Annotated in this window: 48 protein-coding genes (1 of these 48 running past the window's edge); 31 read left to right on the top strand and 17 right to left on the bottom strand. The window is 60.6% G+C overall.

Going from position 1 to position 57,671, the window contains the following annotated elements; translation table 11 throughout:
• On the bottom strand, positions 1 to 1,542 hold the 5' end (the start) of the coding sequence (locus NKJ08_RS12555) for a trifunctional serine/threonine-protein kinase/ATP-binding protein/sensor histidine kinase (protein ID WP_352781917.1). Its footprint begins 3,960 nt before the window's first position; only the first 1,542 of its 5,502 coding nucleotides appear in the window; the start codon lies at positions 1,540 to 1,542; its stop codon lies beyond the left edge, outside the window.
• A 582-nt stretch (positions 1,543 to 2,124) separates the two neighbouring features.
• On the opposite strand from NKJ08_RS12555, the gene NKJ08_RS12550 reads away from it, so the two are divergent.
• From NKJ08_RS12550 to NKJ08_RS12535, 4 genes are read left to right on the top strand one after another with little or no spacing between them, the layout of a single operon-like run.
• Positions 2,125 to 2,553: a YidH family protein gene (locus tag NKJ08_RS12550; RefSeq protein WP_352781891.1), complete on the top strand. Its 429-nt coding sequence runs from the start codon at positions 2,125 to 2,127 to the stop codon at positions 2,551 to 2,553.
• Positions 2,554 to 2,558: 5 nt separating this feature from the next.
• A complete protein-coding gene (locus NKJ08_RS12545; RefSeq protein WP_352781890.1) occupies positions 2,559 to 3,680 on the top strand; it encodes a sulfite oxidase in 1,122 nt (373 codons plus the stop codon).
• On the top strand, positions 3,667 to 5,094 hold the full coding sequence (locus tag NKJ08_RS12540) for a mercuric reductase (protein ID WP_352781889.1): 1,428 nt from the start codon (positions 3,667 to 3,669) through the stop codon (positions 5,092 to 5,094). Before NKJ08_RS12545 ends, NKJ08_RS12540 begins: the two co-directional genes overlap by 14 nt.
• Positions 5,078 to 5,251, top strand: coding sequence for a hypothetical protein (locus tag NKJ08_RS12535; RefSeq protein ID WP_352781888.1), 174 nt, complete (start codon positions 5,078 to 5,080; stop codon positions 5,249 to 5,251). The genes NKJ08_RS12540 and NKJ08_RS12535 overlap by 17 nt, the downstream gene beginning before the upstream one ends.
• A gap of 156 nt (positions 5,252 to 5,407) precedes the next feature.
• Here NKJ08_RS12535 and hemA read toward each other — a convergent pair whose 3' ends face one another.
• From hemA to NKJ08_RS12520, 3 genes are all read right to left on the bottom strand, one after another.
• Positions 5,408 to 6,619, bottom strand: a complete 1,212-nt coding sequence (gene hemA, locus NKJ08_RS12530; RefSeq protein WP_352526948.1) for a 5-aminolevulinate synthase — start codon at positions 6,617 to 6,619, stop codon at positions 5,408 to 5,410.
• A gap of 349 nt (positions 6,620 to 6,968) precedes the next feature.
• The gene (locus NKJ08_RS12525) at positions 6,969 to 7,706 is read right to left on the bottom strand and encodes an MIP/aquaporin family protein (RefSeq protein ID WP_352781887.1); all 738 of its coding nucleotides are present in this window, start codon (positions 7,704 to 7,706) and stop codon (positions 6,969 to 6,971) included.
• 117 nt (positions 7,707 to 7,823) lie between these two features.
• A complete protein-coding gene (locus NKJ08_RS12520) occupies positions 7,824 to 9,296 on the bottom strand; it encodes a catalase (protein WP_352781886.1) in 1,473 nt (490 codons plus the stop codon).
• A gap of 322 nt (positions 9,297 to 9,618) precedes the next feature.
• On the opposite strand from NKJ08_RS12520, the gene NKJ08_RS12515 reads away from it, so the two are divergent.
• The 8 genes from NKJ08_RS12515 (at position 9,619) to NKJ08_RS12480 (ending at position 17,413) form a co-directional block, all read left to right on the top strand.
• Complete coding sequence (locus tag NKJ08_RS12515; RefSeq protein ID WP_352781885.1) at positions 9,619 to 10,296, top strand: HD domain-containing protein; 678 nt, start codon at positions 9,619 to 9,621, stop codon at positions 10,294 to 10,296.
• A gap of 313 nt (positions 10,297 to 10,609) precedes the next feature.
• A complete protein-coding gene (locus NKJ08_RS12510) occupies positions 10,610 to 12,049 on the top strand; it encodes a PAS domain-containing sensor histidine kinase (protein ID WP_352526889.1) in 1,440 nt (479 codons plus the stop codon).
• Positions 12,046 to 12,714 (top strand): response regulator transcription factor, encoded by a 669-nt coding sequence (locus NKJ08_RS12505; RefSeq protein WP_352526890.1) that lies wholly within the window; start codon positions 12,046 to 12,048, stop codon positions 12,712 to 12,714. The genes NKJ08_RS12510 and NKJ08_RS12505 overlap by 4 nt, the downstream gene beginning before the upstream one ends.
• A gap of 132 nt (positions 12,715 to 12,846) precedes the next feature.
• Complete coding sequence (locus tag NKJ08_RS12500; protein WP_352526891.1) at positions 12,847 to 13,212, top strand: response regulator transcription factor; 366 nt, start codon at positions 12,847 to 12,849, stop codon at positions 13,210 to 13,212.
• 196 nt (positions 13,213 to 13,408) lie between these two features.
• Positions 13,409 to 14,299 (top strand): RNA polymerase sigma factor RpoH, encoded by an 891-nt coding sequence (gene rpoH, locus NKJ08_RS12495; protein WP_352778430.1) that lies wholly within the window; start codon positions 13,409 to 13,411, stop codon positions 14,297 to 14,299.
• A gap of 251 nt (positions 14,300 to 14,550) precedes the next feature.
• Positions 14,551 to 15,753: a formaldehyde dehydrogenase, glutathione-independent gene (gene fdhA / locus NKJ08_RS12490; protein WP_352778428.1), complete on the top strand. Its 1,203-nt coding sequence runs from the start codon at positions 14,551 to 14,553 to the stop codon at positions 15,751 to 15,753.
• A 734-nt stretch (positions 15,754 to 16,487) separates the two neighbouring features.
• Entirely contained in the window at positions 16,488 to 16,850 is a 363-nt protein-coding gene (locus tag NKJ08_RS12485) for a hypothetical protein (protein ID WP_352781884.1), read from the top strand.
• A gap of 266 nt (positions 16,851 to 17,116) precedes the next feature.
• Positions 17,117 to 17,413, top strand: a complete 297-nt coding sequence (locus NKJ08_RS12480) for a hypothetical protein (RefSeq protein WP_352781883.1) — start codon at positions 17,117 to 17,119, stop codon at positions 17,411 to 17,413.
• 495 nt (positions 17,414 to 17,908) lie between these two features.
• Here the strand turns inward: NKJ08_RS12480 and NKJ08_RS12475 are convergent, their stop codons facing one another.
• The 4 genes from NKJ08_RS12475 to NKJ08_RS12460 all read right to left on the bottom strand — a co-directional run bounded on the left by NKJ08_RS12475 (position 17,909) and on the right by NKJ08_RS12460 (position 23,785).
• Positions 17,909 to 19,447 carry an efflux transporter outer membrane subunit gene (locus NKJ08_RS12475; protein ID WP_352781882.1) on the bottom strand — a complete coding sequence of 513 codons (1,539 nt, stop codon included), beginning with the start codon at positions 19,445 to 19,447 and terminating at the stop codon, positions 17,909 to 17,911.
• Positions 19,448 to 19,449: 2 nt separating this feature from the next.
• Positions 19,450 to 21,036: a DHA2 family efflux MFS transporter permease subunit gene (locus NKJ08_RS12470; RefSeq protein WP_352781881.1), complete on the bottom strand. Its 1,587-nt coding sequence runs from the start codon at positions 21,034 to 21,036 to the stop codon at positions 19,450 to 19,452.
• Positions 21,033 to 22,370, bottom strand: coding sequence for an HlyD family secretion protein (locus NKJ08_RS12465; RefSeq protein WP_352781880.1), 1,338 nt, complete (start codon positions 22,368 to 22,370; stop codon positions 21,033 to 21,035). Before NKJ08_RS12465 ends, NKJ08_RS12470 begins: the two co-directional genes overlap by 4 nt.
• A gap of 572 nt (positions 22,371 to 22,942) precedes the next feature.
• Positions 22,943 to 23,785: a hypothetical protein gene (locus NKJ08_RS12460; RefSeq protein ID WP_352781879.1), complete on the bottom strand. Its 843-nt coding sequence runs from the start codon at positions 23,783 to 23,785 to the stop codon at positions 22,943 to 22,945.
• Between NKJ08_RS12460 and NKJ08_RS12455 the strand changes: the two genes are divergently transcribed.
• The 4 genes from NKJ08_RS12455 (at position 23,778) to NKJ08_RS12440 (ending at position 29,487) form a co-directional block, all read left to right on the top strand.
• A complete protein-coding gene (locus NKJ08_RS12455) occupies positions 23,778 to 24,950 on the top strand; it encodes an efflux RND transporter periplasmic adaptor subunit (RefSeq protein WP_352778421.1) in 1,173 nt (390 codons plus the stop codon). The genes NKJ08_RS12460 and NKJ08_RS12455 overlap by 8 nt on opposite strands.
• On the top strand, positions 24,947 to 28,054 hold the full coding sequence (locus NKJ08_RS12450) for an efflux RND transporter permease subunit (RefSeq protein ID WP_352526900.1): 3,108 nt from the start codon (positions 24,947 to 24,949) through the stop codon (positions 28,052 to 28,054). Before NKJ08_RS12455 ends, NKJ08_RS12450 begins: the two co-directional genes overlap by 4 nt.
• An 87-nt stretch (positions 28,055 to 28,141) precedes the next feature.
• Complete coding sequence (locus tag NKJ08_RS12445) at positions 28,142 to 28,663, top strand: c-type cytochrome (protein WP_352526901.1); 522 nt, start codon at positions 28,142 to 28,144, stop codon at positions 28,661 to 28,663.
• A 296-nt stretch (positions 28,664 to 28,959) separates the two neighbouring features.
• On the top strand, positions 28,960 to 29,487 hold the full coding sequence (locus tag NKJ08_RS12440; RefSeq protein WP_352781878.1) for a BA14K family protein: 528 nt from the start codon (positions 28,960 to 28,962) through the stop codon (positions 29,485 to 29,487).
• Between the two features lie 267 nt (positions 29,488 to 29,754).
• Here the strand turns inward: NKJ08_RS12440 and NKJ08_RS12435 are convergent, their stop codons facing one another.
• The 3 genes from NKJ08_RS12435 to NKJ08_RS12425 are packed head-to-tail and all read right to left on the bottom strand — an operon-like array spanning position 29,755 to position 33,509.
• Positions 29,755 to 31,872 (bottom strand): xanthine dehydrogenase family protein molybdopterin-binding subunit, encoded by a 2,118-nt coding sequence (locus tag NKJ08_RS12435; protein WP_352781877.1) that lies wholly within the window; start codon positions 31,870 to 31,872, stop codon positions 29,755 to 29,757.
• Positions 31,873 to 31,884: 12 nt separating this feature from the next.
• The gene (locus tag NKJ08_RS12430) at positions 31,885 to 32,868 is read right to left on the bottom strand and encodes an FAD binding domain-containing protein (RefSeq protein WP_352778413.1); all 984 of its coding nucleotides are present in this window, start codon (positions 32,866 to 32,868) and stop codon (positions 31,885 to 31,887) included.
• A complete protein-coding gene (locus NKJ08_RS12425; protein WP_352781916.1) occupies positions 32,865 to 33,509 on the bottom strand; it encodes a 2Fe-2S iron-sulfur cluster-binding protein in 645 nt (214 codons plus the stop codon). Before NKJ08_RS12425 ends, NKJ08_RS12430 begins: the two co-directional genes overlap by 4 nt.
• A 459-nt stretch (positions 33,510 to 33,968) precedes the next feature.
• Here NKJ08_RS12425 and NKJ08_RS12420 point away from each other — a divergent pair, with 459 nt between their 5' ends.
• Positions 33,969 to 34,376: a cupin domain-containing protein gene (locus tag NKJ08_RS12420; RefSeq protein ID WP_352526906.1), complete on the top strand. Its 408-nt coding sequence runs from the start codon at positions 33,969 to 33,971 to the stop codon at positions 34,374 to 34,376.
• A 24-nt stretch (positions 34,377 to 34,400) separates the two neighbouring features.
• On the opposite strand, the gene NKJ08_RS12415 is transcribed toward NKJ08_RS12420, so the two are convergent.
• Both NKJ08_RS12415 and soxC read right to left on the bottom strand, forming a co-directional pair.
• On the bottom strand, positions 34,401 to 34,940 hold the full coding sequence (locus tag NKJ08_RS12415; protein ID WP_352526907.1) for a c-type cytochrome: 540 nt from the start codon (positions 34,938 to 34,940) through the stop codon (positions 34,401 to 34,403).
• Positions 34,927 to 36,216, bottom strand: a complete 1,290-nt coding sequence (gene soxC, locus NKJ08_RS12410; protein WP_352781915.1) for a sulfite dehydrogenase — start codon at positions 36,214 to 36,216, stop codon at positions 34,927 to 34,929. The genes NKJ08_RS12415 and soxC overlap by 14 nt, the downstream gene beginning before the upstream one ends.
• Positions 36,217 to 36,545: 329 nt before the next feature.
• Here soxC and NKJ08_RS12405 point away from each other — a divergent pair, with 329 nt between their 5' ends.
• The 7 genes from NKJ08_RS12405 to NKJ08_RS12375 all read left to right on the top strand — a co-directional run bounded on the left by NKJ08_RS12405 (position 36,546) and on the right by NKJ08_RS12375 (position 43,361).
• Positions 36,546 to 36,998 (top strand): DUF2231 domain-containing protein, encoded by a 453-nt coding sequence (locus tag NKJ08_RS12405; RefSeq protein ID WP_352526909.1) that lies wholly within the window; start codon positions 36,546 to 36,548, stop codon positions 36,996 to 36,998.
• A 26-nt stretch (positions 36,999 to 37,024) separates the two neighbouring features.
• Positions 37,025 to 38,353 (top strand): PQQ-dependent sugar dehydrogenase, encoded by a 1,329-nt coding sequence (locus tag NKJ08_RS12400; protein WP_352526949.1) that lies wholly within the window; start codon positions 37,025 to 37,027, stop codon positions 38,351 to 38,353.
• Between the two features lie 457 nt (positions 38,354 to 38,810).
• A complete protein-coding gene (gene pqqB / locus NKJ08_RS12395; protein WP_352781914.1) occupies positions 38,811 to 39,749 on the top strand; it encodes a pyrroloquinoline quinone biosynthesis protein PqqB in 939 nt (312 codons plus the stop codon).
• Positions 39,746 to 40,240 (top strand): thiaminase II/PqqC family protein, encoded by a 495-nt coding sequence (locus tag NKJ08_RS12390; RefSeq protein ID WP_352781876.1) that lies wholly within the window; start codon positions 39,746 to 39,748, stop codon positions 40,238 to 40,240. The genes pqqB and NKJ08_RS12390 overlap by 4 nt, the downstream gene beginning before the upstream one ends.
• Entirely contained in the window at positions 40,240 to 40,536 is a 297-nt protein-coding gene (pqqD, locus tag NKJ08_RS12385; RefSeq protein WP_352526911.1) for a pyrroloquinoline quinone biosynthesis peptide chaperone PqqD, read from the top strand. The genes NKJ08_RS12390 and pqqD overlap by 1 nt, the downstream gene beginning before the upstream one ends.
• Positions 40,533 to 41,702, top strand: coding sequence for a pyrroloquinoline quinone biosynthesis protein PqqE (pqqE, locus tag NKJ08_RS12380; protein ID WP_352781875.1), 1,170 nt, complete (start codon positions 40,533 to 40,535; stop codon positions 41,700 to 41,702). Before pqqD ends, pqqE begins: the two co-directional genes overlap by 4 nt.
• 51 nt (positions 41,703 to 41,753) lie before the next feature.
• Entirely contained in the window at positions 41,754 to 43,361 is a 1,608-nt protein-coding gene (locus NKJ08_RS12375) for an MHYT domain-containing protein (protein ID WP_352781874.1), read from the top strand.
• A 202-nt stretch (positions 43,362 to 43,563) separates the two neighbouring features.
• Here NKJ08_RS12375 and NKJ08_RS12370 read toward each other — a convergent pair whose 3' ends face one another.
• Together NKJ08_RS12370 and NKJ08_RS12365 are read right to left on the bottom strand one after the other, a co-directional pair.
• Positions 43,564 to 44,160 (bottom strand): NADPH-dependent FMN reductase, encoded by a 597-nt coding sequence (locus NKJ08_RS12370; RefSeq protein ID WP_352781873.1) that lies wholly within the window; start codon positions 44,158 to 44,160, stop codon positions 43,564 to 43,566.
• Between the two features lie 8 nt (positions 44,161 to 44,168).
• Complete coding sequence (locus NKJ08_RS12365; RefSeq protein ID WP_352781872.1) at positions 44,169 to 45,158, bottom strand: aldo/keto reductase; 990 nt, start codon at positions 45,156 to 45,158, stop codon at positions 44,169 to 44,171.
• Between the two features lie 1,018 nt (positions 45,159 to 46,176).
• Here NKJ08_RS12365 and NKJ08_RS12360 point away from each other — a divergent pair.
• From NKJ08_RS12360 to NKJ08_RS12330, 7 genes are all read left to right on the top strand, one after another.
• Entirely contained in the window at positions 46,177 to 48,501 is a 2,325-nt protein-coding gene (locus tag NKJ08_RS12360; RefSeq protein ID WP_352781871.1) for an FdhF/YdeP family oxidoreductase, read from the top strand.
• 5 nt (positions 48,502 to 48,506) lie between these two features.
• The gene (locus NKJ08_RS12355) at positions 48,507 to 49,928 is read left to right on the top strand and encodes a cytochrome ubiquinol oxidase subunit I (protein ID WP_352781870.1); all 1,422 of its coding nucleotides are present in this window, start codon (positions 48,507 to 48,509) and stop codon (positions 49,926 to 49,928) included.
• A 4-nt stretch (positions 49,929 to 49,932) separates the two neighbouring features.
• Complete coding sequence (cydB, locus tag NKJ08_RS12350; RefSeq protein ID WP_352781869.1) at positions 49,933 to 50,952, top strand: cytochrome d ubiquinol oxidase subunit II; 1,020 nt, start codon at positions 49,933 to 49,935, stop codon at positions 50,950 to 50,952.
• Positions 50,953 to 51,429: 477 nt separating this feature from the next.
• Positions 51,430 to 53,256, top strand: coding sequence for an FUSC family protein (locus NKJ08_RS12345; RefSeq protein WP_352781868.1), 1,827 nt, complete (start codon positions 51,430 to 51,432; stop codon positions 53,254 to 53,256).
• Between the two features lie 439 nt (positions 53,257 to 53,695).
• Positions 53,696 to 54,055, top strand: coding sequence for a hypothetical protein (locus NKJ08_RS12340; protein WP_352526920.1), 360 nt, complete (start codon positions 53,696 to 53,698; stop codon positions 54,053 to 54,055).
• A gap of 193 nt (positions 54,056 to 54,248) precedes the next feature.
• On the top strand, positions 54,249 to 54,944 hold the full coding sequence (locus NKJ08_RS12335) for a hypothetical protein (protein WP_352781867.1): 696 nt from the start codon (positions 54,249 to 54,251) through the stop codon (positions 54,942 to 54,944).
• Positions 54,928 to 55,140 (top strand): hypothetical protein, encoded by a 213-nt coding sequence (locus NKJ08_RS12330; protein WP_352781866.1) that lies wholly within the window; start codon positions 54,928 to 54,930, stop codon positions 55,138 to 55,140. The genes NKJ08_RS12335 and NKJ08_RS12330 overlap by 17 nt, the downstream gene beginning before the upstream one ends.
• A gap of 421 nt (positions 55,141 to 55,561) precedes the next feature.
• Here NKJ08_RS12330 and NKJ08_RS12325 read toward each other — a convergent pair whose 3' ends face one another.
• On the bottom strand, positions 55,562 to 56,407 hold the full coding sequence (locus tag NKJ08_RS12325; RefSeq protein WP_352778379.1) for a formate/nitrite transporter family protein: 846 nt from the start codon (positions 56,405 to 56,407) through the stop codon (positions 55,562 to 55,564).
• 108 nt (positions 56,408 to 56,515) lie between these two features.
• Positions 56,516 to 57,671: cupin domain-containing protein (locus NKJ08_RS12320; protein ID WP_352781865.1), on the bottom strand; the 1,156-nt coding region annotated here is incomplete at its 5' end.

Raw genomic sequence — 57,671 nt, 5'->3', positions numbered from 1 at the left:
CGCAAGAACAATATCCTGCACCATCGCGCCAGCTTTGCGGATAGCTTCGAGCTTGCGCATGAGCGGGTGGGCGAAATCGACTTCATTGTCCCGGTAGGCGCCGATCAGCATCAAGTGCCGGACATCCGGCCTGGTCAGCAGATCCTCGAGCAAATCCAGCGTCGCAGCGTCGAGCCATTGCAAATCATCGAGAAAGAGCGCCAGCGGATGTTCAGGACTCGCGAAGACTCCGATAAGTCGTCGGAACACGAGCTGAAATCGTTTTTGTGCCTGTTGCGGCTCAAGCTCCAGGACGGGCGGCTGTTCGCCGATGATGAACTTCAGTTCGGGGATCAGATCGACCATCAGCCGTCCGTTCGGCCCAAACGCCTCCAGAAGTGCATCGCGCCATCGCGCCAACTCGGCGTCGCTCTTGACGAGAAGAGATCGCACAATGTTCTGAAAGGCCTGCACCAGCGTTGAGTAGGGGATGTCGCGCTTGTACTGATCGAACTTCCCGGATGCAAAGAGCCCACGCGGCTGCACCAATACCCTATGCAGTTCATTGACGAGCGAAGATTTGCCGATCCCTGAATATCCGGAAACCAGCACCAACTCAGGTGCGCCGCCCTTGACGATGCGATCGAAGGCGGCGAGCAAGGCATCGACTTCGTCCGCTCTCCCATATAGTTTCTCGGGAATGAGAAGGCGGCCTGCCGTGTCGTGTTCGCCCAACGGGAAGGCATCGATCCGGCGCTCGGTCTCCCAGGCAGCAAGGCAGCGCCGGAGGTCGATCTCCAGGCCAGCTGCGCTTTGATAGCGGTCCTCGGGGGTCTTGGCGAGCAGCTTCATAATGATCGCGGAGATGGCGCCAGGAATCTCCTTCCGCCGCTTGCCGGGGGGCACCGGCTTGCTTGCTATGTGGCAGTGGACCCACTCCATTGGATCGGCTGCGGCAAACAGGAGGTGGTTGGTCAATATCTGGTAAAGCGTCGCGCCAAGTGAGTAGAGGTCACTGCGGGAATCGACCGAGCGATTCATCCGACCGGTCTGTTCGGGCGCCATGTAGGCAAGCGTGCCGGCGATGGTTTCCGGAGGCCCGAGGGATTGGCGTTCGCGCTGCAGACGCGAGGCGAGGCCGAACCCGGTGAGCCGCACCTGTCCGTCCGGGCAGTTCACCACGATATTGGCCGGCTTGAGATCCCTATGGATGAGACCGCGTTGGTGGAGCTTGCCCACCGCCACGACAATGCCGATGGCGAGGGGCAGGAAGCGTCCCACCTCCATTGGAGCGCCGAGCAGACGGTCGAGTGGCTCGCCGCCGGGATCTTCGAGCACCAGCACGCTGCGCCCGCGCTCGGACCCAAGCTCCAGCGGTCTCACCGCCCACGAGCTATCCAGTTCGTCCCTCAATCCGTATTCGTGGGCGAGCCGAGCGAGACTGGCCGGTGGCGGGTGCTCCGCGGCGAATTGCACGACCAGAACTGCGCTGCGGTTACCGTCAGCATCCAAGCGCCAACGCCGGCGGAAGAGGCGTTCGCCATCCTCCCATACCTGGGGGATATCGCCTCCCTCAGCGCCTAACCGAAGCGATTCCAACTGCAGCGCTCCGCTAACAGGCTCGTTGTCGCCGTGCATCGGGAAAACTAACACATTCATAGAGACAGGCAATGAGCATGCCAGGCGACAGCTGCTTGTGATCTGCATAGACGAGCATGCGGATATGCCGCTGAACCTAGGCCGGTCAGTGCAGAGGGTGCTCACCTCTTCGGGGCGACTTCCCTGCCGAGCACCAGGCCTTTCGCAGCCATCAGCCTTCACACAGTTGGTGGACGGAAACCGACTGACGGCGTGTTGCCCGATCATCGGCAGGATCCCCGCCTGTCACGACACCACCGAGAATCGACCCGAAGCGGTCGTATCGGCATCGGCAATAGGCTGGTGCACGCCGCCTCTGGGCGCGCCGGACGAAACGGCGACCCATTTCGAGAGTCGGGGATCTAAAGCGGCCGCTTAAGACGCAAAACCGACACGATGAGAGCAATAGAGCCCAAGTCATTTCCGGTATGCCGAGTACATTGCCAGGAGCGGCGCGTCCTGCCCCGATGACCTGCGACGCGTGCCTGCGAATCGTCTGGAGACGAAATGGATATCACGTCGAAGCCTGTGACTGACCTGCGGGTTTATCTCGCGCAAGAGCGAACGTTTCTCGCCTGGATTCGCACCGGCATCGCTTTGATGGGTTTCGGGCTCGTGGTGGCGCATTTCGAGCTGTTTGCCGACCAGCCCCACATCACACAATCCGCGTCGGGCGTGGCCCCGCACGGGCCCTCACTTTGGTTCGGAACGGCGCTTGTCGCGATCGGCGCAGTCGTGAATCTCTTCGCATGGCGTTATGTTCGATTGGTTGATGAAATGAGCAGCGGTCAATTCGCGAACCGCTCCCTCTCCAGGCGAGGCGTGATTGTGGCTCTGTTCCTGGCGTTGCTTGGGATTGCCATGACGATTCACCTGACTTTGGCTCAGGGCTGCCGCCGGAAGCACTGCACGCCTGATCAGCAGTCTATAAGGTGACGATAATGGACGGTTCAAAAAAGCATTACGTCGACAATACGGGTCTGTCCTTTTCGGCCGGTCTCACAATCCGACAAAAGGAGCCAAAGAATCTGGAGGCTCCCTTCGATAGGATCGACTCGTACCTCACCCCGACGGAGCTGTTCTACATACGAAATCATTTTCCGACACCAGCCCTGGACGGCGCCTCTTATCAACTACGCGTCGATGGTGCTGTCAGGCATCCATTCACATTGAGCTACGACGAGTTGCGAAGCATGCCATGCGAGACCCGGATCGCGACTTTGGAATGCGCGGGCAATAGCCGGGTCTTTCTCGTCCCGCAGGTGCAAGGAGCACAATGGGAACTCGGTGCGGTCAGCAATGCCGAATGGACCGGTGTGCCCCTGCGAGCATTGCTGGAGCGTGCCGGCATGGAGGAAGATGTTTGCGAGATCCTGTTCGAAGGGGCGGATTGCGGAACACCCAAGGAAGAGCCCCTGCCCCCGGATCCGATTTCCTACGCCTGGAGCTTGCCACGAGCCAAAGCAGTTCAACCGGAAGTCCTGATTGCCTACCAGATGAACGGTCGTGATCTGCCGCCGGACCACGGGTATCCGGTGCGCGCAATTGTACCCGGTCATTATGGAATGGCTTCCGTCAAGTGGCTGATGCGCATCCAGGCCGTATGTGAGCCGTTTCACGGTTACTGGCAGACATCGGATTATGCCTACTGGGCTTCGATGGACGGGAAGCCCGTGCGGCGGCCGTTGGGCGAAATGCAGCTCAAGTCCGAGATCGCACGACCGCGTGTTTACGAAACGCTGGTCCCGAACCGGATCTACACAATTTCCGGTGCTGCATGGACAGGCGAGACCGATGTGGCCGACATCGCAGTGAGCACCGATGGTGGCCGAACCTGGGCCGAGGCGCAGTTCGTGGATCCTGTGCGGCGGCATGCGTGGCGACGTTGGAAATTCGATTGGCTTACACCGAAAAAACCGGGGCAATATACGCTGCTGGCCCGCGCCAGGGACGCGAGCGGCGTGTTCCAACCCAACGAGCACGACCGGAACTACGGTGTCTACGTGATCAATCACCCTCTCCCGATTGAAGTATTCGTGGACGATTCTGATGAGCAGTCTTGAGCGCTTCCAGAATGTCGTGTTGGGCGGTGGAGAGGCCGGCAAGTACATCGCTTGGGAGTTGGCGCGATTGGGGCAACGCGTCGCCGTGGTCGAAAAGGGACTGATCGGTGGTTCATGTCCCAACATTGCCTGCTTGCCCAGCAAGAACGTGATTCATAGCGCGAAGGTTGTGGAACTCGTTCGCCATGCCGAAACTTTCGGATTGCACATTGGTCCCTGGACCTTGGACATGGCCGGCGTGCAACAACGCAAGCGTGAATTGGTCGATGGCTTGATCGCGATCCACAAGGCGCGGTTTGCGGCTGACGGCCTCGAATTCATTCTCGGCGAGGGTCGTTTCGTTGCGCCCAGGACTATCGAAGTCCGGCAGACGCAGGGTGGGATACGGCATCTTGAGGGCGAGCGCGTCTTTCTTGATCTCGGCACGCGCGCAGCCGTCCCCGATATTCCCGGGCTGGCCGACGCTGCTCCGCTGACTCACGTCGAGGCGCTTGATCTCGATCGGCTTCCCGCGCATCTGATCGTGCTCGGCGGCGGCTATGTCGGCCTCGAGATGGCGCAGGCTTTTCGGCGCTTCGGCAGCCGAGTAACCGTGATTGAACAAGCCCCGCAGCTCATCGCCCGAGAGGACCCCGACGTCGCCGATTCCGTCCGCGGAATTTTTGCGGATGACGGCATTGACGTGGTGCTGAATGCTGCGATCGAGGCCGTAAACGGTCGATCTGGTGTCCAAGTAAAAGTTCGGCTGCGCACGCCGGCCGGCGAACGAGAGATCGATGGAAGCGATCTGCTCGTCGCCGCAGGACGCACGCCTAATACGCGCGCCATCGGTCTCGAGAGCGCTGGAGTCGAATTGGACCTGCGGGGCTACGTCAAGGTGAACGAACGCCTGGAGACTACGGCGCCCGCGGTTTGGGCGATGGGCGAGTGTGCCGGGAGCCCGCAATTCACCCATGTGGCATTCGACGACTTCCGGGTCGTGCGCGACAATCTGGCGGGAGGTTCGCGGACGACTCGCGATCGACTGATCCCCTACTGCATGTTCATCGATCCCGAACTGGGGCGGGTTGGGTTCGGCGAGGCAGAGGCGAAGCGCCGCGGGATTGCAATCCGAGTGGCGCGCCTCTCCATGAACTCGGTTCTTCGAGCCCGGACCACCGGCGAGACGCGTGGTTTCATGAAGGCGCTCATCGACGCGCATAGCGATCGCATTCTTGGCTTCACGATGCTCGGCGCCGGCGCCGGAGAGGTTATCGCAGCCGTGCAGAGCGCCATGCTCGCCGGCCTTGCGTACACTGGACTACGCGATGCAATTTTGAGTCACCCGACGATGGCCGAAGGCCTCAGTGTCCTGTTGGCCGGCGTTCCGGCCATGCAGGAAGTGTCCGGAAAACTGCATGGAGAACGCCAATGATGGCCATGAAGCCCTGCGCTTCGAAAAGTATGGACAGCCTTCGGTCTTCTCGCTGCAAGAGTCTCCTGGTGTCATACGAACTGGCCGCAAGCGGCGCTGGACGCAGCCACTGACAAGGGCCGCGGCCGGATTTGTTAGTTATCTCGCGACGCGCTGATCCACATCAGCCGGCGCCTTGATGCGTTCCGAGATCATATGGCGCTCCTTCTCGGCCAGGACGGCATAAAGGTGCGGCATGAACGGGTTGACGTCAGCGCCGAGTTCCCACTTTGGTTCCCCAGCTACTGCGCGCTCCAGTGGCGGATTCCGGAGCTCATGCCGCGCGTTTGAGCTGGAGCTCCGACCAGATTGCCGAGAGCGCCTGTACCAGATGGTCGATATCCTGTGCGGTATGCAGCGGTGACGGCGTGATGCGCAGCCGCTCGGTGCCGCGCGGCACCGTCGGATAGTTGATCGGCTGCACGTAGATTCCGTAGTCGCTGAGCAGAACGTCGCTGACTTGCTTGCACAGCACGGGGTCGCCGACCATCAGCGGGACAATATGGCTGGGATTGGTCATGTGGGGCAATCCAGCCGCGTCCAATCGCTTGCGAAGCGAAGCGACCACCGCCTGATGTTGCTGGCGCTCGCTGTCGCTCGTCTTCAAATGCCGGATGCTCGCGAGCGCAGCCGCCGCGACCGACGGGGGCAGCGCGCTGGTGAAGATAAAGCCCGACGAGAAGCTCCGCACGAAATCGCACAGCGCTGTGCTGCCGGTGATATAGCCGCCCACCACACCGAAACCCTTGGCAAGCGTCGCCTCGATCACAGTCAGACGATGGCTGAGCCCTTCGCGTTCGGCGATCCCGCCGCCGCGCGGACCATAGAGCCCGACGGCATGGACCTCGTCGAGATAGGTCATGGCGCCGTGCGCGTCCGCGACATCACAGAGTTCCGCGATCGGGGCGATATCGCCGTCCATCGAATAGACCGACTCGAACGCCACCAGCTTCGGCCGTCCGGGATCCAACGCCGCCAGCTTGCGGTTCAAATCCTCCGGATCGTTGTGGCGCCAGATCCGCTTTTCCACCCGGCTGTGCCGGATGCCCTCGATCATCGAGGCATGATTGCTCTCGTCTGAGAGGACGACGCAGCCCGGCAGTCGGGACGAAAGCGTACTGAGCACCGCCCAGTTCGACACGTAGCCGGAGGTAAACAGCAGGGCCGCTTCCTTGGCGTGCAGATCAGCCAGTTCCCGCTCCAGCAACACATGGTAGTGGCTGGTTCCCGAGATGTTGCGGGTGCCGCCGGCGCCAGCGCCGCACCGGTCGACCGCTTCGTGCATCGCCGCCAGCACGGACGGATGCTGCCCCATCCCGAGATAGTCGTTTGAGCACCAGACCGTCACCGTCGACTGGACCTGGCCGTTGAAACGGGTCGCGCGCGGGAAATTCCCCGCGTGGCGTTCGAGATCGCAGAACACCCGGTAGTTGCCCTCCATATGGAGATCATGCAGTTGCTGCCGGAAGAAGCCCTCGTAGTTCATTGTTCGGTCCGGGAGATGCGACGGAACGTTCGGTTTGGCACTCAGATAGTCGAGTGGTGAACCGCCGAGCGCGTGGTTGACCGGACAGTGCGACGGGTCGATTGCGTGACCCGGCACGGCCCAGGTGACGTGCTCAGGCGGGGACGACGGCCGGTTGGCCGGAACGAGAGTCTTCGTGGTCATGGGTGCCTCCGTCTTTGGCTGGCTGGCTTTCGATCTGCTTATCGCTTCTCTTGCGCACGCATCGAAGGCAGCCTGCAAATCGCCCCCCACATGTCTGCAAGTGGCACGTTCCGGAGTTGCAAGCGCACGCCCCGAAGCGATGGGTTAGCGATGAGTGCCGGCACGGTCACTCGGCCGGCGTCGGCGCCCGCGCCCCGGGCGTCGCCGGCTCGTGTGCGAGCCGAGCCAAGCCGGTATGCACGATGGCGGCAATGATGGCGCCGACGATCGGGGCTATCATATAAAGCCAGGCGTCATTGAAATTGCCCGTCGCGACCATTGGGCCCAGTGCCCGTGCCGGGTTGAACGGGGCGCCCGTGAGCGCCCCACCCATGATGATGTTGAGGGTCAGGGTCATGCCGATCGCCAGCGGCGCGAGGTTGCCGGCGCGGCCCGCGACCGCCGTTGCTAGCACGACCGTGACCAGGAAAAAGGCGAGCACAGCCTCGATCACGAAGCCGGCCCAGGGCGTGACCGTCAGGGTCGTGGCGCCCAGAGCGAGGTCGTGCGCGAGCGAAGGTGTGCCGAGGCCGGTCGACGCACCGCCCAGCACAGCCCGCAACAGGAGCGCCCCGATGATACCGCCAACCAACTGGCTGACAATGTAGCCGACAGCCTCGCCGGTGCGCATTGCTCCGGCGAGGAGCACGCCTACAGTGACGGCGGGGTTAAAATGGCCCCCCGACACCGGTCCGTAAGCGAAAGCGAAGGCCATGATGGCCAGGCCGTGGGCGAAGGCAATCGCGGCGATGCCGGGAAGGCCGACACCACTGCCGACCACGGCCGCGGCGCCGGCTCCAATGAAGACGAACGAGAAGGTGCCGATGAACTCCGCAAGGAGCTTGGGTGCAACATGGTTGGACATGGTTGATCTCCGGAGACGAGCGTGCAGTGCTCGCATTGGCGTGCGGCGCTCGCATTAAGTTGTCTGGGAGAGCCGGCGGCACGGGAGGAGCGCGCCGGCCGGCAAAGCGAGCGGGCGTTACTCGGCGGCCATCGTCTGCTGGTTGAAAGGCACGCCCACCGCCTTCGCAACGCCGGCGCCGTATGCGGGATCGGCTTTGGCACAGTTGGCAATATGGCGCTGTTTGACCTCAAGGCGCGCGTCGCCCATGGCGCGGGCGGTGTTCTCGAACAGAAGCCGCTGCTGCTCGGGGCTCATCTTCCTGAACAGGTTGCCGGGTTGCTCATAGTGGTCGTCATCGACACGATGGTCCCAATAGGTCGCGCTACCCTCGATCGGCAGCGGTGGGTCGATCAGCGCCAGGTTGCGGTCGATCCAGGTGCTCTTGCTGTTGGGCCAATATGTCGGTGTCGCACCAAGGTTGCCGTCAGTCCGCATCGCGCCATCGCGGTGATAGCTTTGGAACGGACACTTCGGTGCATTTACAGGGATGTGGTTGAAATTGACGCCCAGCCGGTATCGCTGGGTATCGCCGTAGGAGAAGAGCCGGCCCTGGAGCATCTTGTCCGGCGAGAAGCCGATGCCGGGAACGATGTTGGCCGGCGAGAATGCCGCCTGCTCTATTTCCGCGAAGAAATTATCGGGATAGCGGTTGAGCTCCATCACACCGACCTCCATCAGCGGATAGTCGGCCTTCGGCCAAACCTTGGTCAAGTCGAACGGATTGTGCTTGTGGGTCCGGGCCTGCTCCTCGCTCATCACCTGGATCGACAACGTCCATCGCGGAAAATTGCCGCTGTCGATGGCGTTGAGCAGATCGCGTCCGTGGCTCTCGCGATCGTTCGCGACCAGCGCGGCCGCCTCCTCGTCGGTGAGGTTCTCGATGCCCTGCTGCGAGCGGAAGTGGAATTTGACCCAGATGCGTTCATTGGCGGCGTTGATCATCGAGAAGGTGTGGCTGCCGAAGAGATGCATGTGGCGGAAGCTTCGCGGAATGCCACGGTCGGACATCACAACGGTCACCTGGTGCAGCGCTTCCGGCAGGAGCGACCAGAAATCCCAGTTGTTGTCCGCCGAGCGCAGACCGGTGCGCGGATCGCGCTTGATCGCGTGGTTCAGGTCCGAAAAGCGCAGCGGGTCGCGAAAGAAGAAGACGGGCGTATTGTTCCCGACGATGTCCCAATTGCCCTCCTCCGTATAGAATTTCATGGCGGTACCGCGGATATCGCGCTCGGCATCCGCCGCGCCACGCTCGCCCGCTACCGTCGAGAAGCGGACCAGCATCGGCGTCTGCTTGCCGACCTCGGAGAATATCTTCGCCTTGGTGTAGCGGGAGATATCCTTGGTGACGGTGAAGGTGCCATGGGCGCCCCAACCCTTTGCATGCATGCGGCGTTCGGGAATCACCTCACGGTCGAAATGTGCCAGCTTCTCGATCAGCCAGATGTCCTGGAGCAGCGCCGGCCCCCTCGGTCCCGCCGTCTGGATGTTGGTGTTGTCCACCACGGGCGAACCAGTGGCATGGGTCATAGGCGGGACGCGGTCGGTCATAAATAATCTCCTGTGAGACATCGGATGTGAGACATCGAAATCCAGCAACGCGACCGCCTGCGGCAGCGTCACCCTTGTTCTCCCAGCATCGTCCTCAACCGAAGTGTATTGGCCACAACACCGGGACCAAAAAAGGCTAGTCTATGGAGTTGGAAATGACTTTAGCCCTGTTGCTGCGATTGTCGCGGTTTTGCGTCAACCGCATGTCGCGAGCGCAATCTTGCAACAAGTCCGACAATGGCCGACGAGCAGTTCCAGTGCGCCAAGCCTACAAAGCAGACGGCACAGCGCGCGCCGATCCTTACCGGCCTTAGGAGACCCCATGAGCCCGACCAAGACCCACCTGCATCCCAAGCGGGACCTGAATGACATTGCCGCCGTCAGAATTCCCGACAGCAAGCTTGCGCGCGAGATTACGGAGATCGTCCGCGACACCGAGTCCGAGTTGCTCTTCAATCACTCGAGCCGGGTCTACCTGTTCGGCGCGCTGGCGGGCGAACATCGCGGCCTGAAATTCGACCCGGAGTTGCTCTATATGGGGGCGATGTTCCACGACATGGGCCTGACCAAAGTCCACAGCAGCGCCGACGAACGCTTCGAGGTCGACGGCGCCAATGCGGCGCGGGATTTCCTGAAGCGGCACGGGATCACACAGACCGACATCGAGACGGTGTGGACAGCGATCGCGCTGCACACGACGCCCGGCATTCCGAAACACATGCATCCGGTCGTCGCGCTGGTGACGGCGGGCGTCGAGATGGACGTCCTTGGCCTGTCCTACCGAGAATACTCCGACGCCGAGCGCGAGGCGATCGTGAACGCGTTCCCGCGCACGCCGCATTTCAAGGAAGACATCATCCAGGCCTTTTATGACGGCATCAAGCACAAGCCGGATACCACATTCGGCAACGTCAAGGCCGACGTTCTCGCGGACAAGGACCCGCATTTCCAGCGCGGGAACTTCTGCAGCGTGATCCGCGGATCGCACTGGCAAGGCTGATCGGCATCCTCCCCGAGTTCATTTCTTATCGGTGAGGTCAAGCGCATGGCTTGCGCCGGGCGCATCTCGAAGCCATGCCCGAGCAAACCGAAACCAATCACGTCGGTGATCGCGTGGAAGCTTGCGGGTCGCTCAATCTCTCGAGATGGCTCTCGGCGAGGTGTTGCTGCGACAATGGTGCAATCGGACGCCGACGACCGCAATTTCGAACAAGCAAAAAAGGATCTCGTTGCTTACGTTGAACTTTGAGACCGGGTGACACGGAGAGTCGATCAGCAGCGCAAGCGTCGACCAGAAACTGAGCAGAGACCTTATGCGGCATAGACTATCTCCGCGAGCATCCGGCAATTCGCGGCTGCTGGCGCCCCTGGCCATCCTCCTGGCCGCCGGGATATTCGCTGTCGATACGATCGATCAATTTTCTGGGGATGTCTCGGTCCTCTATGTGGTCGTTCCTCTGCTCGGAGCAGGTGCCTTGCGCAGGCGTGGCATTGTCTTGTCCTCACTCGCCTGTATAGCGCTCACCTTATTGAGCTTCTGGCTCGTTCACGGGATCGACGCCAGTGGGGGCGCACTCAGCCGCTGCCTCATGAGCATCGCGGCCATTGCCATTACCACCCTTCTTGTCCTTAAAAACCAGGCGACCTCGACGGATTTATCCGAAAAGGCCCAACTGCTCGATTTGACGCATGACGCAATTTTCGTACGCGGCATGGACGATCTGGTCACCTATTGGAATCGTGGCGCCGAGGCCATTTATGGCTGGTCTGCGGAATACGCAGCCGGAAAGTCCACCCACCAGCTCTTGCGGACGGTCTTTCCAGCTAGCCTGTGTGAAATCAATCAGGAGTTGCTGAGGTCCGACCGATGGGAAGGCGAACTCGTGCACACGAAGCAGGATGGATCCGCCATTGTCGTTTCCAGCCGCTGGTCGCTGAAGAAGGATGCCGATGGCAAACCGCTGGCGGTTCTCGAAACGAATACGGACATATCACAGCGCAGGCAGGCCGAAGTCGAAGTCCTGAAGGCACAGGCCGACCTCGCCCATGTGACACGCCTCACCACATTGGGTGAACTGACGGCCTCGATCGCGCACGAGGTGAACCAGCCGCTTGCTGGCATCGTTTTGAACGGCGAGGCGTGCCTGCGGTGGGTCGATCGGGACAAGCCCGATTTGGATGAGGTCCGCAGCGCGGTCAGGCGGAGTATCGCCGACGCTCAGCGCGCCAGCGATATCGTCCGTCGAATTCGGTCGCTGGCCAAGAAGGGCGACATCGAAATGTCTCTTGTCGACCTGAACGACATCGTCAACGAATCCCTCGTGCTGGTGCGGCGTGAGCTCATTACAAATCGCATCGCCCTGAAACTAAACCTGGCCAATCGGCCGATGCCTGCACTTGGCGACCGAATTCAGCTTCAACAACTCCTGATCAATCTCCTGATCAACGGGATTCAGGCAATGACCTCCAGCGACAACGACTTACGCGAGATTATCGTTACGACATCGATCGATGAATCGAACCAAGCGAATGTCAGGGTCCAGGATTCGGGACCGGGCATTGATCCCGGCAGTGCGCAGCAGTTGTTCAAGGCCTTCTTTACCACCAAGGCGAACGGAATAGGTATGGGGCTATCGATCTGCCGGTCAATCGTCGAGGCACATGGAGGCCGTGTATGGGTCGTCCCCAATCCGGGCCGCGGCGCGATACTCCAATTTTCCCTGCCACGCGTCGAAAAGGATGCCGAGTCATGACCCGAGGCCCCGGCCTTGCCTCCCAGCAACAGGGCAACAACGGCATCGTGCCTCCGACTGTCCTGGTTGTGGAAGACGATGCGTTGTTGCGCGAAGCCTTAAGCAGCCTCTTCCGATCTGTTGGTATGCGTTGCCAGCTTTTCGGTTCTGCTCCCGAGTTGCTGAACAGCCAGCTTCCCGATGGTCCAAGCTGCCTTGTGCTCGATATCCGGCTGCCGGAGGTGAGCGGGCTCGACTTTCAAACGCAGTTGGGCAAGGCAGGCATTCACCTTCCGATTATTTTCATGACTGGTCATGGCGACATTCCTATGTCTGTGAGAGCCATGAAAGCCGGCGCGGTAGATTTCCTCACCAAGCCCTTCCGAGATCAGGATATTCTGGATGCCGTCAACGGCGCTCTCGATCGCGACAGGCAACGACGAGAGAGAGACCGGGCGCTGTCGGAGCTCCAGACCCTTTTGCGCACCCTCACTCCCCGGGAGCGCGAGGTGATGGCGTTTGTCGCGACTGGATTGATGAACAAGCAAATCGCTGGCGAGCTGCAGCTCAGCGAAATCACCGTGAAAATCCACCGGGGTCGTCTGATGAAAAAAATGGGCGCCAGAACGTTAGCCGACTTGGTGAGAATGGCGGCCGCCCTTAGGATAACTGCTCCCAAGAAATAGGTTTGTCACACTTCTGTATAACTTTCTCTTTCACGGCCAAAGGCGCAATATATCGCCTAAAAACAGTCGTTGAAACAGCAATGCTCGGATCATCGGCGAGTACTAAGGAACAGTCCATTGATCCGAAATACGATGATCTCGATCATCGATGACGATGAATCCGTTCGATTTGCAACTGCGGGCCTCGCTAGATCGCTAGGCCTCATCGCAACTGCATTCGAGTCGGCGGAGGATTTTCTGAGATCATCCATCCTGGAAGATACGTCATGCTTGATCTGCGATATCCAGATGCCCGGAATGACGGGAATAGAATTGCAAGACCATTTGATCGCACATGGCTATCAGATACCGATCATTTTGATCACCGCCTTCCCCGAAGAACGTGTCCGGAAGCGTGCTCAGGAAACGGGCGCCATCGGCTTCTTTGGCAAGCCGTTCGATAGCCAGGCCTTGATCAGGTGTATCGATTCGGCACTTGGAAAACCTAGTTCGCGCTAAAAGCAGAGACCGCGTGCGCAGCGAACAAATGCGCCTCATCAATACTACCCAATCAATCGTGAATGCCAAAGTACGCGTTCGGTCGTCGAGCGAACAGAACTCCAAACAACTGCCGCATCAAGCAGTGAGACGAATATAAAGCGCCTATGGTGTCAATAGATAACGGATCTCGTGCGGAATAAGCCAGGAGTACTTCATGCAACGCGCAGCAACAACAATCTTGACAGGCGAAGGCGGGCTTAGCCGCTATCTCGAAAAGATCAAACATCTCCCGATGCTGACGCCAGAGCAGGAACAAGCACTGGCGAAACGCTGGCGCGAGCACAACGACCCGGAGGCCGCTCACCAACTGGTGGTGTCGCATCTTCGCCTCGTTGCCAAGGTTGCGATGCGTTACCGCGGGTATGGATTGCCGATCTCGGAGGTAATATCAGAGGGCAGCATCGGCCTGATCAAGGCGGTCGATCGCTTCGAACCGGAGCGCGGCCTTCGTCTAGCGACCTATGCGATGTGGTGGATCAAGGCGTCTATTCGGGAATATGTCCTGCGCTCCTGGTCATTGGTGAAGATGGGCACGACACCCAATCAAAAGAAGCTGTTCTTCAATTTGCGGCGTCTCAAGGCTCGCATCTCGGCGCTTAACGATGGTGACCTGCATCCAGATCAGGTGGAACTGATCGCATCCAGTCTTGGCGTGACCGAGCAGGAAGTTGTCTACATGAACAGCCGCATGGGCGGGGACGCGTCGCTCAACTCCCCCCTGCGAGGTCAGGCCGAAGGCGAATGGCAGGATTTGCTGATCGAGGGCGAGGACAACCAGGAGTACAAGCTCGTTCAGGTCGAGGAGGACTCCAGCCGGCATAGGGCGCTGATCGACTCGCTTGGCGTGCTCAACGCACGCGAGCGGCGCATCCTTGAAGCGCGTCGGCTTGCAGATAACCCGAGGAGTTTGGCAGATCTCTCCAGCGAATTCGGCATTTCGCGCGAGCGGGTGCGCCAGATTGAGATGCGCGCCTTCGAAAAATTGCAAAATGCAGTGAAGGTCGTCTATGCGAAGCGTGCCGAAACCCGGGCGCTGTCAGCGTGAAATAGGTGGACGATAGTGCCAATGACAGGAGGGGGGAGCGGGTCGGCTGCGTACCCTCTCGTGCCAAAGGGAGAGGCGCCTGTATTTCCTGCTCTCGGCTTACGAAAGAGGCGTCGGCTCGATGCTGTGGTTCCCTAGCCCGCGAATCCGAGAAAGCCGCAAGGGCAAGCAACACCGGGCAATTTCTGCACAGCAATTCCGTCCCCTGTGTGTGACCCTGCCACGACAATCTGAGTGCGCAGGAGTTCGACATGGCCACCAATCGCGGAGTCGCGTATCTCGAACCCGGCAGGGTCGAAGTCCGGAAGATCGATTTTCCAACTTTCCGCAATCCAGCAGGGAAGGAGATCGATCACGGTGTCATTCTCAAGGTCGTTTCGACCAACATCTGTGGCTCCGACCAGCACATGGTCCGCGGCCGCACCACCGCGCCGGCCGGCATGGTGCTGGGCCATGAGATCACCGGCATGGTGATCGAGAAAGGCCGCGACGTCGAGTATCTCGAGGTCGGCGATCTAGTGTCGGTCCCGTTCAACGTGGCGTGCGGACGCTGCCGCACCTGCCGCGAGGGCGACACCGGGGTCTGCCTTCACGTCAATTCCGATCGCGCCGGCGGCGCATACGGATATGTCGACATGGGCGGATGGATCGGTGGGCAGGCCGAGTACGTCATGGTGCCCTATGCCGATTTCAACCTGCTGAAGTTTCCGGACAAGGCACAGGCGATGGAAAAGATCCGCGACCTAACCTGCCTGTCCGATATTCTGCCCACGGGTTTCCACGGTGCAATCACCGCCAAGGTCGGTGTCGGGTCGACCGTGTACGTCGCTGGGGCGGGGCCGGTCGGGCTGGCGGCCGCCGCAGCCGCGCGCATCCTCGGCGCCGCTGTCGTGCTGATCGGTGACATGAACCAGGAGCGGCTCGCGCACGCCAAGAAGGTCGGCTTCGAGCCGATCGACCTCTCCAGACACGATCGGCTGGGCGAACTCGTCGCTGATGTCCTCGGCGTCCCGGAGGTCGATAGCGCCATCGACTGCGTCGGGTTCGAGGCCAAGGGGTACAGCGGCGATGGCCATGTCGTCGAAGCGCCTGCTGTCGTGCTGAATAGCCTCATGGAGGTCACCCGCCCGGCCGGCGCCATCGGCATCCCCGGACTGTATGTGACTGAAGATCCTGGAGCAAAGGAGAAGGCAGCCAAGCTTGGCAATCTCAGCCTTCGCCTGGGTCTCGGCTGGGCAAAATCCCACAGCCTCCACACCGGACAGACTCCGGTCATCAAGTACAATCGACAGCTCATGCAGGCGATCTTGTGGGACAGGCTGCCGATCGCCGACATCGTCAATGTCAAGGTGATTACCCTCGACCAGGCGCCGGAGGGCTATAAGTCCTTCGACGCCGGCATCGCGAACAAGTTTGTCATCGACCCGCACGGGGAAATCGCAAAGGTAGCTTGAGCACGGAAACCGCGTCGATGATCGACAAGCTCGCAACGAGCCAATGCGATGGCCCGCATACCGCTCGCGCCAACGCACAATGCCCACGAGTATTGACTGAGAGAAGCTGAGCGCCGCACCCGACGAGTGGCGATTTTGTGAGACCTGACCTGCGATCCACCGCCAAGCCGCAGTGTTCCTCGCCGCAAGCGCTTATGTTTCCAACCTCCTGGTGCACCGGTCGTGCAACATCGGCGAATGAAGCAATGATCAGCTACGTGGACGCTTGCATCGAGGCGTGCTGCCGTCCCACCTGATGCTCGGCGCCTAGAAGGGCATAGCCGCCGAGATGCCCAGCAGCCAGCGCCGCCATGCATCCACTCATCGAAATCTGAATGATGAATGCCGCGCTGGCTCGCCGGATGCCCGAACGCGGCGCTGCAGAGGCATGGCCGTCCGTCACACACTGCAATCACGGAACGTCTTGGGCCGCTCATAAGCTACTGCGTTCGTGTCGGGTGATCCGTTGCGAGACGTCGGCTCCTGCTCTGGAGCAAAATCCCTTGCGGCCGAGATCTATGATCGCAGCATGCCGTAGGGCGCATCTGCCGGTGCCGCCATGCAATCAACAAGAAACAAATGTAATTACAAGATATACGTCTATCAAATATGCGTATTATACCGAGAAATACCTCCTGTATCTACATCAGTGTGGCTTTCAAAACCCACGAAAGCCCAAACCATAGGAGTGTATTATGAAAAGATCAACGACAATATTGGCGACGATCGCCCTGGGCGCAATGCTGGCAACAGGCTCGGCGACCGTCTCGATGGCACGCGGCGGTGGCGGCGGCGGTGGCGGTCATGGCGGCGGTGGCTTCGGCGGGGGCGGCCATGCCGCAGGCATGGGCGGTGGCGACTTTGGCGGTGGCCGCGGCGGAGGCTTTGGCGGCCATAGCGCAAGCATCGGCAGGGACATCCATGTCAGCGGCAGTCATGTCGGCGGCTACAGGTTCAGAAGGGGCCGCGGTTACGGCAGTGACTTTTATGGCGACGACTACTGCGGTTACCCCTACCCATATCATGAATATCAAGGGCTTTTCCCATACTGCCCGTGATAACCGCAGCCTCATCGAATCCGGGCTCCACGGCAGGTGGAGCCCGGATTCGAGCCCCGAAAGGGTCTAGCTTGCACGCCTGTCGAACTGCGACTTTGACCTGGATTCAGGACGCATCATCGGCGCCGCGATGCACTCAACAAGCCATATGTACAGTTAGAAGATATATATATCTCAACCAAACGTACTATTCAGAGACAGATTTTTTCCCCTATATAAATTTAGCTTTCAACAATTCCGGAAGTATCAAACTTTAGGAGTGTATTGTGAAAAAATCAGCAACAATCCTGGCGACGTTCGTTTTCGGTGCAATGCTGGCAACCGGCTCAGCCACGGTCTCCATGGCGCGCAGCGGTGGTGGTGATGGCCATGCTATGGACTTCAGCGATATCGGCATTGGCAACCGCCAGCCGAAACACCCGCACCGCAAGGTCTTTTTTAGTGATCCAGCATATAACTACCAGTCTTGGTGGAACTACGATACCGATGCTGCTTACTGCTCGTTTGATGCTGTAAACTCAAGCTACTACGGAGCCAACGGAATGTGGCACTCTTGCCCATGATCCAATCCGATTAGAGTGGTTTGGCTGGACCTTTGTACTCGCGAATGCCAATGCATGGCGCTGAGGCTCTCGCAGCGAGCGACCTTGTTATCGGCGTCTTGCGCTACGCTGACATGGCAAATTCCGTGACCTAAAACAGCACGTCGAGAAAGGACAGACCTGGTGAGCTCGGCCAACGGATCAGTGACGTCCCGACGTCGATTGCGCAACTCGGCCGGCCAGGGCAAAAGCTCGGCCAAGGGATCGATCCCGCGGGGCAGCTCTGAGGGACCTTTAGCCAAACACATCATCCTGTTCTCACCACGACTGTTGTGTACCGCAAGGGACTCATACGCCGCGCTTTAAGTCTTTGTTTCACCGGATGATCGTCGATTCCAAGCTAAATTCACCAAAGATCGGCGTCGAGATTTTATCGCTATCAACTCGTGATGAGATATATGAAGTGACATTTCGCCGGCTTCCAGCACCTGCGCGTCGCAACAAGGATCGACATGGTCATGTCGGCTTTGTTGCTCTCGAACGTTCTTGAGCGCTGACCGATGGTCCGGGCGGCGCGCTCGGGTATGTCAATTCCCACCCGCCACCGAGCGCTTTGTACAGTTGGACGAGATTGATCGAGATGTTGGTCGTGCTCTGCGCATGATCCTGTTCGGCCTGAAGCAGTATACGTGCGGTGTCGAGCACGGTGGTGAACTCGGTGACTCCGTCATTGTAGCGGTCACGGGCCAGCGACAAGGCTTGCCGCAGATGCTGAACCTGCATGGCCAACCGGGCGCTACGCTGCCGTTCTGTCCGGTAGGCGACGAGGGCATTTACAACCTCGTGCCAGGCTTCCAGCACCGTCCTGTGATAGGCGATCGCCGCCTCCACCTGTTGCGCCTTGCGAAGCTGCAACGTCGCCTTCAGCCGGCCGCCCTCGAAGATTGGTATCGAAATGCTCGGCCCGACACTGGTTGGGATTGCGTGGGCCGTCAATTGGCTCGCGACCTTGAGGGCGTCGAAGCCCACCGACCCATTCAATTGGAGGGATGGATAGAACTCAGCGACCGCCACACCGATGTCGGCGGTGGCCGCGTGAAGCTGGGCTTCCGCGGCGCGAATATCCGGGCGCCGCCGCGCCAGCTCGGAGGGAATGCCGATCGGAACCCGGGCAGGCCTCGGCACCACTTGTTTCCCAGTGGCGAGTTCGCCGCGCAGCGCATCCGGAGGCAGGTCGAGCAGAAAACTCAACGCGTTTATCTGCTGCGCTTCCTGCTGTTCCAGGCTGGGCAACTGGGCACGAACGGCTTCGACCTGCGCTGCGGCGTTCTCGACGTCCAGACTGGTCGTCAACCCCTTCTGCTGACGTGTTTGCGTCAGCTGCAAAATGTCCCGCTCGATCTTCAAATTGTCATTGGTGATCCTGATCAAGGTCTGCGTCCCGCGCAGCTGGATATAGTCGCGTGCGGTTTCGGCGAGGCTCGAGACGAGCGCGTCGCGCCGTTGTTCCTCGGAAGACTGGACTTGCGCATCCGCCGCTTCGACCTGGCGGCGGACATGCCCCCAAAGATCGAGTTCCCATGATGCATCGAAACCGCTGGTAAACAGGTCGGTGGGCTTTGCGGAAGAAATGGTGCTATTCGACGAACCAAGGAGACCGTCGATCAGGCTGCCTTTGGCACTCACATCGCTAAGATTTTGATGTTGGTACCTAGCGCTGCCATTCAGGCTGGGCAGTTGGGCGGAGGCCACGGCACCGCGCTGAAAACGGCTTTCCGCGAGCCGGACGGTCGCAGTTTGCACATCAAGGTTGGCGTCCGCAAGGCGCTGCACCAGCGAGGTAAGGGTCGCGTCGTGAAAGGCCTGCCACCAGGCGGGGTCGACGGGCTCGAGAATCGCCGTGCCCGATCCCGCAGAATTCGCCGCTGCAGCACTGTTGGTAAACCAGCGTTTCGGCAGCGCCGAATCCGGCCGGACAAAGTCGGGTCCGACAGTACAAGCTGTCAACGCGAACGTGCTGGAAATCAGTGTCAGGGTGCTTAATTTATGACCCATGATCAATCCACGTGGCTGGCGCCCACGCCACCGGCGGCCCTCTTCCCCGATAGAAGGAAGCAGAAGGGAACGGTGAGGAACGCGACGAAGGAGAAGAACAGAAAGACGTCCGAATAGGCGAGAACGGCAACTTGCGTCCGAAATGTCTGGTAGACCTTTCCTACCGCGACGCCATGCACCGATGCTGCGGCATGCCCAGTCGCGATCAACGCACGTTCGTATTGATCCACCAGCGCATTGTAGGGTTGGTGAAAGGATGAGGCCCATTCCGACAGATAGGACTGCCGGATCTGACTCCGCTCTGTGACCATCGAAGTTGCGACAGAAATCCCTATCGACCCGGATACGTTGCGGACCATCGAAAAGAGGGCCGCCGCATCGCCGCTCAGTTCGCGCGGCAAAGTGAGATAGGTGGTCGTGCTGATCGGTACGAACAGAAACGCGAGCGCGGCAGCCTGCCAGCTACGCATCAACACGAGCGTCGGGAAATCGATGTTTGGTGCCAGATGGCTCGAGAAGAAGAGCGCGCATCCCATCACAAAAAAACCGGCTGCCACGACGAACCGCGTCTGGACGATTGTCATGAGACGGCCAACCAATGGAATGAGGACGATGACGATAATGCCGCCCGGAGAAAGAATGAGCCCCGCCCAGGTTGCGGTATAGTCGAGAACCTGTTGCGCGAGCTGCGGAATCACGACGGCGCTGGCATAGAGTATGCTGCCCATCGCCGCGATCATCGCGCAGCCGGCGGCGAAATTCCTATCCTTGAACACGTCGAGATTGACGATCGGTTTCCTGGCAATCAGCAGCCAGCCGATCGCGCCCGCGATCCCCAGGAAGGCGAGAAGCGCCATGAACACGATGAAGGACGAACCGAACCAGTCGTCGTCTGTGCCGCGATCCATCATGATCTGCAGGGATCCGAGACCAAGCGTGATGAGTGACAGGCCAACATAGTCGAGCCCCCGGCTCTTCCTGTTTTTCACCCACGGCGGATCCTCGACGAGTATCGAATTCAAAACAACCGCGAGGATGCCGACGGGCACATTGATGAAGAAAATCCAGCGCCAGGTCGACTGATCGGTGATGATGCCGCCCAGTGTCGGACCAAGGACCGGGGCGACGACGGTGGCGATCGCCGTGACGCCGAATGCGGCCGCACGCCTGGCCGGCGGAAACGTATCCAGGATGATCGACTGCTGGTTTGGTTGCAGGCCGCCGCCGAAGAAACCCTGCAGCAACCGGAAAACGATCAGTTCGCCCAGGCTGGTCGACGTTCCGCACAAGAACGAGAAGACCGTGAACATGGTGATGCAGATCAGAAAGTAACGTTTGCGCCCGAAAAAATTGCTCAGCCAGCCAGAAATGGTCAGCACGATCCCGTTTGCTACCAGGTAGGAGGTGAGCGCCCAGGTCGCCTCGTCATTGCTCGCCGACAAACTGCCCGCGATGTGCGGCAAGGCAACATTGACGATCGTGGTATCGAGGACTTCCATGAAGGCGGCAAGAGTAACCGAAACCGCAATGAGCCAGGGATTGTAACGGGGCTTCCAGGTCGCACCGTCGTCGACTGTAGGGTTGCTCATCGAACCGTTACCATCGGAACCACCGATATCCCGAGCGGTAGCGGGACCTTGGGATCGAGCCCGCTGTCGATCACGATCTTGACCGGCACGCGTTGAACGATCTTTACGAAATTGCCGGTGGCGTTTTCGGGTGGGAAGGCGGTGAACTTCGACCCGGACCCCATCTGGATACTGTCGACATGGCCATGCAGGTCGAGGTGAGGGTAGCCATCCACGTCGATCTTCACGCTCTGGCCGGGCCGCAGACCATCAAGCTGGTTTTCCTTGAAGTTGGCTGTGATCCACACGTCCGGTGAAACGATTGAGAAAATCTGCTGCCCGGGCGTGACGTAGTTGCCCATCTCCACGTTGCGCCGGGTTATCCAGCCATCGTGCGGCGCCGTCACGACCGTCCAGGAGAGGTTGAGCGCTGCTTGATCAAGCTGCGCTTGAGCCTGCTCGACTTGCCCGTTCAGTTGTTCGACCTGCGCATCGCTCTGGCCGATGTGCTGCTCGACCGGTGAACTCAGCTGAACCTGGGCTTCGGCCTGCATAGCTTGCGCTTTGCTTTGGCGCAGCGCGGCCAACGCGGCGTCGACCTCCTGTTGCGTTGTCGCGGCTTTCGGCAGAGTGCTCTGTCGGTCATAGTCGGCCTGGGCCTTGGTCAGATTGGCCTGTGCCGTCAGCAATTGAGCCTGGGCCTGTTGGAACAGAGCGGGGAAATTCTTGCGGGCGATTTCGGCCATAAGCCGCTGCCCCGCAGCTTGCGCCTTGGCGCTGTCGAGGGCTCCCAGCGCCCGATTCCGCTCGCTCGTGTAGGAGCGCGGATCGATATGGATCAGCGGATCACCTTTGTGGACATATTGGTTGTCGGTCACGTCCAGCGACACGACGAGGCCCGAAACCTGCGGCGCGATGGAGACAGCCCGCCCATCGGTATAGGCGTTATCCGTGCTCACCAAGTTGAGGTTCGTATACCAGTAGTAGAACCCGCCGAGGACAAGAACAGCCAGGACAACGAAACCGATGATGAAGACGGCAGGCTTGCGCCCTCGGTGTCCTGTGTCTGAACCGCCTGGTCCGCGCGTGTCCTGCTCACTTTCGACAGCCGCCTCAGGCTTCTCCTCAGCGGGCAGCAGGCCACCAGGCACTTGCTGGTCGGATTCGCCTTCACCAGGGCGGCTATCGGCGGTTATGGAGATAGTGCGATTCGGAACGCGAGCATCGGTGACAAGCGATTTTGTGCCTGCCGCGCTCTCGCGGATAGGCGCGCTTGCCGTCAGCACCTTGGACTCGTCATTGGCCTGGGGGAGTGGACTGATCCTGGCCGTTTGGACATCGGGCGCCTCTTTCATGCGAACTGCCTTGAGACGTTTTCCCGATGTCGTCGCTTTCGCCTGGCGACCGCAGACAGGCTCTCGGCAGAAGCCGGATTGCCATTCTTGAATCAGCGGTCACGAGCTAGGGCTGAGGATCAATCCGTTATTCGGGCAATTTGGCTGTCTCTCTTTCTACTTACGTTAAAGAGCCGGAGACCATGCGATCCATCCCACAAAGGTATAGGAGAATGAAGTAGAAGTCTGAAAGGCTCATACGTTGGTTTGTAGCGGAGACTTCATCTTGCCGATGCGTTTGCTCGGACGCGCCAGAATAATCCATAGCGAACAACGAAGTTCTCCATTAGACACTGCTGCTACACCACCGTCACATGCTCGGATTGGCGTGCGAATAGGGAAATCCAGCCGCCTTTAGGGAAGAGCGCTTCCCCTCCATCTGGCATCATCCCCCTATCTGCTCGGACGAACCCGATACCAATCCAGGGATGAAATCCGTTAGGTGCTGCGTCCGCGCCCAAAACCCTTGGCCGCGCGGCGTATAAGATCGGAGCGGCGGCAATACTACGACGTTGTTTCACCGATGCCAACATCTAGACACACGAAACGACGGTAGTTCCAATGCGAAATGAGCATAATGTTGCGATGCCAAGCTTGCTGATCACCGTGGCGATCGCACTATTGTCCAGCGGGCCGAGCTTCGCGCAAGTCAGCACGACCACGCCCGCAATAGGAATGACTTCGCCCCTCTCTGCAGTTGGTTCGCCCCTCAATCCGGTTGGTACTAATCCGGTTGGTATTCCCTTGGGCGCTGTCGAGCTCGATCCTGGTGGCTTGACGACGTTCAGCTCGGCAACGACGTCTGGCTCCATGGGCAGCGCGGGTAGCTCCATGGGAATCGCGAATAGTTCCATGAGCGACTCCGGGTGTACCAATGTCGTGGCACCAGGTGTTCTGGCGTCAAGTTCCGGGGTTGCCGGAAGCACTTCCACCCCTTCCACTTTCGACGGCGGCGGCATGAGCGGAACCACGTCCACGAGCGGGATGTCGTCTGCGAGCTTGACGGGTTCCACAGCATCGGGCACCTGCAACTCGACAAGCTCGAGCACGTCGGCTTCCAGCACCACAGCGACACTATCAACTACCACCGGGACATCGTCCGGGACATCGTCCACGAGTGTTGGGACTCCGGTTGGGATTCCGCTCGGGTCTTCAGAACTCGGCAATTTGGGAGTGAGCTCGATAACGGGCATTCCAACACCCAATATATCCGATCCGGTAACAAGCCCGAGCGTGACCGTTCCAACAGTCGGTACACTAGGCACGTCCTGCGTCAGCACGGGTGTGACAGGCACAAGCAGCACGTTGTCGACATCTGGCTGCTGAAAAAAGCGATCCCTTAAGAGCCGTCTCTCGTAGGAGCCCTCGATGCGCAAGCGACCCTTTATTATTGCCGCGCTGCTGATCATAGTCGGTGGCGTTGGTCTTGCAGCAAAGCACATCTACGATCCTTCCGAGCCTGCGGCGGCCTCCGCTCCTCCCCCGGCGGTCCCTGTCGTTGCCGGAAAAGTAGCCAGTCAGGATGTGCCTATTTACCTTCGTGGGGTAGGAACGGTAATCGCCTACAACAACGTGGTGGTGCACAGCCTGATCTCAGGACCGATTACGAAAATCACATTCAAACAAGGCCAGACAGTAAAAAAGGGCGATCTGCTGGCACAGATCGATCCAAATCCCTATCAGGCACAAATCGATCAGATTACTGCTACCCGCGATCGCGACCAGGCGCAGCTCGTCAATGCACAGGCAAACCTGGACCGCTACACGCCACTGCTGGCGAAGGGTTTTGCCACTTCCCAACTGGTAGCCACGCAGAAGGCACAAGTGATCCAGCTCCAGGCGACAATCAAGGCAGACGAGGCTCTGCTACAGGCCGCACAGATCAATCTCAGCTACACCCGCCTGACCTCGCCGATCGACGGCGTAACGGGTATCCGGCAGATTGACGAAGGCAACATCATCCACCCGACCGATACTTTTGGCCTGGTCGACGTTGCGCAGATCCAACCGATCTCGTTGATCTTCACGCTGCCCGAGGACACTCTTCTGCAAATCCAGCAGCAGATGGCCAAGGGGGAGCTTACGGTCCTTGCGTACAGCCAGGACGACAAGACCCAGCTCGACGAAGGCAAGCTCCTGCTTGTCGACAACCAGATCGTCCAGACGACGGGCACGATCCGTCTCCGGGCCACGTTTCCGAACGCACGGAACCAACTCTGGCCGGGTGCGCTCGTCAATGCACGGTTGCTTCTCAATACCCGCAATGGCGGGCTGACCATCGCCGAGTCGGCAGTGCAGCAGGGTCCGAACGGCTCCTACGTCTATGTCATTGCGCCTGATGGAACCGCACAGATGCGGCCCGTCACCGTCGCACAGATGACCGGGGGAGAAGCTCTCATCGATTCGGGTCTCAAGGCGAACGAAACCGTCGTGGTCGACGGACAGTACAGGCTCGCGCAGGGCACCCCCGTCCAAGTGCTGCACGGCAAAGCCGCTCAACAAGCCGACCTGCAAAGCGCAGTGCAGCAGGCGATCCCGTGAACATCTCCGCCCCTTTTATTCACCGGCCGATTGCGACAGGCCTGCTGATGGTGGGCCTGCTGCTGTGCGGGCTCGCTACCTACCAGCTTCTGCCAGTCGCATCCTTGCCGAACGTCAACTTTCCCACCATTCAGGTATCAGCGCAGCTGCCCGGCGCCGATCCCGAAACCATGGCGTCGTCGGTAGCCACCCCGCTCGAGCAACAGATCAGCCAACTCCCCGGCGTGACCCAGCTGACTTCGGCCAGCGCGCTTGGCAGCACGCAGCTCACCGTTCAGTTCGACCTCAGCCGTAGCGTCGACAGTGCAGAAGTCGACGTGCTGTCGGCGATCAATGCCGCCAGCCCCTATTTGCCGCTGGGCATCCCCTATCCGCCGACCATCCGAAAGGTTAATCCGGCGGACACACCGATCCTGGTGCTCGCATTGACCTCCGATACCCTGCCCCTGACGACGGTCGATGCCTATGCGGAAAACATCCTGCTGCCGAAGATCTCGCAAATCTCCGGCGTGGGTCTTGTCGGCCTTGGCGGCCAGCAGAAGCCGGCGATCCGCGTGCAGATCAATCCGCAAGCGGCCGCGGCCCGCGGCATCGGGCTTGAAGATGTCCGCAACGTGCTCGGCGAGGCCAATGTCGATATTGCAAAGGGAACGCTCAACAGCCCGCGTCAAACCTTCACGCTCAACACCAACGACCAGTTGCTCAAACCTGGCCCTTACAATGATATCATAATTGCCTATCGCAATGGCTCCCCTGTGCGCATCCGTGACATCGGCACCGCGATCGACGGGCCGGAGAACCACTTTGTGGCAGGTTGGTTCGGCAAGAAACCCGCCATCTTGATGGCTATCCGGCGCCTGCCCGGTGCCAATGTGATCGAGACGGTCGGCCGCATTCAGGCTCTGTTGCCCCAACTCCAGGCGTCGATCCCGCCCGGCATCAAGGTCTCGGTCGTTTCAGACCGCACACAAACCATCCGTGCCTCGGTCTCGGACGTGCAGTTCACCTTGATGCTGACCGTTGCCCTGGTGGTGATGGTGATATTCCTGTTCCTGCGTAATTTCTGGGCAACAGTCATTCCCGCAATAACCGTGCCCCTTTCGCTCGTCGGCACCTTTGCCGTGCTCTATGTGTTTGGTTACAGCCTCGACAATCTGTCGCTCATGGCCTTGTCGATCGCGGTCGGCTTCGTCGTCGACGATGCAGTCGTCGTGATCGAGAACATCGTCCGCCACGTCGAAGAGGGCCTCACCCCGATGGAGGCTGCACTAAAGGGCTCGAGCGAAATCGGCTTCACCATCGTTTCGATTACGCTTTCGCTGATCGCTGTATTCATTCCACTGTTCCTGATGGGTGGCTATGTCGGCGAACTCTTCCAGGAATTCGCCGTGACGGTGAGCGTTTCACTGATCCTATCGCTGGTGATCTCGCTCACGCTGACGCCAATGATGTGCGCGCGTCTGCTCAAGAATGAGGCCAACGTCAGGCACGGGCGGCTGTATTATATTTGCGAAAGCGGCTTCGACGCGCTGCTTGGATTATATGAACGGGGCTTGAAGATCGTCCTGCGGCACACTTTCGTTACGCTGCTCGTCATGCTCGGAACGATTGCCGTCACCGGCTATCTCTACGTTGTCATCCCGAAGGGCTTTTTCCCGCAACAAGACACCGGTCTGATTATCGGCGTCACCGAGGCCGATCAGGATATCTCGTTCCCGGCTATGGCCCAGCGCCAGCAGGCGATAATCGACACCGTGCTGAAGGATCCGGCGGTAGCCTCGGTCGGAGCCTCGATAGGAGCAGTCGGCGGAAGTACGCTCAATCAAGGGACGATGTACATTGCCTTGAAGCCCAACAACCAACGTGACGTCAGCGCCGATCAGGTGATCAACCGGCTATCTTCCCAACTCTCCAAGACCCAAGGCATAGCGCTTTACATGCAGGCGGCGCAGGACATCACCGTCGGCGGTCGAGTTTCGAAGACGCAGTATCAATACACTCTGGCCGATGCCGATTCCAACGAGCTCAACCATTGGGCGCCGATCTTCCTCGATAAGCTTAAAGGTCTGCCGGGAATCATCGACGTGGCCACCGACCAGGAGAATGCAGGACCACTGCTCGATGTGACCGTCAATCGCGAAGTCGCGTCGAGTTTCGGAATCCTCCCGTCGACGATCGACAACACGCTCGACGATGCCTTCGGCCAGCGCATCGTCTCCACAATGTTCACTCAGCTCAACCAGTATCACGTCGTTCTCGAGGTCAGCCCGGAATTCCAGTACGGTCCCGAAGCGCTGAAGGATATCTATCTGAATTCCTCGTCAGGGCAGCAGGTGCCGTTAAGCGCCCTGGTGACCAGCGTGACCAAGGCTGCGCCGATCGTGATCAATCATCAAGGCATGTTCCCGGCGGTCACGATCTCCTTCAATCTGAAACCGGGCGTGGCGCTCGGAAATGCGGTCGCCGCTATCCAGCAGTTCGAACGCGATGCCGGAAAGCCCGCTTCGCTTGCAACCAGCTTCCAGGGCAACGCGCAGGCCTTTCAGTCGGCGCTGTCAGGCACACCAATCCTGATCGGGGTGGCGCTGGTGGTGATCTACATCATCCTCGGAGTGTTGTACGAGAGTATAATCCATCCGATTACCATTCTTTCGACGCTGCCTTCGGCCGCCATCGGCGCCTTGTTGTTGCTGATGGCGGTCCATATGGACTTCAGCGTGATAGCGATGATCGGCGTTATCCTGCTGATCGGCATCGTCAAGAAGAACGGCATCATGCTCGTCGACTTTGCGCTCGAGGTCGAGAGGAACGAAGATCTGAGTCCACAGGAGTCGATCTACCGGGCTTGCACCATACGTTTCAGGCCGATCCTGATGACCACCATGGCGGCGATTCTAGGCGGCGTGCCGATGATGCTGGGCACCGGCGCCGGATCGGAAATCCGCCAGCCGCTCGGCTACACCATCGTCGGCGGGTTGGTGCTCTCGCAAGTGCTGACGCTTTATACGACGCCGGTGGTCTACCTCTATCTTGATCGGCTGGGCAGGTTCCTGGGCGGCATGCGCGGTAGGCGGGTGATGCCCATTGAAACCCCCGGCGAATGAATGCCGTCTCGCTCATGACTGCCGGTGCCGAGGCCGACAGATGCCGCCACAAGACATCAAGTTGAGGAGTTCCAGATGTTGGCTCGTTTGACCCAGGCGCTCGGCATCGCTGTCGTTGCGATTCCTGCTGGAAGCCTGCTTTTCCTTTACATGAGCGGGTCTGACGCTTCCCCGCTGGTGCCGATCGCCATGAGCGCCGCCTGCGCCCCGCAAACGGCAATGCCATGCACCGTCGCTGCTACAGCCGCCGCACGGGTGGAGGTCCCTGCAAATATCGAGACGCCGGCGGCGGAGCAGGCTGGAGCGCACCTGTTTCGGGAGAACTGCGTCCAATGCCATGGGGCTCCAGGCCTTGCCGCGACCGTCCAGGGGATGACCCCGGCGCCTCCGAACTTGTTGCTCGCCGGCCGGCGGAACGATCCCGCCGAGGTCTTCCCGAAGATCAAGAATGGCATTCCCGGAACAGCAATGCCTGCCTGGGGCGATCAGATTCCGGATCAAAGCATCTGGGCGCTCGCGGCGTTCCTTCACCATTCTCGGGGCATCTCGGCGGACGCATTCGACGCACTGAGCACGGCAGAGGTAAAGCCCGGAGAAGGGGCACACTAACCGGCGTCCGTCCGCGACGGAAGCGAAACACCAGCCAAGGCCATCGGCGCATTCTGCCCCTCAGCCTGACGACGCCAGTTTTGGATTGAGGAACAGCAGCGTGGCAAATGTAACAGGCCGGCCCGCGCTCGGCATGGCACTTCAGGAAATTCGCGGCGATTGAGGAGCGTTCGTCGTCCTCGGCGTCGCGAAAGCCAACCTATTCGTGGCAACTTCGGCTTCGGTCCTCTACATCGGCGCCCGCCGCGGCGGAATATTGGTATCTGCCAAGTGTCGTTGCCGCGGCTACCCCAAGAATGATTCTTGCCCATCCTTTCCATCTCCGTAAGATTACGCGCCCATTAAGACGGAGGTATAACTTAAAGTATCAAAATTTATGCCGATTAAATACTTTCGTTCCATCGCTGAATAGATTTGCTCGAAATATATCAAAGGCGGGCTTTTCATACACTTTGAAAAAGCCAACCTTGATGGAGTTTATTATGCGAAAATCAACATTAATCTTAACGACGATCGCTTTGGGCGCAGTGCTGGCGATTGGTTCGGTGTCAGAATCGATGGCCCGCGGCGGTGGTGGTGGCCACGGCGGCGGCTTCGGCGGTGGCGATCATGGCTTCGGCGATCGTGGCTTCGGTCGCGGTTATGGCGGCGTTGGGGGGTGGTGGGACGATTGGGGTCCTGACTACTATCCTTACTATGGGAACTATGCCGCAAATGACGACGCTAATGTCACTTCCTGCGAGGCGCGGTACCATTCGTACAATCCCGCCACCGGGACATATCTTGGATATGACGGACATCGTCACTACTGCTCGCGACACTGAGCCTTTCGGATCCGGGCTCCACAGACCAGTGGGGACCGGATCCCTGTGGTATCGACCGGGTGTGACTCGATCGACATGTTGGAATGAGAGCGGGGTGAGACGTGTCGCATCGCGACACCACCCGAAAGCGGCCGGCACCAGCGATCAACACAGAAAAGGTAACGGTTCCAGCGCCACATCCAGGCCGGCGCTCACTGCCGTGCCGCCACCCGGCAACTGCGCAAGCAGCCGAGACCAGACGTTTGAAGAGGACTTTGCCTTGTAAAGCTAGGGGTCAAGCTTTTCGAGTGTGGCCAGCAACTTGTCCGAGGTGGCGGGAAAGTCGCGGATACGTGCGCCGGTAGCGTTATGAATGGCGTTCATGATCGCGGCTCCGGCGCCGCAAATGCCCAGTTCGCCGACGCCCTTGCTGCCGAGGGGACTGCCGTGCGGATCGGCCTCATCCAGAAACACCACGTCCATCGCGCCGACATCGGCGTTTACCGCGACATGGTAGTTGGCCAGGTCTTGGTTGATGAAGGAGCCGAAGCGCAAGTCGACATGGTTTTCCTCGAGCAGCGCCGAGCCGATGCCCCAGGTCATGCCGCCGATCATCTGCGAGCGGGCGGTCTTTGCATTGAGGATGCGGCCGGCCGCGAACACGCCGAGCATGCGTCGGACGCGCACCTCACCGGTGTCCCGATCGACGCCGACTTCCGCGAAATGCGCGCCGAAGCCGGCGTGCGAATACGCCTCGTCGAGATCGGCGGGCGTGACCGACCCCAAGGCTTCCGTCGTTCCGGAGGCGCGCCCGGCCTTGAGTTTGCGGCAGGCCGCAAGAACCGCGGAACCGGACGTCGCCGCCCCAAAAGAGCCGCCCGAGCCGGCGGTGGGCGGAAAGCGAGTGTCACCAAGGCGAACCGCAACACGGTCGACCGGCATATCCATCGTGTCGGCGGCAATCTGCGTCAGGATCGTGTAGGAGCCGGTGCCGATGTCAGTCATCGCCAGCTCGATGGTCAGCCGGCCGTCGCTCTCCAGCCGCGCCCGCGCCGTCGCGCTCTGCAGCACGTCGCCGCGGATCGCCGAGGCGACGCCGAGGCCGACAAACCAGGGCCCGTCGCGAACGCTGGCCGGCTTTGCGACGCGCTTGTCCCAGCCGAAGCGGGCAGCGCCCTCACGCAACGCCTCTGCGAGATGGCGCGAGGCGAACGGCCGATCCTGCTCAGGATCGCTCTGTGTGTCATTGCGCAAGCGCAACTCGACCGGATCGAGGCCGAGGGCGTCCGCCAGCTCGTCCATCGCGCATTCGAGCCCCAGCAGGCCGATCGCCTCGCCCGGGGCGCGCATCGAATCCGAACGCGGCAGATCGAGCTTTGCGCGGCGATGCCGGGTCAGCCGGTTGGGCGCGGCATAAAGCCTGCGGGCCGCGTCGACGACCGGCTCGGTGAACTGGTCGAAGCGCGCGCAATGTACCAGTGCTTCCTGGCCGTACGCGGTCAGCCGGCCATCGCGGTCCGCGCCCAGTCGTATGTGCTGCTCGGATGCCGTGCGGTGTGTCGTGGTATGGAAGAGCTGCGGGCGTGTCATTGCCACCTTCACCGGTCGACCAAGCGTGCGGGCGCCGATCGCGGCGAGGGTCGCGTCCACATAGTACGGTAACTTGCTGCCGAAACCGCCGCCGACATAACGGGTGATGATACGGACATCCTCCTTGGGGATGTTGAACGTTCGGGCGAGACCTTCCTGCGGACTCGCCGTCAACTGCGCGGAGGTGTGCACCGTCAACATCTCGCCCTCCCATGCCGCCATTGTCGCATGTGGCTCCATCGGAGCCTGATGCTGATAGGGCGTTGTGTACTTTGCGTCGATCCGCACCTGTGCGTTGGCAAAGGCGGATTCGAAATCACCCGTGGCACTGTCGGCGGGAGCATTGCCGTCGATCCGGCCGGGGTTTTCGGCGGCAGGACCCGCGGCATGCAGGTCATAGTCACCCGGTATTGGATTGTACCGGATGCGGACCATCGCGGCGGCCGCGCTGGCCTGCTCGAACGTTTCGGCGACCACGAAGGCGACAGGAAAGCCGAAATAGAGCACCTCGTCGGTGTTGAGCGCGGGCTCTGCCCGCGCAAAGCGGTCCGGCAGATCGACCGGACCCCAGGGCGCCTGGGCCGGCGCATTGTCCTTGGTGAGCACGAGCAGCACGCCCGGCAAGCGTTGTGCATCGCGCGCATCGATTCCCGCGATGCGGCCCTTGCCGATCGATGCGCTCACGATCACGCCGTAGGCGGCGCTTCCTTGCGCCGCGTACTCAAAGGCATAGATGGCCCGGCCAGTTACCTTCAGTCGCCCATCGATGCGATCGAGAGGAAGCCCGATTACGTCGGCGTGCTTGCTTTCGGCCATGCTCGCTTCTCCTCAGGCGCCGACAGCGTCGGCCAGTGTGGCCCGCAGCGTTCGGCGTGCGAGCGGGATCTTGAAGTCGTTGTGGCCATAGCCACGCGCATTTTTGAGCGCGGCTATGCCGGCGGCATCAAAAGACGCTCGAGTCGCCGAGGCGCCGTCCAGCGAGGCTTCGGCTTCCGCCGATCGCCATGGCTTGTAGGACAGGCCGCCGAACGCGACGCGCGCGGCGCGCACCCTGTCACCCTCGCGCTCTACGACGACAGCGACCGAAACGAGCGCGAACGCGAAGGAGGCGCGATCGCGGACCTTGCGATAGACTTGACGACCCTTCGGCGGCGGCGGCAGGAGCACCGACCGGATCATCTCACCCGGTGCCAGAACCGTTTCAATATGGGGCGTGCTGCCGGGCGCTCGATAGAGCGCGTCGATCGGGATGGTCCGAATTGCGCCATCAGCAGCGACGGTCTCCACCCGCGCATCGAGTGCCGTCATGGCGACCGCCATATCTGACGGATGCGCGGCGATGCAGTCGTCGCTCACGCCCATCACGGCGTTCATCCGGTTGATGCCGTGCAGCGCCGCACATCCGGACCCCGGCACACGTTTGTTGCACGGTTTAGTGGTGTCATAGAAGTAGGGGCATCGCGTACGCTGGAGCAGATTCCCACCGGTCGTGGCCTTGTTGCGAAGCTGCGTCGAGGCGCCCGCCAGGATCGCCTGCGACAGCAGCGGATAGAGGCGGCGGACGCGCATGTCGGCGGCAAGCGCGCTGTTCGTGACCCCCGCGCCGATGCGCAGGCCACCCTCCCCCGTGCTTTCGATGATGTCGGCGAGCGGCAGCAGACCGATGTCGACCAGCAGTTCAGGCGTCTCAATCTGCAGCTTCATGAGATCGATGAGGTTGGTGCCACCGGCGATAAACTTGGCTCCCGGTGCGGCTGCAGTGGCACAGGCGGAAGCGACCCCGCTTGCCCGTTCGTAGCGGAACGGCTTCATCCGCGGCCTCCCTCGTTCACGTCGCGGATTGCTGCAACAATGTTGGGATAGGCTGAGCACCGGCAGATATTGCCGCTCATCCGCTCGGCGATCTCGGCATCCGACAGCGCTGGCCGGGTCGCGCCATCCGCTGTCACATGGCTTGGCCAGCCCGCCCTGTGTTCGGCCAGCAACGCGACGGCCGAGCAAATCTGACCGGGCGTACAGTATCCGCATTGCAATCCATCATGGCGCACAAAGGCGGCCTGCATCGGATGGAGATCGCCGTCCTCTACCAGACCCTCGATGGTGGTGATCTCATCGCCGTCGTGCATAACCGCAAGCGTCAGGCAGCTGTTGATGCGCTGTCCGTTGACGATTATCGTGCAGGCGCCGCACTGTCCTTGGTCGCAGCCTTTCTTCGTGCCGGTCAAGGCGAGGTGCTCGCGCAGCGTATCGAGCAACGTCGTGCGGGGGTCGAGATCGAGGGCGTGCTGCCGCCCGTTGACGCTCAATCTGACATTCTCTTTCGGCAACGATGAGGGTTCTGCGGTCGCCTCGGCAAATGCTGGCGGCGAAGCCAGCACCATGGTCGTAACCCCGGCTGTCCCAAGAAACCGCCGCCGGGATATGGATGAGCGAGGAGTGAGTTCTCTTTCCATGGCAGTGTCTCCGACTGGATGCGGATGAGGACGTACCCGTTTGACCGAAAATGAAATCGCGCATTTTTGCGCGATATGGCCCGGTCTTGCGTTGATTTCAGGAAACTTTCGTCGGACTGGAGCTTTGCGTATCCGTCGGTGAGGCCTTTGAGGAACGATGAGAGCGCGCTCTTCACAAGCGCCGAGGAAGGTACCGCAGCCGCGCTGCGATATCGCTTCGAACGCGCCGCTGCACGCTGCTATCGCAAAAGGCGCAAGCGAAAAGCAGAGCCAGCAATTTCGGACAAGCAAAACAGCTTTGATAGGATCACAGGAAGATGGCTGCGAGCAAAGCTGTATGCCTGCGCTCAACGCGATTGATGGATGGCAGCGCGCCGCGAGGCCCGCTGCTGAATCCAGCGGCAACCATGCCTCGAACTGAGGCCGCCTTTCACCACCGACAAGGAGCCATCCATAGACATGGTGACGGAATATCCCTCAATTCGTATTATCAGCCCGACCACTTTCGACGCGGGCACGGCACAGACGCCTGGCTCCGTTCGCCTGGCCGCGGTCGCGCCGCAGCTCGGCATCGAATCGGCGATATGGGGCGGGCTGTTCGAGGTCATGCCTGGAGCCAGTACAGGCATCCACCATCATGGAGAGCAGCAGACGATTGCCTATGTCTTATCGGGCACCTGCAAAGTCCGCTGGGGCGTGAGGGGAGAATACGCCGCGAGCGCGAAAGCCGGCGATTTCATTCATGTGCCTGCATTCCTGCCACACATGGAGATCAATCCATCGGATTCGGAGCCTTTTCACTGGGTGGTCGTCAGGAGCACCCCAACGCCAATCGTGGTGAACCTCCCTAATCATACGTGGCCATGACGGTTACGCTTCGTGCGAGACACGTCACGGCACGTCGGGACGGGGATCGCCGACGAACATGCTCCGGTTCGGCATCTCGATCGCGCTCAGTGTCTTGGCGTCGAGCGTTGCATCCGCCGGAAGCAGTCCGTTCAGATTGAGGATGTAGGCGGAGACCGCGTAGACATCCTCGTCGCTCAGCGATTGCGGCGCCGTCAGCGGCATCGCGCGGCGGATGTAGTCGAACAATGTCGGGGCGTACGGCCAATAGCTGCCAACGGTTTTGACCGGATTTGGCGTCGCCAGCGTGCCTTTCCCGCCGACCAATTTGTCGCCAAGCCCGCCCTCGCCCTTCGCGCCATGACAGGACGCGCATTGCTGATCGAACACCATACGGCCTTGACTGACACTGCCACTTCCCGGCGGAAGGTTTTTGCCGTCGCGATCGATATCGATGTTCCAGCCCGCAATCTCAGCCGACGTTGCTGATCGACCGATGCCGTAGGGGCCTTGCGCCTGAGCGCGCACAACGAATGCCAGCCCAAGCACGGCGAGCACCGCGATACAAAACTCACGCGTTGCCATTGGACACCTCGCCATCCGCTGCGATGCGCCACGGCCAAATGGCGTTGTTGTGGTAATAATAATTGTCGCCACGCACGGCGAGAAGCTCGGCCAATGTCGGCTGGACGTAACCCGTCTCGTCTGTTGCTCGGCTTTGAATCACGGCCGGTCCACCGCCCCATTGCCAGGGAAGCCTGAAGCGCGTCAGCGCCCGCGTCAGCACCGGCTCCTGCAGCTGGGCGTCTTGCCAGCTCTTGCCGTCATCGACCGAAACCTCTACCCGCTTGACCTTGCCATGTCCGCTCCAGGCGATACCGCTGATCTCGTGAAAACCCGGTGCGCTCAGCCGTTGGCCACCCGAGGGCCGCGTGATGATGGACTTGGCTTCCATGTAGAACGTGAAGTCACGTGCCGATCCGTCTGGCATCAGGTCGGTGTATTTGGATGTTTCTTCGCGTGAGTAAGTCGGTTCCGCAGTGACGTGCAGACGGCGCAGCCACTTTATGCTCATGTTGCCCTCAAAACCCGGCAGCAGAAGCCGCAGCGGATAGCCTTGCTGCGGGCGTAGGCGCTCGCCGTTCTGGCTGTAGATCAGCATCGCGTCGTCGAGACATTTTTCGATCGGAATGCTGCGTGTCATCGCTGCTGCATCCGCGCCTTCAGCAACGACCCATTTCGCGCCTGGCTGCAGTCCTGCTTCCTGCAGAACGACCTTCAGGCTGACTCCGGTCCATTCGGCGCAACTCACGAGACCGACAAGGTCGGATGCCGTCTTGCCGTAGGGTTTCTTGTAGGAGGGATTGCCGGAGCATTCGAGAAAATAGATATGCGATTCCGAAGGGAAGCGCCGGATGTCATCCATGGTGAAGATCAGAGGCTTGTCCACCAAGCCATGCAGCATCAGTCGATGCTGCGCCGGATCAATCGTGGGCACCCCGCTATGATGGCGTTCGTAGAACAGTCCGTTTGGCGTGATGATGCCATCGAGATCCTGCAGCGGCGTCCGTCCCGATGCGGACAGATATTGCGGCAGATTCTTCGGGATATTCTTGATAACGCCCTTCTCGAACGGCGAAGGCGTTCCATAGGGCTGGCTTCCCATCGGGTCGCCGGGCGTCTTCATCCATTCCGGAATGTTGGGCGGCAGATTGTCAGCACTATCGCTTGCGGCCAGCGCTTCGTTGCCCGCGAGGCTGCCCGCGACGACGGCTCCGCCCAGCAACGCACCACCTTCGCGCAGAAACCGCCGGCGTGATGTCAGGCCAAGATCATTGTCGACGTCGGTTGGCACGGTCATCGCGTCTCCTCCATTCGAACACAGCGACGATAAAGCACCGCAAACGGGACATCGGAACGGGACATCATCGGTCAGCAAGACGTTGACCAGCCGTTATTGTGTGGAGCTATGGCGACCGCGCGTCGATGAATTGTAATTCATCAAGGCAAGGCACCGCTTGCCGAGGATTGCTGCTCTTGCGTCATTCTTGCCGTTAGGCGACCGACCCTAAACCTAAGTATTCCCTTCTCAACCGGACGTAACAGATAGATAAGCCTTCGTTTAATAGTCCGGCTCATCGACCTGCGGTTACGTTCGGGGTGTAACTTGGGTAACCGGATGGCACTACAATGACAACCGATAGCACCAGCACTTCACCCGACCGGATGGACTTGACCGTCGGAAGACAAGCAATTCTTCCGCTATTGGTGGCGTTTTCCATCGCTTGCTTCGCGGGCGCTTTGGTCACCGATATCGTCTATTGGCAGACCGTAGCCGTGACGTGGGAGACGTTCTCCATCTGGCTGATAACGGCCGGCCTCATCCTGGCAGGCTTTGCGGTCATAGCTTTCGTAATCGACTTTGTCCGCGGCAAGCGAGGCCGTACGCTTGCCTTGCCTTACGCGGTTGGCTACGCGCTCGCCGTTCTGCTCTCGCTGATAAATGCCTTCGTCCACAGCCGCGACGGCTACACGGCAGTTGTGCCAACGGGCCTGACGCTTTCCGCCCTCACCATAATCATCCTGTTGATCGGTGCCTGGGTCGGCTCGGTATATCGCTATCGCATTGGAGCAAGCATATAATGCACGCTGTCAAAATTGCACATTCGATGAAGCGGCCTCGTCTGGCCTCTCTCGTTGTCGCTGTTGCCGGGCTGGGTCTCGCCGGCTGTGACAATGGTGGCGGCGACCCCAGCAAACAGGTCGGTGCCAATCCCCCGCTGCCCGCGCTGCAGCAGTTTTTGGTACCGCCGATAAAGGTCGCGAAAGTCGTCGCATGGGGACAGGAAACTCCGACGGTGCCGGCGGGATTGCAGGTCCATGCTTTCGCCACCGGCTTTGAGCATCCAAGATCCCTCTACACCCTTCCCAACGGGGACGTGTTGGTGGTTGAAAGCAATGGTCCGAAAGCGCCGATCTACCGCCCCAAGGACATAGTTCAAAGCTGGGTCACCTGGTACGCTGGCGCAACCGCCGAGGGCGGAAATCGCATCACGCTGCTCCGCGATACCAATGGCGACGGCGTTCCCGAGCTGCGAACCGTTTTCCTAGACCGCCTCAATTCACCCTTTGGCGTCGCATTGGTTGGCCATGATCTCTACGTTGCCAACACCGATGGAATCGTCCGCTATCCCTATCAGGACGGGCAAACCAGCATCAGTGCCCCCGGCACCAAGCTAACCGACCTGCCAGGTGGACCCATCGATCATCATTGGACAAAAAGTATGGTGGCCAGCCCGGATGGCTCCAAGCTCTATGTGGGGGTCGGATCAAACAGCAACATCACCGAGAACGGAATTGGGGCCGAATATGAACGAGCTGCGATCTGGGAGGTCGACCGGGCATCGGGCGCCCATCGTATCTTCGCCAGCGGCCTGCGCAATCCGACAGGGCTTGCCTGGGAGCCTGTGACCGGCAAGCTCTGGGCCGTCGTCAACGAGCGCGACGAGATCGGTCCCGACCTGGTTCCGGATTATCTGACCTCGGTTCGGGACGGAGCTTTCTACGGCTGGCCCTATAGCTATTACGGCCAGCACCTCGACCCGCGGGTCCAACCGCAGCGACCGGACCTGGTGGCCACGGCGATCCCGCCGGACTACGCCTTGAGCTCTCACGTGGCGCCATTGGGTGTGGCGATGTATGCAGGCACCAATCTTCCCCCAAGCTACCACGGCGGTGCCTTCGTAAGCGAACATGGAAGCTGGGATCGAACCCCCCTCAATGGCTACAAGGTGGTTTTCGTGCCGTTTAGCGGCGGACGGCCCAGCGGCCCGGCGCAGGACGTCGTCACCGGCTTCCTCGATGCGAGCAATCAGGCGCGCGGACGGCCTGTTGGTTTGGCGGTCGATCGATCCGGCGCACTGTTGGTAGCAGACGACCTGGGAGACACCGTATGGCGGGTGTCGTCGAACGGTTCCCCGACCGCGTCCAACAACTGACGCAACAGGCGATCGAACAAGAATCCGGCTGCAACGATCCGCAATAGCAGCATCGGACGATGCTGCCGGATTCGGTTTCGAGTTTTTCAGGACGTTTTGTTTCATTTGTCCATTTTCAAAGTGATGGACGAGCCATTGCACACCGATGCCTCGCAATGGCTGATCAGCGACCGGATCGGTCCTTTCGGACCGGCGCAACAGGAGAAAACAAATGAAGAAGAGCTGGACCAAACCGAGCATGTGCCAGGTCCCCGCAAGCCTGGAAATATCGCGGTATCTGCCTGCAAGAATGACTCCCAAGAAATAGGCAGCAGAGGTGCGTGTCCCCGGGTCAGGGGCACGCACCTTCCCATCGGGTAAACCCATGACAAGCCTGGACGCGTACGATGTCGGCCGTGACGCTTCCACGGTTGCGATTTCTGGGGGCGATGGAGAACGCCGCGAAGTGGAAACCACCGTGGGCCTGAAGATCGTCGGATCGGCCGCAGGCGGCGGTTTTCCGCAGTGGAACTGCAATTACCGGCTGAGCCGTGCGGCCCGTGCCGGGGCAGCGGGCATCTCCCAGCAGACGCAATCGAGCCTCGCTGCATCCGCCGACGGTCGCGACTGGGTTCTCTTCAACGCCTCCCCCGACATCCGCCAACAGATCGCGCAAACGTCCGAATTGGAGCCCAGCGCCGCCGCGCCGCCGCGCTCGACGCCGATCCGAGCGGTGGTGCTTACCAATGGCGATGTCGATCACGTCGCCGGCCTGCTCACCCTGCGCGAGCGCCAGCCTTTCGCCATCTATGCAGCGACGCAGGTTCTGGCAGTACTCGAGGCGAATTCAATTTTCAACGTGCTCGATCCGGCAATCGTGCCGCGGCGCGTGCTCCCGCCGGAAGGTGAACTGAAGATTTGCGATGCGAACGGCCGGAAAACTGGCGTGACGATCGAGAGCTTCGCAGTTCCTGGAAAGGTGGCGCTCTATCTGGAGGATTCCGCCCTGCCCGAAGCCGATTTCAGTTCCGACAAGGGCGATACGATCGGGGTGCGCATCACCAGCGACAATGGCGGCGGCTCGGTCTTCTATATTCCCGGCTGCGCGCGCATCGATGCGGTTTTGCGCTCGCGTCTGGACGGCGCGGCCTGCCTGTTGTTCGATGGCACGGTCTACACCGACGACGAGATGATCGCAGCCGGCGTCGGAGAGAAGACCGGCGCGCGCATGGGACATCTCGCAATGTCGGGAGAGACAGGGTCGATCGCCAGGCTGGCCGGCGCGGAGATCGGACGCCGCATCTTTGTCCACATCAACAACACCAATCCGGTTCTCGACGAAAACTCGTCCGAACATGCGGTAGTCAGGGCGTCGGGCTGGGAAGTCGCAGATGACGGCATGGAGATAGAATTGTGAGCGGTTTCCATGACGCGGCCAGAAGCGGATTGTCCGCAACGGGACTGGAAGCGGTGCTCCGGCAGGTAGGCGCCGAGCGCTGTCACAATCGCCACCTCTTCCACCACAGGATGACCGCGGGCTCCCTATCGAAGATCGAGATGCAGGCCTGGGCGTTGAACCGTTACTGCTACCAGGCGGTCATTCCCCGCAAGGACGCCACGATCCTCGCGCGCGCCAAGGATCCGACCTTTCGGGCGGCGTGGCGCAAGCGCATAGAGGACCATGACGGCGAGGATGGCCGGAGCGGCGGCGTGGCACGCTGGCTGCATCTCGCAGCCTCGCTCGGTCTTGATGCGGATGCCGTGGAAAGCGGGAGGCTGGCGGTCGCCTCGTCCCTGACGGAACTGATCTCACCAGCGATTATAGGCGAGCGCGTACCGGCGCTTCAGCATGCCTATGGCGAGGAGAAGAACATCCCGCCCGGCGCTTTCCGGCCGCAGGAAGCATAATGACGGCGCCGCGCGAAAGAGCAATGGTCTCGCTGCGGTCGGTGCCGTCGCTGCCAAAACATGTGCGCATCCGGCTCGATCCCGTGCGACAGGCTATTGCCGTACTTTCACCGGAGCAAATTTTCTGGCCGAACGACATCAGCCTCGACATCCTGCGCCGTTGCGACGGACGCTCCCCCGTTGGCCAGATCATCGCCGATCTCGCAGTGGCATATGACGCACCGGAGGGAGAAGTGGCCGGCGACGTCACCGCTTTCCTCCAGGAGTGGAGCGACAAATTGTTGGTGTCGCTATGAACGGGTCCCATATCCCACCTATCGCCATGCTGGCGGAACTGACCCACCGCTGCCCGCTGCAATGTCCTTATTGTTCCAATCCAACCGAACTCCTAAAGGCCAATCGCGAACTCGATATGCAAACCTGGCTCGATCTGTTCCGGCAAGCCGCGGACCTCGGCGTTCTCCAGGTCCATCTTTCGGGCGGCGAGCCGACGCTCCGCCGCGACCTCGAGCAATTGGTTGCCGGCCTTTCCGAACGCGGCGTCTATACCAATCTCATCACCGCCGGCGTCGGCATCGCCGAAGGCCGCATCGAAGCCTTGGCCGAGGCCGGTCTCGATCATATCCAGGTGAGTTTCCAGGGCGCACGATCGGCGACGGCCGAGCTGATCGGACACTATCGCGGCGGCTTTGAGAAGAAGCGGGAGACGGCGAGGCGCGTGCGGGCGGCTGGCTTGCCGCTCACCATTAACGCGCCGATCCACCGCCACAATATCGAGGAAGTGCCGGAATTCATCGAGCTTGCGCTCTCGCTTGGCGCCGAGCGGCTGGAGATAGCCAACGTACAGTATGCAGGCTGGGCGCTCGTCAATCGCGATGCGTTGATGCCGAGCCGCGCTTCCGTCGAGCGGCAAGTGGAAATTGTCGAAGCCGCCCAGGAGCGGCTGCGTGGGATCATGAACATCGATTTCGTCACGCCGGATTATTTCGCGATCTATCCCAAGCCCTGCATGGGCGGTTGGGCGCATGACGCTTTCATGGTCGCACCCGACGGCACTGTGTTGCCTTGCCACGCCGCGCAGACGATCCCCTCATTACGCTTCGAGCGTTTCGGGCCACGCACGCTGGCCGAGATCTGGGCCGATTCACCGTCGTTCAACGCTTTCCGTGGAACGGATTGGATGCAGGAGCCGTGTCGTGGCTGCGAACGGCGCGAGATCGACTGGGGTGGTTGCCGATGTCAGGCGATGGCGATTGCCGGCGATCCCGCCGCGACAGACCCGGCCTGCATCAAGTCGCCGATCCACGCTCGCATGGGAAAGTTTATCGACGATGCCCTCACAACTGCGGTTTCGGTGGGAAGCCAAAGCGACAAAGCCGCTGAAAGCTTCGTGTATCGCCGCATAGCCCCGCCACAACCCGGCCTGCCAAACGCGCCTAGTGGTCGAGATAGATTTCCGTAAACAATACTGGAAATACTTCCACAGGATCGGCATCACTGCATACGAGCCTTCGTGGAATCGCAGCTGACCTCGGTGCGTACCGCAGCTCGTATCCTGGGTCGAGCCGATGGCTTCTGGGATCGGATTGTGGTAGGCCCAACCGGCACATTGGCGGATAGGTCGCCCAGGGACTCGGATCTGAAAATTGGGCTGATCCCGATGATCGTTACCGGAACACACAATCCGTATCTCGTCGCTTTTTCGATTCTGGTCGCCGTCTTCGCGTCTTACACTGCCCTCGATCTCGGTGGGCACGTGGTGGCCACGCGAGGACTTGCGCGTCACCTGTGGCTGGTGGCGGCCGCGATCACAATGGGGGGCGGAATATGGTCAATGCACTTCGTCGCCATGCTCGCCTTCATCATGCCGTCTCCGATGTCCTACGACATCGGATTGACCACCCTTTCGCTCGCGGTTGCGATCTTCGTAACCGGCGGCGGTTTTTACGTCATCAGTCGCCGAAGGGCATCGCCGTTTCGCCTCATGCTCAGCGGCATCTGCATGGGACTTGGCATTGCGGCTATGCATTACGTCGGCATGGCGGCGATGCGGGGGCCCGCCCAGCTCAGCTACGACCGCTTATTCGTTGCGCTCTCCCTGGCCATAGCGATTGGCGCGGCGACGGTGTCACTATGGCTGGCATTCCGAACCACGGCTCCTGAACAAAAACTCGTTGCCGCCATCGTCATGGGCCTGGCCATTTCCGGCATGCACTACACGGCTATGGAAGCGGCCATTTTTACCGCTCACGGCTCCGTTCACGACGCCCAAGGAAACGCAAATCTCGATCAAACCAATCTAGCGCTGGCGGTTGCCAGCGTTACGTTCGTTGTTCTGGCCTGCGCGTTGATCGCCTCTCTGTCAGAGCAGAAGCGCGCCGAAGAAGCGCTGCGTCAGACGCAGGCAAATCTCGTGCATGTCGCGCGCGTGACAACGCTGGGCGAGCTGACCGCCTCGATCGCCCATGAAGTCAACCAGCCGCTCGCCGCCATCGTCACCAACGGTGAGGTTTGCCTGCAGTGGCTCGACCGCGAGGTGCCGGACCTCGCCGAGGTGCGTGAGGCTCTTGATGCCATGATCAACAATGGCAGGCGGGCAAGCGAGATCATCCAGCGACTTCGCGCGCTTTCGAGGAAGACCGAGACACAGAAGGCGGCGCTGAACATCAACGACGCGATCAGCGAGGTGATCCCGCTGGTGCAGCACGAGGTGCTCAAACACCAGGTGTCGCTGCGCCTGGAACTGGCTCCGACGCTGCCAGCCGTGCTCGGTGACAGGGTCCAGCTGCAGCAGGTGATCATCAACCTGCTGGTCAATGGAGTGGACGCCATGGCCTCGGTCGACAGCCGGCCGCGCGAGCTGGCCATACGGTCGCAAAGGCATGGCCCCGGGCAGGTGCTGATAGCCATCCGGGACACGGGCGTCGGCATTGATCCGCAAAGCGTCAGGGGGATCTTCGAGGCGTTCTACAGCACCAAGCCTAGCGGCATGGGCATGGGGCTGTCGATCTGCCGCTCTATAGTCGAGAGCCACGGCGGAACGATCTGGGCGTCGCCCAATGAGGGGCCGGGCGCCACGTTTCAGTTTGCCTTGCCCTCGCGTCTGGAGCAGGCCGCATGACGTTCTACGTGCAGAACGAGTCGCCAGGTGAGGACAAGGAGCCCCTTCGCCGCTGCGATGCGCGCCTCTATGAGGACGCAGATCACGTGCTTGCCTACGGCATCCGGACAATGGCCGAAACGAGCCCTGATAAGGTCGCCGCCATCCGGCGCGTTAGTCTACGGCTCCTTTCACCGCAGTGTCTTTGGATAATATCCCGACCTCAGCTCGACGACGGGTGCGCATACTCGGCCTGACGAACAGCTGGACAAAGGGCGATCAGGCGATCAATCGCCGATAAGGCGAAGCGCAGGCTGGGCTCATCGACCAATCGTCCATCTCTGATCTTGTCGGCAACGTTACCGATGACGACCTGCGGACCGAGAACGGGACGTGACTGGATGGCGAGCAGCGTCTCGTTGGCCTGTGCCTGAGCACGAACGCCGCCGGTAAAGGCCGGCGACACGGAGATGACGAGCACCGCTTTGCCGGTCAACGCCGATCGACCGAGAGGCCTCGACGCCCAGTCAAGCGCGTTCTTGAGGACGCCGGGAATGCCGTGATTGTACTCCGGCGTCGCGATTACGATCCCGTCGCTTTCCGCAACAGCTTGCCTGAACGCCTGCACCGTCTGCGGTGTCGATGCTCCATCTTCGTCCTGGTCGTAAAGAGGCAGCCGCAGGTCGCCGATCTGGAGATCAACCGCCGGACCCAACGCGAGCTGGAGGCCTCGCAGGACGGCAAGGGAGTAAGAGCCTCGGCGCAGGCTCCCCGGCAAGCCGAGGAGCCGCGCCTGACTACGTGCCTCGATGATCGTCATCGGTGCGATCACTTTCCGGGCTGCAACGGGCCCGAACCGGCGCCGGTCGCTTCGATGGCGGCAGCGATCTCAGCCAAATCCCGCCCGGTCAATTCGAGGCTTGCGGCGTCGAGCCAGCCGTCCACCTGAGCCGGGCTGCGGGCGCCGACGATCGCACCCGTCACCCCCGGCCAGGCCAGCGTCCAGGCGATCGCAACCGCGGCAACGCTGGCGCTGTGACGCTCCGCGATCGGTTTTAAGGCATCGGCGAACTCCAGGTTGCGGGTGAGCTTTTCGCCGGAGAATTCCGCATTGCGGGATCGCCAGTCGTCTTTCGGCAGGGCCCGGGCGCGTGCGGTCGTGAAGCGGCCGGTGAGGAGGCCGGATTGCATGGGGCTATAGACAATGACGCCGGTCTCATGAGCGTGGCACCAGGGCAGTTCGGCCTTGGCGACATCGCGGCGGATCGCGGAGAACGGCGGCTGCAGCGTGTCGACATGGCCCAGGCTTTCGGCCGTTTCCAACTGCGCGGTACTATGATTGGAAAGGCCGACGGCACATACCTTGCCCTCCTTCTTCAGGTCGAGGAGCGTTTGCCAGTACACTTCGAGCGGCGTGCCATCCTCGGCCGGCCAGTGCATTTGGTAGAGATCGATGCGCTCAACGCCGAGGCGCTTCAACGAGGCTTCCACCTCGCGGCGGATGCTTGCGGGCGCGCCGACTTTGCTGGGGAGCGCTTGGCGATCGTTTTCGTCCCAGATGAGGCCGCACTTGCTGAAAACGTAAGGCCGCTCATTGGCCGGGATCTCAGCGAGCGCTTGACGCACGACCTCTTCCGAGTGGCCGAGGCCGTAAATAGCCGCCGTGTCGATCCAATTGATACCGCGTTCCACCGCATGCCGTATTGCAGTGATCGAGTCGCCATCGTCCTGTGCACCCCAACCAACGGCCCAATCGGCTCCGCCGATCGCCCAGGCGCCGAACCCGACACGGGTAATCTGCATGTCGGTGCGGCCCAAGCGGCGGGTTGCGAGGGCCTTTGCGACTGATGTCGACCGTTGAAGTGTATCCATGTCGTAGCTCCTGTTTACAACGCAACATTGCGTCATCCCTTTCCATCCTTCCGACAGCGAGATCAGTTCCGTTGTCAGGAAGTATGAACCGTGGACGTTGTTCCCAGCCGCGCAAATGTGGGGCGGCTTCGTTCGGCGAGCAGGGGTGTTCCGGCACTCTTTATGCAAGCCCAGCTAGATGTTGTGCCACTTCTCGTGCCCCTGTCCGTAGTTCCCTCGGAAGGGCGAACTGGGACGTGGGACGTTTGGACCTCGGCCAGTGCGGGACTGGCTGCCAACAGGACGGCCACTAGGCGGAAGTCCATCGCTCAACATCCTCCAGTCGGTATTGCGGGTCGTCTCGCCGAAACATTCCAGGGAGCAGAAGTAGTACTGGCGAGGTATCTTCACCTCACAAGCGCAGTTCAGGCATTCCATTCTCTTGCTCCATCCCTGCAACGCATCGCAGAAAAGCGTTTTTTGAAGTTGTCGAGATAGTAATGTGTTTTCGGAGGGTTTAGGCCTCCGCAACAGTAACAGTAATTTGACGATTTCTTCATGATTTTCTCGATAGGCCTTGCGAATTTCGCGACCAGAGGTTTCGGCATGTATTGAGCTTAAGTGCTGTACAAATCAGCGCCCCAGCAAAACCCGCCGCACCGAAATTCACAAAAGCATACATAGATTTTTCTATTGGCATGAATCATCCGTAGGTATGGCTGGGTAACCTATTTGGGCAGAGCCATAGTTGAGGATTTTTGCCGGAGGCTATCCGCTGGGCGCATTATTTGATTTGGCGAGAACAGCTAACCGAACTGGCGCCGCTCGCGAGACCAGGATTAACACGCTGGTGACTGACTTCGCCGAGAAGCCAATAGCAAAGCCATCGGCGAAACGGGCGAAACTCGAATTGGGGCGGCGTTTTCGAAAGACATTTCTTCGCTCGAGCGCAACACTCCGCACCCAATCTCGAGGATTTCAACGCATGGCACCCAGGAAGTCGATTCGGCCCTACAAATCCGCGGCCGGAGGCTGGGGCGCGTTGCGAGCGACCGGAACAGCCCTGACAGAGCAAGGCATCGCCCTCAGTGGCTCGACGACGCTCCTGCGCATGAACCAGCCGACCGGCTTTGATTGTCCAGGCTGCGCATGGCCCGACCCCAAACACACATCATCTTTTGAATTCTGTGAAAACGGTGCGAAGGCAGTCGCCTGGGAGGCTACGGCGAGGCGTTGCATGCCGGAATTCTTTGCAGCGCACACCGTGAGCGAACTCGAAGGCTGGAGCGACTATGACCTGGAAATGCAGGGCCGCATCACCGACCCGATGGTTTATGACCGCGCTTCCGATCGCTACCTGCCGATCGACTGGGATGATGCCTTTGCCTTGATTGGGCGCCATCTGAACGGCCTTGCCGACCCGAACGCCGCCGAGTTCTATACATCGGGCAGGACATCGAATGAGGCGGCATTCCTGTACCAGCTCTTTGTGCGCGAGTTTGGCACCAACAATTTTCCGGACTGCTCCAACATGTGCCATGAATCGACAAGCGTAGGCTTGCCGAAATCTCTGGGCGTTGGGAAAGGCACGTGCCTGTTGGAGGATTTCGACCTTGCGGATGCAATCTTCATATTTGGCCAGAACCCAGGCACCAATAGTCCACGTATGATGACCAGCCTTCATAACGCATCACGGCGCGGTGCGGCGATCATCTCGTTCAACCCGTTCCGCGAGCGTGCTCTCGAGCGCTTTCAGGCACCGCAAAACCCGATCGAAATGGTGACGATGACGTCGACACCGATCAGCTCCAAGCTCTATCAGGTCCGCGTTGGTGGAGATGTCGCTGTTCTGAAGGGAATGATGAAGGTGCTTGTCGAGGCGGACGAATCCGCTGTTGCCGCCGATAAGCCGCACGTGCTCGACTGGGATTTCATCCACGGCCACACCCAGGGTCTTGACGCAGTTGTTGCCGATCTTCGTGCCACGCCATGGGACGCGATCGAACGCATGTCCGGACTGAGCCAAGCCGATATTACGGCGGCGGCCGAGGTCTATATGCGTGCCGACAGGGCGATCCTCGTCTATGGAATGGGCATTGTCCAGCATTCCAGAGGCACGCAGAACGTGCAGCAGATCGCCAACCTGGCGCTCATGCGCGGCAATGTCGGCAAGCCTGGCGCTGGCGTCTGCCCCGTGCGGGGTCACTCCAATGTGCAGGGCGACCGCACGGTTGGCATCACGGAAACTCCCTCGGATGAATTCCTTGACCGATTGGAGCGCAGGTTCGGCTTCAAACCACCCCGTGCCCACGGCCACAATGTCGTCACCGCCCTTGAAGCCATGGTCCGCGGCGAAGTGAAGGTCTTCATCGCCATGGGAGGCAATTTCGCGGCCGCGGTTCCGGATTGGCAGCAAACACAAAACGCGATTCGCAGCCTTGATCTGACGGTCCAGATATCGACCAAACTCAACCGCAGCCATTTGATTATCGGCCGCGAGGCGCTGATCCTTCCTTGTCTGGGACGTACCGAGGTCGACAACCAGGCGACAGGCCCCCAGTCCATCACCGTCGAGGATTCCATGTCGATGGTGCACGCGTCGGCGGGCCAGAATCGGCCAGCATCCGAACGTCTGTTGAGCGAACCGGCCATTGTCGCCGCAATGGCAAAAGCGACACTTGGGGCACGGTCGGTCGTGGACTGGGACGGGTTAGTCGCTGACTATGATCTTATTCGTGACGCGATCGAGGACGTGTTGCCGATTTTCCAGGCCTACAACGCTCGTGTGAGAGTTCCCGGAGGATTTCATCTTGCCTCGACAGCGCGCGAGCGCATCTGGATGACGCCGTCGGGCCGGGCCAATTTTCTGGTGTTTGAAGGTCTTGGGGAAGATCCGGACCCGGGCGACGCGGATGGGCTGTGGCTGACTACGGTCCGCAGCCATGACCAGTACAACACCACGATATACTCGCTGTCCGATCGGTATCGCGGCGTTTTTGGACAGCGCGACGTGCTGTTTATCAACCAAAGGGAGATGGATAAACGCGGACTGAAAGCTGATGATCGCGTCGATCTCGTGACACAGTCGACCGACGGCATCAAGCGTGCCGTGCGAGAGTTCAGGATCGTCCCCTACGCATTCCCGGACGGCTGCTGCGCGGCCTATTATCCTGAGACGAATCCACTGGTGCCACTGTATTTGCGTGATCCGAGCAGCTTCACGCCATCTTCAAAGGCCATCCAGATCCGCTTGGTCCGATCGCACGGTCATGAGATGACGGCCGAGCACGTGGTTCGGCTAGGAGTATGATGCCGATGGACGCCGTCGAACTCGCGCGCCTGCAATTCGCCTTCACCATCGGATTCCACATTCTCTGGCCAACCTTCACTATTGGCATCGCATGCTTCGTTGCCTGGCTCAGCGGCCTGTGGTGGTGGACAGGCAAGCTCGTCTACCGCGACCTGATGCGGTTCTGGAGCCGCATCTTCGCCCTCGGCTTCGGCATGGGTGTGGTCACTGGCATAGTGCTCAGCTACGAGATCGGCACCAACTGGGCCGGCTTCTCGCGCTCGGTCGCCAATGTGCTCGGACCGTTGTTCATGTACGAGGCGTTGACGGCCTTCTTCCTCGAGTCCGGCTTCATCGGCATCGTTCTGTTTGGCGAGGGCCGTGTCAGCAAGGGCATGCATTTTTTTTCCTGCTGCATGGTCGCGGTCGGCACGCTGCTCAGCGCCACTTGGATTATTGCCGCCAATAGCTGGATGCAGACGCCGGCAGGTGCGGTCGCGGATGCACATGGTATCTATCACGTGGTGGACTGGTGGACGGTGATCTTCAACCCGTCGTTCCCCTACCGCTTGGCGCACATGGTCTGCGCGAGCATCCTAACCGGCTCTTTCGTGGTCGCCGGCGTCTCAGCCTTCCACCTTTGGCGCCGCCAGCATCGCACAACCTCGACCATCGCCTTCTCCATGGCCATGTGGATGGCTCTGGTTCTGGCGCCGCTCCAGATCGTGTTGGGCGACATCCACGGCCGCAACACCCTCGTCTATCAGCCGACCAAGGTCGCCGCGATGGAAGGCCTGTGGGACACCACGCGCGGTGCGCCGATGACGGTGCTCGCATGGCCGGACATGCAGGCCGAGGAGAACCGCTTCGCGATCGACATCCCGCACATAGCCAGCCTTTATCTAACGCACTCCTGGAACGGCGAGGTCCCGGGGCTGAAGGCCGTGCCGCGTGACGACCGCCCCTATGTCCCCATTGTATTCTTCGCCTTCCGCATCATGGTCGGCATCGGCATCGTCCTGGTCACAACCGCGACCATCGGCGCGGTGCTGCGCTGGCGCGGACGCCTCTTTGAGACACGCTGGTTCCAACTCCTGGCGATGGCGGTAACACCGCTCGGCTTTCTCGCCGTGCTTGCCGGCTGGACCACGACAGAAGCCGGCCGTCAGCCGTTCGTCATCTACGGGCATCTGCGCACGGCAGACGCCGTCGCGCCGGTGAGCGCGGGCGCTGTCACAACAACACTGCTGATCTTTTTCGCCGTCTACAACATGCTGCTGATTGCTTTCTTCTGGTTTGCCGCGCGTATCGCCCTCAAGGGACCCTCCGCCTCGATCACCGACCCGGGATCGACGAGGCCGGGACTGGACCGATCCGGCCCCACCCTGGCCGGGGCAAATGCCGCCACGCCGCCCGTGGCCGGCCTCGCCCACGCGCCGGGAGAATGACGCGATGGACAGTTTGCTCCCTTTCGATCTTCCGCTGCTGTTCGCTGCGGTGGCCGCCTTTTCCGTCGCCGTCTATGTGCTGGCGGACGGCTTCGATCTCGGCGTCGGGATTCTCTTCCTTGCCGCGCCCCGCGATGCGGACCGTGATGTCATGATGGCCAGTATAGAACCCGTCTGGGACGGCAACGAGACCTGGCTCGTCATGGGCGGCACGCTGCTCTTTGCCGCGTTTCCGGCCGGCTACTACGTACTGCTGCCGGCCTTCTATTTGCCCATCATGTTCATGCTGTTCGCACTGATATTCCGAGGCATCGCGTTCGGCTTCCGGCTGCGGGCTGCGTCATATCGCTGGGTATGGGATATCGCATTTGCGGGTGGATCGATATTGGCTGGCCTCTGTCAGGGGTTCGTCCTCGGCGGTTTCATCGGCGGCATACCGATGGAGGCCGGCATGTTTTCCGGCGGGCCCTTCGATTGCTTCACGATTCTGGGACTGCTCTGCGGGCTCGGCCTCCTGGGCGGCTACGCGCTTCTGGGCGCGGGTTGGCTCATCTGGAAGACGGAGGGCTCGACCCAGATATTTGCCCGCGAGGTTGCGCATGCAGCACTTATTGTGACCGCCGCGATGATGGCTATCGTCAGTGGCTGGACCGCGTTGGCCGAGCCCAATGTCGCAAGCCGATGGTTTGTCTGGCCCAACATAGCCTATCTCGCGCCGTTGCCGTTGTCGGCCGCCATCATCGCCTGCTTCATCTGGCGCAGCCTCTGGGGCAAGCGCGAGACATTACCTTTCATCCTCTCCGCTGTGCTGTTCCTTCTTGGCTTTGCAGGTTTGGCGGTCAGCCTCTGGCCTTATATCGTACCGAGGCACATTTCGATCTGGGACGGCGCCGCCGATCCTCAAGCGCTTGCCTTCGCGGGCGTCGGGATCGTCATTATCATTCCGATCGTGCTGGCCTACCAAGCCCATGCCTACTGGGTGTTCCGCGGCAAGGTCGAGCATTCGGCTTATGGCGAGCACTAGTCCGCGCTTCTGCTGGGGTGCGACCCGAGTGCGCACTGCACAACGTACGCATCGTTCCTGGCGATTGTGACCAGCGCGTCATCGTTCTGCGTAATCAGGGCAACCAGTCGAACTCGGCGCGGCAAATTTGCAGCACGTGGGAATGAAGAACGTTACCGATGAGATTGGTGGCTTTGAGGGCTAGAGGGCCGCCGCACTACCGATTGTGCCATACGAAAATGAAAACCTCGATTTTCGTCCCCTATGACCCGTGCGTTCCAATGCTTCGGGATATTGCCCGACGAAAAACAATATATGTCACGAGAAACTCAACGAGTTTGCTGCCGCCGGTCGCCCGGCATGAGTCTGGTGCGAGCGGCACTCGACCGGCTGTTCCCGCCCGACCCAGGCTGGCTGCGCCTGATCGCCGCCGTCAGCGCAACCCTCGCTGGACTGACAACCTTCGTCATCGTCGCGCTGATGGGTACCATCGCCGGTGTGCCGGTCATCGACCGCGTCCTTGGATTTGCCATCGCCCTCTTCATCGCCGCCACGGTTCGCGACAGCACCATCCACCAGAAACTCACGACCATTGCGATTGGCGGGGTTGGGGCATGCGCATCCACGATCGTCGCCGCGCTGCTGATCGATCAGCCGATGGCGGACGCAGTGTTGCTGCCTGCCATGATGTTCGTGATCGCATTCTTCTCGGTTCGCAGTCCACGTCATGGATCGATCGGGCTGGTTTCGCTGATCGCCTACCTGATCGCGCTCGTCTCGAAGCAGCCGGCCGAAACTCTGCCGCTGCGACTACTGGTCATAGTCGTCGCCGCGACCGTTGCCGCGCTGGTGCGTTGCGTCCTGATTCCGGAGCGGCCGGAGTCCGAGATCGAGCGCCTGCGCCACGAAGTCCGTAGTTGCATCAGCAAGGTGCTTGCGCTCGTCGCAGCCGCGGTAGGCAAGGGCTCGTGGACGGCTGCGAGCCGCCGCCGCCTCCGACGGCAGGCCTCTCGCCTTGATGAAATCATCATGCTTGCCCAGGCACGGCTCGTGTCGTCGGCTCAGCAGCCGGCCTACCCGGGCTGGGGCTGGCTGCAGCTGTTCGAAATACAGCTGGCGACGCGACGTGTCGAGCAGATTGCCCTGCAGGATCTCGGCGGTCCGGAGGAGCGCGTAGCCCTGCTGTCGCGGATTGAGGTGATCGGGGCTGCAGGCCAGCAAGCGCCGCTGCCCCCTGCGCCAGGCCGTCTCGGCGGAGCGCTCGATATGCTCGGCCACGTCCTATCCGAGATGCCGGTGGGCGAGCCCGATTATCCGGCCTTCGTTCCGCCGGCGGCATCTCCACCTGGATGGCGTCCGGCGCTGCAGACGGCGACCGCCTCGACCCTCGCTATCGCGTGCAGCGAATTGATCCTTCCCAATCGCTGGTACTGGGCGGCGTTTGCAGCCTTCGTCATGTTCCGGGAAACGCGTTCGCGTGGCGAGTCCGTGGCAAAAGGCACCGCGTTCGTCATCGGCACCACGGCCGGACTGGTGGCGGGCCAGTTGCTGGCGACACTGCTGTCCGGTCACGAGCTGCAGAGCATCGTTGCCATCGTCATCGCCGTGTTTCTCGCCTTTCAGGCCAATGTCATCGCCTACAGCGTCATGGTCTTCTGGATTACGGTGATCCTCGGCCTGATGTTCGGGATGATGGGGTATTTCACCTTCGATGTCCTGCTGACGCGTCTGGAGGAGTCGGCTATCGGCGTCGCGTCGGGCGTGCTGGTCGCGTGCCTCGTGCTGGTGCGGCGCGAACGGGATGTGACGGAAGAGGCGGCCGCCGCGTTCTTGAATGCCTTGCGCAATTTGGTGAGGGGCGCCGCCGCCGTGCTGCTGGAAGGCAAGCCGACGCGCAACCTCGCCAGCCACATCCTCGGGACCGGGCAACGTTTCCGCGAACTCGAAGCAGTCGCTGCATCTGAGCAGTCGAGCTTCGGGATGGTACGCCGCGAAAGGCTGCGCAGGCGCGTCATGGTGCTAGGCGCATGCGAGAATTGGGGGCGAGAACTCGGAACAATCTGCCTAAGAAGCGGTCGCATCGAGGACGCCGGGCTTACGAAAATAGCCGCAGATGCGCTCGCGCGCACAGACGCCACGCTGGGTTACCTGACAGGCGCAGGGTCCAAAACGGCGGGAGCGGTAGCAGGCGCCGATACCGCCAACAATGTGGTTCCGGCAGGGGCCGACGATCCCATCTCTCACGCCGTTCACTTGCTCTTGCGCCTGGATGCTGCGCTGGATCGCGTCGCAGCAATACGCGATGAGCGCGCGAGCGTGCGATGAGACTGTTCGGCGCCGTGCCCCCGTTAGCAGGTTGTAGACGCACTCACAACTCTGAGAACGCCGCCAGCCACGCCCCTCGGTGCGTCAGTCGACCGTGCGAAAAACCTCCTCAGCGCCGCGCGAAACGAGGTATCATCCTCGACGAAGACAATGGCTCATCGCCGCCAGCGCCCTCCTCCTTCGCCCGGCCAGGTCACGGCACGCGGGTCACCGGCGACGCGCCAGTGGCAAACCAATATGCGCAGCGGGCGAAGCTTGAACTAGGGCGGCGTTTTCGAAAGACATTTCATCGTCTGAGCGCGATGCTCCACGCTCAAACGCAAGGATTTCGACCTATGGCAGCCAGTAAATCAATCCGGCCTTGCAAATCCGCGACCGGAGGCTGGGGCGCGCCGATGTCGACGGCCGATCGCGTTGTTCGGCCTGGAGGCTGAGGCCCATGAGTGCGGTCGAACTCGGGGCCTTCTTCGCTCTGCGCCGCGGTGGGCAAGGTTCGGTGTTTGCCTCCGCAGTCTCTGCCGGCATTGGTCCGCTCGACTCGCCGAACATCGATGCAATGTCACGCCGGTGCGGCCGTCTCGGTGAGACGCACTGGTTCGAACTCTTCGTCACGATGGTAGCGCCGCTCTGCCTTTTCGCCGTGCTCGCGGTCTCGAGCACGGACGCGGTCACCAGATCGTTCTTGATTTGCTTCGCCATTTATTCCGATTTGTTGATCGCCTTGCTTTGGTTCACAGAGAAAGACGATGCCCCACTGAACCGACCCATCCACGCCCCAAGCGGCAGGCTCTGCGCGTGAATGTCCAGGAGGATGATCGCCCCCAATTCCCACCGCCAGTGGATGTACGAAACCCAAGTCGACGACGTCGCCGGCCCCAGGCAATTCGAGTTGATCAACGCCGAATCCTTAGGATCGTCGTCGCCCTCTATGATGAACGCACCTGACGCAAAGGATGAACTTGTCGGTAGGAGAGTAGGATGGCTGATCGGGCGTGGTACATGGCGGTGCCGAGCTTCTTATTGTCTTTCGTTCATCTTCGGAAGCGTCGGCGTCCTACGTTAGGGACCGCTTCTTCCCCGCGACTCTGGCGACCGTCGTTCCCACTCCGGCCGACTTCGTCAATTTTCCTCAATTGGTGCGGTTGCCTGACACCACCTCGCGCGAGGTCGACTTTCCTTTCTCCTACAGCAAGCTCCTCACCCCGGATTGGTCGGTGTCGTTCACCGAGAACTACCGCATCGTCGATCAGGCGGGCACGCGCGCGGGCTTCGACAATTTAGTGCTCGGCACCCAGTATGAACTCTATTCCAATCCCGAGCACGAGTTCGTCTTCTCGGTAGGCGGCACAGTGGCGCTGGGCGGCACCGGATCGTCTGACATTGGTGCCAAGTCGTTCTCGACCCTGACGCCGACCGTTTACATGGGCAAGGGCTTCGATGATCTGTCTGATTCGATGGGGTGGCTGCGTCCGATCAATGTCACCGCGACCCTTGGAATCGCGCTGCCAACCCAATCCACCACCGTGACCGGCGCCACCACAATCGACAACCCAAACGTCCTGCAATGGGGCTTCGCCCTGGAATACAGCCTGCTCACCAATTCGTATTCCGCTGGCAAGGGAGGTGCTCACCGCTTCGCCAAGGGGTTTGGTACCGCTGGTGGAATTCGCAATGCAGACGCCGCTTGACGGGCCGTTGGCTGGAGAGACCACGGGCACGATCAATCTGGGCGTTATCTGGGTGGGCGAGTACGCCCAACTCGGGGTGGAAGCGATCCTTCCGATCAATGAGCGCTCGGGCCGCGACATTGGCGTGCGTGCACAGCTCCACTTTTATCTCGGCAACATCTTTTCGAACGCGATCGGAAAGCCGATCTTCGACTGACCGCGCGCCGCGTTGTGTATGAGCACGCACCGGCTCTCCGCGGCCAGGTTCGAGGCCTCCAACCTATCCTACGATCAGGCGCCCTCCGGAATCGACAGAAAGCACCTCCGAGTCGACGTGCCACGACCGACTTCATTCTCGACGTAGGGACGCCGCCGCGACGTTCGACGTGACGTTGAGTCAGGGGAAGACCGAGACCTGTCCCCTTTTCGTCTGCCCTGCTCGTGAGGTCGTGAGGTACGGTTCGAACGCTCGTCGGATCATTTCGGACGACGTCCCGGTTGTAGCTTGTCTTCGCTGCTGGTCAGATGCTCGAAAGGCTCGGGCGACCGCGACGATGATGTTGGTCGACCGTCTCGGCTTTATTGGCCTGCCCTCGGCGACCGCCTTGCGCCTGGCGCGCGACAACCTTCGAATCCGATCAGGCGGTCGGTCCGAACGCCGCTGTTCTCACTGCCGGAGTTGACACGCTTGTATTGCCCCGCCGCCGATATGTCCAATAAAGAGGAAGGCCGGCGAACAGAAACCCGCCAGCAATATTACCCAAGGTCACTGGTATTTGATTCCAGTACCACCAGTCAGCGAAGCTGATCTTGGCTCCCAGTATCATTCCCATGGGTATGACAAACATGTTGACGACACAATGTTCAAATCCCAACGCGAAAAACGCAAAGATGGGCAACCAGCATCCGATAATCTTGCCGGGCAAGGACCTCGAACTCATTCCCATCACGACGCCAAGGCAGACCATCCAGTTGCATAGCATCGCCTTGACGAATCCTGTCGCCAGACCGCCGTACCCATATGGCTCGTAGGCGATCGTCTTAGACTCGGCGAGCGCTCGGATATGGTCCCCCAGCGCGCCGGCTCCGGCGTTGCCGGCGTCGGTCAGAACGAAGTAGAACAGCATGGCAAAGATCAAGGCTCCTAGCATGTTGCCGGCAAAGACCCAGATCCAGTTCGCCAACATCCGCAAGGCCGTGGTGCGTCCAGAAAGTACTGCCAATGGAACCAGACCAAAATTCCCGGTCAGAAGCTCCAGGCCAAGCACGACGATCATGGCGAACCCCGCCGGAAAGATGAGGGCGCCGACAAGCGGAATATTGGTCTGAAGCGCGCCCTGCAGGGCCAGGCTGGTCGCGAAGGCGAGCAGTGCTCCAGCGAACATGCCACGAATCAACAGATCGGTGGGACGGTGAGCAGCTTTGGCGGCGCCGAGGTCGACCATTGCCTCCACGATTTCGACGGGCGAGAGACTGTCGTTCATGATGACCATCCTTTTGGGTTGGACAGTTGTTGCGAGGAATAGCCAATCAGTGCAGCGGCTCGATCATCGGCACGCCCAAAGCGATTTTGGCCCTGGCATCGGCTGCCGTCAGCCGGGCATGATGCCGAGCTGCTCTTTAGGAAATTTCGCAAGCACAGCCGGATCGACATTCAGGTGCTGCGCGACCAATTCGGACGGAGCGTGGGTGAGCCAGTCCGATAGGTCGACCTCATGGTATTCCGGCGCCTTGAAAATCGACAGAAACTGCAGGTCGGTGGTGCCTGTATTCAGGATGTAGTGACCTTGGTTCTTCGGAACATAGCCGATGTCACCGGACTGGAAGTCGGCCGTTTCGGCCCGAGGACCGGCATCGAACACGGTCATGCGCCCTTGCCCCTTTATCCAGTACTGCCATTCGTCGGCATTTTGATGCCAGTGCATTCGTCGGAGGGCACCGGGCTTGATCGTCTCCACGGCCGCGGCGATCGTCGTCGATACCTTGAATGTCCGGCTATCGGCGAGATGGACTACGCCTGAGGAATTCTCCTTCACCGGCACGCTATCGCGCAGCGAAAACGTGAACGGATTCGCAGGCGCGCCGCCGGACCGCACGGCGGCCTGATCGGCGGCGAGCGGACCTGGCTCTTGTCCCTGGAATATCCAGAGATCATGAAGCGGTATCGATTTGAAACTGTCGGCGGGCACGCCGAAATTCTGGGCCAGAATTTCCGGCGGCGTATGGGCGAACCAGTCCGTCACAAGAAGCGTATTGAATTCGGAGGCCTCACCATTGTCAAAGATGATCAGGAACTCGCAACCGTCTGGCCCGAGACCCTGGAGCGAATGCGGAGAGCCTGCTGGAAAATACCAGATGTCACCTTCCTTGATGTCTTGCACATAGGCTTGGCCCAGTTGATCGAGCGTTGTCACCCGCATGCTACCATTCGTGACGTATCCCCATTCGGCAGCAAGATGCCAATGAAGCTCCCTGATGCCGCCAGGTCCAAGTCGCATATTGACGCCGGAGACGGACGTCGAAATCGGGAAATCCGCGACCGTGACCTGTCTGGCCCAGCCGCTGCCCTGAATGCGCTTGGATGCAATGTTGAACGAGGACCAGAACCTCGGCATGCCGCCGACATCGGTTGCGGGTGGGTTTTCGAAAGACGGCAGCTGATCCGCGACCGCCGGATTCTTTGGGCCGGGGTCCGATAGGCTACCGGGATTTGCATTTATTGCGCCCTGCGGCGGCTCATCCGGATTG

This window comes from Mesorhizobium sp. M0244 (genome assembly GCF_040321795.1).
GTDB lineage: Bacteria > Pseudomonadota > Alphaproteobacteria > Rhizobiales > Rhizobiaceae > Mesorhizobium.
This window is presented reverse-complemented; position numbering and strand designations above follow the sequence as displayed.

Bases quoted from the DNA above. Each gene is read 5' to 3' on its own strand.
- NKJ08_RS12360 (WP_352781871.1), top strand. From the start codon at position 46,177: ATGGCACCCAGGAAGTCGATTCGGCCCTACAAATCCGCGGCCGGAGGC.
- NKJ08_RS12340 (WP_352526920.1), top strand. From the start codon at position 53,696: ATGAGTGCGGTCGAACTCGGGGCCTTCTTCGCTCTGCGCCGCGGTGGG.
- NKJ08_RS12520 (WP_352781886.1), bottom strand. From the start codon at position 9,296: ATGACCGACCGCGTCCCGCCTATGACCCATGCCACTGGTTCGCCCGTG.
- NKJ08_RS12500 (WP_352526891.1), top strand. From the start codon at position 12,847: ATGATCTCGATCATCGATGACGATGAATCCGTTCGATTTGCAACTGCG.
- NKJ08_RS12425 (WP_352781916.1), bottom strand. From the start codon at position 33,509: ATGGAAAGAGAACTCACTCCTCGCTCATCCATATCCCGGCGGCGGTTT.
- NKJ08_RS12455 (WP_352778421.1), top strand. From the start codon at position 23,778: ATGCGCAAGCGACCCTTTATTATTGCCGCGCTGCTGATCATAGTCGGT.
- NKJ08_RS12420 (WP_352526906.1), top strand. From the start codon at position 33,969: ATGGTGACGGAATATCCCTCAATTCGTATTATCAGCCCGACCACTTTC.
- pqqD (WP_352526911.1), top strand. From the start codon at position 40,240: ATGACGGCGCCGCGCGAAAGAGCAATGGTCTCGCTGCGGTCGGTGCCG.
- NKJ08_RS12405 (WP_352526909.1), top strand. From the start codon at position 36,546: ATGACAACCGATAGCACCAGCACTTCACCCGACCGGATGGACTTGACC.
- NKJ08_RS12510 (WP_352526889.1), top strand. From the start codon at position 10,610: ATGCGGCATAGACTATCTCCGCGAGCATCCGGCAATTCGCGGCTGCTG.
- NKJ08_RS12535 (WP_352781888.1), top strand. From the start codon at position 5,078: ATGGAGAACGCCAATGATGGCCATGAAGCCCTGCGCTTCGAAAAGTAT.
- NKJ08_RS12400 (WP_352526949.1), top strand. From the start codon at position 37,025: ATGAAGCGGCCTCGTCTGGCCTCTCTCGTTGTCGCTGTTGCCGGGCTG.
- NKJ08_RS12550 (WP_352781891.1), top strand. From the start codon at position 2,125: ATGGATATCACGTCGAAGCCTGTGACTGACCTGCGGGTTTATCTCGCG.
- rpoH (WP_352778430.1), top strand. From the start codon at position 13,409: ATGCAACGCGCAGCAACAACAATCTTGACAGGCGAAGGCGGGCTTAGC.
- hemA (WP_352526948.1), bottom strand. From the start codon at position 6,619: ATGAACTACGAGGGCTTCTTCCGGCAGCAACTGCATGATCTCCATATG.
- fdhA (WP_352778428.1), top strand. From the start codon at position 14,551: ATGGCCACCAATCGCGGAGTCGCGTATCTCGAACCCGGCAGGGTCGAA.
- NKJ08_RS12545 (WP_352781890.1), top strand. From the start codon at position 2,559: ATGGACGGTTCAAAAAAGCATTACGTCGACAATACGGGTCTGTCCTTT.
- NKJ08_RS12370 (WP_352781873.1), bottom strand. From the start codon at position 44,160: ATGACGATCATCGAGGCACGTAGTCAGGCGCGGCTCCTCGGCTTGCCG.
- pqqE (WP_352781875.1), top strand. From the start codon at position 40,533: ATGAACGGGTCCCATATCCCACCTATCGCCATGCTGGCGGAACTGACC.
- NKJ08_RS12435 (WP_352781877.1), bottom strand. From the start codon at position 31,872: ATGGCCGAAAGCAAGCACGCCGACGTAATCGGGCTTCCTCTCGATCGC.
- soxC (WP_352781915.1), bottom strand. From the start codon at position 36,216: ATGACCGTGCCAACCGACGTCGACAATGATCTTGGCCTGACATCACGC.
- NKJ08_RS12515 (WP_352781885.1), top strand. From the start codon at position 9,619: ATGAGCCCGACCAAGACCCACCTGCATCCCAAGCGGGACCTGAATGAC.
- NKJ08_RS12475 (WP_352781882.1), bottom strand. From the start codon at position 19,447: ATGGGTCATAAATTAAGCACCCTGACACTGATTTCCAGCACGTTCGCG.
- NKJ08_RS12325 (WP_352778379.1), bottom strand. From the start codon at position 56,407: ATGAACGACAGTCTCTCGCCCGTCGAAATCGTGGAGGCAATGGTCGAC.
- NKJ08_RS12330 (WP_352781866.1), top strand. From the start codon at position 54,928: ATGCAGACGCCGCTTGACGGGCCGTTGGCTGGAGAGACCACGGGCACG.
- NKJ08_RS12525 (WP_352781887.1), bottom strand. From the start codon at position 7,706: ATGTCCAACCATGTTGCACCCAAGCTCCTTGCGGAGTTCATCGGCACC.
- NKJ08_RS12430 (WP_352778413.1), bottom strand. From the start codon at position 32,868: ATGAAGCCGTTCCGCTACGAACGGGCAAGCGGGGTCGCTTCCGCCTGT.
- NKJ08_RS12415 (WP_352526907.1), bottom strand. From the start codon at position 34,940: ATGGCAACGCGTGAGTTTTGTATCGCGGTGCTCGCCGTGCTTGGGCTG.
- cydB (WP_352781869.1), top strand. From the start codon at position 49,933: ATGGACAGTTTGCTCCCTTTCGATCTTCCGCTGCTGTTCGCTGCGGTG.
- NKJ08_RS12540 (WP_352781889.1), top strand. From the start codon at position 3,667: ATGAGCAGTCTTGAGCGCTTCCAGAATGTCGTGTTGGGCGGTGGAGAG.
- NKJ08_RS12505 (WP_352526890.1), top strand. From the start codon at position 12,046: ATGACCCGAGGCCCCGGCCTTGCCTCCCAGCAACAGGGCAACAACGGC.
- NKJ08_RS12485 (WP_352781884.1), top strand. From the start codon at position 16,488: ATGAAAAGATCAACGACAATATTGGCGACGATCGCCCTGGGCGCAATG.
- NKJ08_RS12355 (WP_352781870.1), top strand. From the start codon at position 48,507: ATGGACGCCGTCGAACTCGCGCGCCTGCAATTCGCCTTCACCATCGGA.
- NKJ08_RS12440 (WP_352781878.1), top strand. From the start codon at position 28,960: ATGATTCTTGCCCATCCTTTCCATCTCCGTAAGATTACGCGCCCATTA.
- NKJ08_RS12465 (WP_352781880.1), bottom strand. From the start codon at position 22,370: ATGAAAGAGGCGCCCGATGTCCAAACGGCCAGGATCAGTCCACTCCCC.
- NKJ08_RS12470 (WP_352781881.1), bottom strand. From the start codon at position 21,036: ATGAGCAACCCTACAGTCGACGACGGTGCGACCTGGAAGCCCCGTTAC.